The sequence below is a fragment of the Pseudarthrobacter sp. NPDC058362 genome, assembly GCF_042723515.1.
Classification (GTDB): Bacteria; Actinomycetota; Actinomycetes; order Actinomycetales; family Micrococcaceae; genus Arthrobacter.
On sequence record NZ_JBHXIW010000007.1, the window covers coordinates 78,293 to 134,279 of the forward strand.

Consider the following 55,987-nt stretch of genomic DNA (forward strand, 5'->3'; position numbering starts at 1 on the left):
GGCACCTCGAGGCCTTGCCATAAGGGGTCCGGAAGTGTGACTGGACAAAAGGGTTGTTGAACAATATCTTGCGCAGATTGTTCAACAACCTGTATCGTCTCTCAAGGACGATCATTGTGACACCAGTCACCCAAAGTAACGGACGGACCCATGGCAGATACCGGCACAAAACTGAACCTGAGCTCCTCAGCCCGGCGGACGGCTCTTCTGGGGGCCATGTTCCTCATGGCCACCAGCGCCATCGGGCCGGGCTTCATCACGCAGACCACTGTCTTCACGGCTCAGATCGGCGCCGCTTTTGCGTTCGCGATCCTGGCCTCGATCCTCATCGACATCGCGGTCCAGATGAACGTCTGGCGCGTCATCGGCGTCACCGGACTCCGGGCACAGGAGCTCGGCAATAAGGTGATTCCCGGCGTCGGCTGGTTCCTGGCCGGCCTGGTGTTCCTGGGCGGCGTGGTCTTCAACATCGGCAACATCGCCGGTACCGGCCTGGGTGCCAACGCCATGCTGGGTGTTGACCCCAAAGTTGGCGGCATTGCCTCCGCTGTGGTGGCCATCCTCATCTTCCTCAGCAAGAAGGCCGGTATGGCACTGGACCGCATCGTGGTGATGCTCGGTGCAGTCATGATTCTGCTGATGATCTACGTAGCCATCGTTGCTGCTCCTCCGGTAGGCGAGGCACTGAAGAACACCTTCCTCCCCGAGACCGTCGACTTCCTGATCATCACCACCCTGGTGGGCGGCACCGTGGGTGGCTATATCACCTACGCCGGCGCGCACCGCATGCTGGACTCCGGCGCAACGGGCATCGAGCACGTCAAGGAAATCACCCGCAGCTCCGTGCTGGGCATCATCGTCACCGGCATCATGCGCGTCCTGCTGTTCCTGGCGATCCTGGGCGTCGTTGCGGGCGGAACGGTTCTCTCCAGCAACAACATGGCGGCTGAAGCCTTCGGCGCGGCCGCCGGCGAAATCGGCATCCGCCTCTTCGGCATCGTCCTCTGGGCCGCAGCCGTCACCTCGGTCATCGGCGCCGCGTTCACGTCGGTCTCCTTCATCACGTCCTCCAGGACCCCGGAGCGCAAACGCAACCTCATCACCGTGGCGTTCATCGCCGGCTGCGCCATCGTCTACATGTTCCTGGGCCAGGCCCCGCAGCAGCTGCTGATCTTCGCCGGTGCGTTCAACGGACTGATCCTGCCGGTCGGGTTCGGTGTCCTCCTCTGGGTGGCCTGGCGCCGCCGCGACCTGATGCACGGCTACGCCTACCCGAAGTGGCTGCTCATCGTCGGCGTCGTTACCTGGCTGCTGACCCTGTTCCTGGGCTGGAACTCCGTGATGGGCCTCGCGAAGCTGTGGGCATGACGCACCGCGCAACAGCACAGCCCGCCGCGGCGCGCGAAGCGTTCCGCGGCGGGCTGGTTGAGCCCACCGCAGGCTGGTCCCGGGGGTTTGCACAGGCGAACGTCCTGTCATTGCCGCGGGAGAATGCTTTCGATTTCCTGCTGTTCGCCCAGCGGAACCCCAAGCCCTGCCCCATCCTGGGCGTACTCGAGCCCGGGCAGGCTACCGGGCCGCTGCTGGCCGGAGGGGACATCCGCACGGACGTGCCCAAGTACACGGTGTACCGGGACGGCGAGAAGGTGGACGAGCCCACGGACATCCGGGACTACTGGCGCGACGACCTGGTCACTTTCCTGATTGGCTGCTCTTTCACCTTTGAGGCCGCCCTGCAGGACGGCGGGATCTCCATCGCCCACATCGACCAGGGCGTCAACGTCCCCATGTACCGCACCAACCGGGAATGCGCTGCCGCCGGCTCAATGTCCGGGCCCATGGTGGTCTCAATGCGGCCGATTCCCGCCGCCCAGGTGGCGGACGCAGTCCGGATCACCTCCCGGTATCCGGCCGTCCACGGCGCGCCGGTGCACGTGGGGAATCCGGAAGAGCTGGGTATCAGTGACCTGTCCCGCCCCGACTTTGGCGACGCCGTTCAGGTTCCCGCCGGACATATCCCCGTGTTCTGGGCGTGCGGTGTGACGCCCCAGGCCGCTGTCATGCAGTCGCGGCCGCCGCTGGCCATCGGTCACGCCCCGGGGCACATGCTCATCACGGACGCCCGGGACAGCGAGTACCTCATCCCCTGAGGGCGCGCGGACCGGCGTCGGTGCTGCATAATCGGGGCTGTGACTATCGCTTCCCTGATTGCCTTCGCGGGGCTGTGCCTCGTTCTGTCCCTGACGCCGGGTCCGGACACGTTCCTGGTGCTCCGCATCGCGTTGAACCGGCCCAGTGCGGGCGTGGCGGCGGCGGCGGGTTCCGCGGGCGCCGCCATAGTGTGGGCCGCCCTGGTGGGAGTGGGCTTGGCCGCGCTGCTGGAACAGTCCGCGGAACTCTTCCGCTGGCTCAAGATCGCGGGCGGGCTCTACCTGCTGTACCTCGGGATTTCCTCGTTCATGAGGTCCCGCCGGGCCGCCAAGAGCGGACTGGCCGGCGGGGGCGGGGACACCCCGCTTCCCTACAGCAGGCTGTCGGCGCTCGGCGCAGGCGCACTGTCTACGCTGCTGAACCCCAAGGTGGGCCTGTTCTACCTCGCCGTGGTGCCGCAATTCATCCCGCACGGCGGTGACACGATGGGCACGTCCCTGGTCCTCGGCGTCGTCGTGGCGCTGATTGCCTTCGCCTACCTGTCGGTGGTCGCCGTGGTGGCGTTCAAGGCGATGCGCTGGCTGAAGCGGCCCAAGGTCAACACTGTCATCGAGCGCACGAGCAGCGGAATCATCGCCGCGCTGGGCCTTGGCGTGGTGGCTTCAGGCGCGACCAGTTAATCTGTACCCCTGCGATCCTCTCTCATGTGCGAGAGCGTTTGGGATTTTCGTGCGTCAGGTGAGAGAGGGTTGGAGGTGTCCCAGCAGCTCGGCCTCGGCTGCGTCCAGGTACTCACGGAGCTCCTGCGCTGCCTTCTCGTTCTCGCCCGCCCGCAGTCTCTTGACCAGCTGGACGTTGCGGTCCACGTAATGGCTGTGGAAGTCCGGGGCGGAGGACATGGCATAGAAGACCAGGCGCATCTCGGCCAGCACCCGGTCCATCAGGGTCTGTAGCGTGTGGCTTCCGGTCAGCCCCACAACTTCCCGGTGGAAAGCCTGGTTGGCATCGGCCATATCCGTCACGGACCCCGCGTCGCGTGCGGCCTGCGCGCGCTGCACCACGGCCTCCATGGCGTCCAGAGTTTCCGGGGACGGCGAACTCCACAGCACCGCCGCAGGCTCGATCGCGCGGCGGACGCGGTAGATTTCGCGGACTTCCTCTATCCCGGGGGAGGAGACGAAGACGCCGCGGTTGGGGATGCGGCGCACGATCGATTCGCCGGCCAGCGTGGTGAAGGCCTGCCGCAGGGTGTTCCGGGACACGCCCAGGGCGGTGGAGAGCGCCTGTTCGGAGAGCTTGGACCCCGGTGTCAGTTCACCGGCCGCAATCCGGTTACGTAGCACGGATGCCACCCACGCCGTAGTGTGCGCGTGCTCGGCCATGCCGTCCAATTTGGTACCGTCCAACACTGTATCCATAGCCTTTCCCCCAACTTCCCCGGACCCTAAATCTTAACCGACCGTCCCCAGCACTTCGCCGCGCGCCACGGCAGCGCCGGGCTCCTGCGGTCCGCGGCTGAACGTGCCCGCCTCGCCGGCGGACACCACGGTTTCCATCTTCATCGCCTCGAGCACCGCAACCGGCTGCCCGGCGCCTACCTCGGCGCCGTCGTCGGCCAGCCACTTCACCAGGTTGCCGCCCATCGGAGCCGTCACCGCGCCGTCAGCAGCAGCCGTCCCGGGAGCAGCGGAATGGTCGACGGCGGCGCCCCCGCCGTGCATGAGCGCGTTGAAGACGTTCGCGGGGAGACCCAGCTGCACGGCCTTTCCGTCCAGCTCCACCGTGAGCGTTTCGCGCTTGGCCAGAGGTCCTTCGACTCCCGTCTCGAGGGCGGCGGCCAGGCGCGTGGCGAAGGCCGACTCGATCCACGTGGTGTACACGCCCAGCCGGTCCGCGGCGGTGAAATCGCCGTCCCGGACCACGGCCCGGTGGAAGGGGACCACCGTGGGGACGCCTTCGATGCGGAGCTCGTCCAGTGCTGCCCGTGCCCGGCGCAGGGCCTGGGCGCGGTCCGCGCCGTGGACGATCAGCTTGGCCATCAGGGAGTCGTACTCGGACGGGATCACGGAGCCGGATCGGACGCCCGAATCAACGCGGATGCCGGCGCCGGTGGGGGCTTCGAACACGTCCACCGGGCCGGGGGAGGGCAGGAAGCCGCGGCCGGCGTCCTCGGCGTTGAGGCGGAACTCGAAGGCGTGGCCCACGGGCGCCGGATCCTCCGTGACGGACACGGGGAGGCCCGCGGCGATCCGGAACTGCTCACGGACCAGGTCGATCCCGGAGGTTTCCTCCGTGACCGGGTGCTCCACCTGCAGCCGGGTGTTGACCTCAAGGAACGAGATCACGCCGTCCGGCGCCACCAGGTACTCCACAGTCCCGGCGCCGGTGTAGCCGGCTTCCCGGCAGATGGCCCGGGCGGACTCGTGGATGCGGCTGCGCTGCTCGTCCGTCAGGAATGGTGCGGGTGCCTCTTCAACCAGCTTCTGGTTGCGGCGCTGCAGCGAGCAGTCGCGCGTGCCCACCACCACGACGTTTCCGTGGGTGTCCGCGAGGACCTGTGCCTCGACGTGCCGGGGCTTGTCCAGGAACCGTTCCACGAAGCACTCGCCGCGGCCGAACGCCACGGTGGCCTCACGGACGGCAGAATCGAACGCGTCCTCGATGTCGTCGAGCCGGTAGGCGATCTTCAAGCCACGGCCGCCGCCGCCGAAGGCCGCCTTGATGGCCACCGGCACGCCGAATTCTTCGGCGAACGCGCGCACCTCGGAGGCGTCCGCCACGGGACCGTCGGAGCCCGGGACCAGCGGCGCGCCGGCGCGGACCGCGATTTCGCGGGCGGTGACCTTGTTGCCCAGGCTTCGGATGGCTTCCGGTGACGGGCCCACCCAGGTCAGTCCGGCGTCGAGCACTGCCTGCGCAAAGTCCGCGTTCTCCGAGAGGAAACCGTAGCCGGGGTGGACGGCGTCGGCGCCGGCGCGGGCGGCGACGGCCAGCAGCTTTTCGATGTTCAGGTACGTGTCGGAGCTGGCCGAGCCGTCCAGCGCGTGGGCCTCGTCGCTGAGGCGCACGTGCAGCGCGTCGGCGTCGGGGTCCGAGTAGACAGCCACGGAAGCCAGCTCTGCGTCGGCGCAGGCGCGGGCGATCCGGACAGCAATTTCACCGCGGTTGGCGATCAGCACTTTTTTCATGGGGGCTTCTTTCACAGGCTCGGAGCGGAGGTCAGGGGCTGCAGCGTTTCGGGGTCGACGGCAACAAACCGGAGCGGAGTGCCGGGCGGAAGCTGCGCCGCTGCGGGCAGGTCCTCCGGAATGACGGCACCGATCACCGGGTAGCCGCCGGTCACCGGATGGTCGGCAAGGAACAGGACGGGAAGGCCCGACGGCGGCACCTGCAGTGAGCCGGCCACCACGCCTTCGCTGGGCAGTTCCTCGGTCCGGGACCGTTCCAGCGCGGCTCCCGTTCCAGTGGTGCCGAGGCGGACGCCGATCCGGTTGGACTCCGGGGTCACGGACCAGGTCTGGGCGGTGAGGGCTTCGCGTGATTCCGGGGTGAACCAGTCGTCGCGGGGGCCGGTGGTGATCCGCAGGACCACGGGCTGGTCGGTGCCCGCGGCGAGGTCGGCCGGAAGCGTGGACGGCTCGGGGTCGCCCACGATCCGGCCGCGGTCCACCTCTCCCACGGGCAGCACGGTTCCATCGGCCAGGGGCTCCGGGCCGATGCCGGACATGAGGTCCGTGGACCGGCTGCCCAGGGCTGCGGGGACGTTGATCCCGCCGCGGACTGCCAGGTAGGTGCGCAGGCCGGCGGTAGGCCGGTCCAGGCGCAGGAACTCGCCGTCGTGCAGGGCGAACGGTGCGTACATCGGGACGGGGCGGGTGCCGTGCTTGCTCTCGATCTCCGCCGGGGCCGGTGCGCCGCTCAGGGCTGCAGTCAGCTCGCCGCGCGCCCTGACGGTAAGCCCGCCGAAGACGTTTTCAATCACCGCGTCGCCGGGCGGGTTCCCGGCCAGTCGGTTGGCCTGCCGGGCGCTGGCGGTGTCTGCGGCGCCGGCGGCGGAGACGCCCAGGTCGCGGTAGCCGGCCCTGCCCAAGTCCTGGATGAGGGACTGGGGGCCGGGAATGACCACTTCGAGGGCTGGGCCGGCGTGCTCTTCCGGCTCGTCCGGGGACTGCACGTCTTTGGCCGGTTCGGCGAGTTCCACGAGTTCGCGGACGGCCACGTACTGGACGGTGCGGCCAGGCCGGACCAGCGCAGGCTGGTCGCGATCCAGGTCCCACATCCGGGCGGCGGTGCGGCCGATCAGCTGCCAGCCCCCGGGGGAGCTGCGCGGATAGACCGCGGAGAAGTTTCCGGCCAGGGCCACGGATCCTGCGGGCACGGACGTCCGCGGGCTGCTGCGGCGCGGGACGTTCAGGGACTCGTTCTCGCCCACCAGGTAGGCGAAGCCCGGGGCGAAGCCGCCGAATGCGGCGGTCCACAGCTGCCCCGTGTGGGCAGCCACGACGCCGTCGGCGCCCAGGCCGGTAATGCGGCCCACCTCGGCGAGGTCCTCGCCGTCGTACACCACCTCGATCCGCACCGGATCGGCGGAGGAGGCCCCATCGGTGGAGGGGCCGCTGTCCAAAAGCGCGACGGCGGCGCGCGCCGCCTGCGCGTTGGCACGGGAATCGAACACGGCCAGGACGGTCCGCGCGGCTGCGAGGACGTCCACCTGGCCGGCCGGCGGGTGTTCCAGCAGCTGCGCATGGAGGGCCAGCACGTGTTCCAGGGAGTCGAGCTCGATGAGCAGTGCGCGGGGTCCGGCCCAGCGGATGTCCGGGGAACTCACACGAAGCTCCGGATGGTGACGCCGGCGGCCTCGAGTTCGCGCCGGACGGCGGCGGACATGGAGACCGCGCCGGCGGTGTCGCCGTGCAGGCAAATGCTTTCGGCGGAGGTGCGGATCACGGAGCCATCGCTGGCCACGATGGTGCCCTCCGTGGCCAGGCGGACCATGTTGGCGGCAACAGCGTCTTCGTCGTGGAGGACGGCGCCCGGTTCCCTGCGGGACACCAGGGTGCCGTCAGGGTTGTAGGCGCGGTCCGCGAAGGCCTCCGCCACGCCGCGCAGCCCGGCTTCCTCCGCGGCGGTGAGGGCGACGGAGCCCGGGAGGAGCAGGAGGGGCAGGTCCCCGCCGAAGGCCTTGACGGCGTCGACCACGGCCCGGGCGTGCACCTGGTGGGTGACGATGGTGTTGTAGAGCGCGCCGTGCGGCTTGACGTAGCGGATCTGTCCGCCGGCTGCCCGGGCCAGGGCATCCAGGGCACCGAGCTGGTAGAGGACGTCGTCGGCGAGTTCGGTGGGGGAGCAGTCCAGGAAGCGGCGGCCGAAGCCGGCGAGGTCCCGGTAGCCCACGTGGGCTCCAATGGTGATGCCGGCCGCTACGGCGTCGCGGCAGGTCTGGGCGATGGTGGAGGGATCCCCGGCGTGGAAGCCGCAGGCCACGTTGGCGCTCGAGACCGAACGGAACATGGCGGCGTCGTCGCCCATCGTCCAGTTGCCGAACGATTCCCCGACGTCGCTGTTGAGGTCAATGAAGGCCATGGTGATTCCCGTCTCCTTTTAAGTGGTCTCCCTAGGATGCACGAGAATCTCAGATTGTTCAACAATTTCTCCTGGCACCTCCCATCCCCACCCCTCCGCGAGATGGCACTTCGCAGCAGTGTTTATCCCCAATCCTGCTGTTAAATGCCATCTCGCGGGGCGCCAGGCGTTGCCGGTGAAGGGCCGCTCTGCCATTCTGTGGGTACGGGGAGAGTCCGGTATCCAGCGACAGGACAGGACCATGCCTCTTTATCTCTCAAAGTTCAGCTACACACCGGAGACGTGGTCGCGGCTCATCGACCACCCGGAGGACAGACGGAAGGCAGCGCAGGCCTATATCGAGTCGGTAGGCGGGAAGCTCCACGGATTCTGGTACGGCTTTGGCGCCCATGACGGCTACAACCTGTGGGAGGCGCCCGACAACGTCTCCATGGCCGCCGTCGCTCTGGCGATCAGCGGGGGAGGTGCCTTAAGCTCTTTCGACACCACCGTGCTGCTGACCGTCGAGGAGACGATGGAGGCGCTTCGGACGGCCGGCGGCATCAAATACCGGCCGCCGGGTTCGGCGTAAGGGTGGATGGACTGCACCCGGTCCGGGACTAAAAGACGGACCAGCCTGTCTGTTCGCAGAGGTCGGCCAGGGCTGCCGTGCCCGCCAGCGAATTGCCCTTGGCATCGAGGCGGGGGCTCCAGACGCAAATGGTGCAGACGCCGGGTACCACCACCAGGATCCCGCCGCCCACGCCGCTCTTGCCTGGCAGGCCCACGCGGTAGGCAAATTCACCGGCGGCGTCGTACATTCCACACGTCAGCATGATGGAGCCGATCCTCTTGGCCTGGCTGCGGGACAATACCGCCCCTCGGCTGCCCTGGCCGTCCCGGGCCAGGAACAAGGCGGCCCTGGCAAGGTCGGAGCAGGTCATCATGATGGAGCACTGGCGTACGTAGTTTTCCACTACGGATTCGGCCGGCGCGGCGAGGTTGCCGAAGTCCTTGAGGAAATGGGCCAGGGCGAGGTTGCGGCTGCTGCGGGCGAGCTCACCCGCGGCAGCCGCCTCGTCGATGTACGGTGTTCCGCTTCCGCTTCCGCTCCCGGGCTCTGCGGCTCCCGCCTGTTCGGTGAGGAACCGCAGGACCTGCGCTGCGGCATCAGACGTTACCTGCATCAGGTGGTCAGTCACGACCAGAGCGCCCGCATTGATAAACGGGTTCCGGGGAATGCCCAGTTCCGCCTCCAGCTGCACCAACGAGTTGAAGGACGTGCCGGACGGTTCTCGAAGGACCCGCTGCCACAGCGCCTCCGGGTTGCCGCCCTGGAGGGCCAAGGCCAAGGTGAAAACCTTGGAGATGCTTTGGATGGAGAAGGCCACGCCGGCGTCCCCGGAGCTGAACACATCGCCGGAGGTGGTGGCCACGGCGATTCCGAACCTGTCGTAGGGGATGGTGGACAGGAAGGGGATGTTCGCGGGGGTGTGGCCGCCTTCCTGGCGCGGCCTGTGCGTGCGGACGATGTCATCGAGCAAGGGGCCAAGGGGCGGGGCGTCGAGTGTGGTGGTCATGGGTTGCCTTCGTTCTTAGGGTGCTTTGCGGCCCATTCCTCCAAATGGAGCAGGGTAACCAGGGCATCACGCGGGTTGCCGAAGTCCAGTCCGGTGGAACGGGCGGCCTTGCTGACGCGGTAGTACACGGTGTTTTTATGGAGGGCCAGCCGGCGTGCAGCTTCTGCCACGTCCAGGCACGCATCAAAGTAGGACTGCAAAGTCACTGCCAGTTCACGGTCGGTGGCCAGCAGCGCCGCAAGCTTGCGGTGGCGGAAAGGCGAGGACCTGAAGTTTGCCGCCGCCTCGCGGAAAAGGACTTCTCCTTCGAACCCGTCCAGCGTGGCCACCCTGGTGTGCTCGGCGGGACCCGCGCAGGCCAGCAGGGCTTCGGCGGTCGACGTGACCGAGTGGAGGGCGGTCAGTTCGGGGACCAAGGGACTGATCGCGGCAAAGGGGTGAATGCCCAGGTGACGTCCCGCGTCCCTGATGATGGCTTCGGCCAGCGCGCGCAGCCCAGCCTCCGCACCGGCGGTTTGCAGGCCCGGGACGATCACGGCTGTCCCGCTCTTGTACTGGCCGACGACGGCGGAGGCCTTGTACGCGGCGGCGTGGATGGATGCGAGGTTGGCAAGTTCGCCGTGCTTGAGCGCTGCGTCGTCGGCCTGCGATTCAGGTCCCGGCAGGCCGAGCAGGAGGAGGGCAGCGGGTCGGTCCGCCGGAATCTTTTCGCTGCGGGCGCTCGCAGCGGCCTCGGCCGGACCCGAGAGCAGCCGTGCGATGCGGTCCTCCTGCATATGCACCGACTGCTGGTTGCGGTAACGGATCAGCTCGGCGGAGGCCCTGGCGGCGGCGCCGCTGAGCACGTACCCGATATCCGGTCCGAACCCTTCGCCGGTTTCCTGCAGCCAGATGTAGCCCATGATGCGTTCACCCGCGAACAGCGCCACGGCCATACGTTCGCGGAGCCCGTCCTGTGGCCGTGCCGGAACCCGAACCGGCCCCCGGGCACGGTGAAGTTCCCGGTAGGCGCCGAGGTCCTTGAGCAGCAGTTCGTACTTGCGCGGACCCCGCCGGGCCAGGATGGAGGCTTTGCGGAGCTCGTCGATGTCGTTCGTGACGGTGGAATAGGCCAGGACTTTGTTGGCGGCGTCCTCGATGACCACGTGGCTGGAGGTGAGCCGGGCGGTAGTCTGCGCAATGGCGAACAGGTCCTCCTCAAGGAGGGTCAGGACTTCGCTCTGGTAGCTGCGGGGCTGGATCCTGTCCTTGGCGATCGACAGCAGCCGGTCCCAGTCCGCGCCGGGATCCACCAGGAGCAGACCGGTCCCGGCAGCCCGAAGCAGTTCTTCGGCATCCACGAAATCCTCGCGGGCTCCCTTTACTGCCACTACCGGGGGCGGGCTGTGCAGGAGCCGCCGCAGGGCGGGCAGGGCTGCGCGGCCGCGTACTCCGATGAGCAGGACGAAGGTCGAGTCCGCATCCGTGGGCCCGTCGTCGGAGTCAAGTATCAGGAACCGGTCGATCGCCGACTCCGGCAGTGCCGGCCGCAGGGTCAGGCTGGCGAAACCCACCGGGAGGTCCGACAGGATATCGTCCACGGTCAGCGCGCCCATGAGCTCCCTTTTAGCGTCGATCAGCCGGACGCCTCTGTCCGGTCATTACATGGTATCGAGCTCACAGGGACTTAATTATGGAACCCGGCCCAATGGGGACGGCCGTTCTTTGGGCGGCGTTCCGAAGAGCCGGGGATTCCAGTGGTTGCCTAACATCGAAGGCGCAATTGGTGGCATCCAAAGACTGGGGACATCCCATGTCCTGTACCCTAGCGAAAGGGCGTTCACCGCCGAACGCGGTTACGAGGAGAATGATGTGGCAACAGCGCCGGCAGCGGTTTCGCCCGCCAGGTTTAGTGCACAAGTCCGGTCGCAGGCGCTCCAGACGCGGATCATGAACCTCATCCTGGAACGCGGCCTGGACGTCGGCGATGCTCTCCCCACGGAGAGTGAACTTTCCTCCGAGCTGGGCGTGGGCCGCAACACCGTCCGCGAGTCCCTGAAAGTCCTCCAGGCGCTCGGTGTGATTGAGATCCGCCACGGATTCGGCATGTTCGTCGCCCCCAACAACTTCAACGCCCTCGTCTCCGGCCTGACGTTCCGCGGCCGACTCTCCCTGCGCCACAAGGGCGAGGAAGCCATGGAACTCATCGACGTCCGGCAGGCCCTCGAATCGGGCCTCATCGGTTTGGCGATCGACCTCCTCACCGAAGAACACCTGTCGGACCTCAAAGAGACCATGGAGGCAATGCAGGCGGCCGCCACGCAGGGCGGGCTCCTGGCCGAGCACGACGCCGAATTCCACCGCCGCCTCTACGCTCCCCTTAACAACGAGGTGCTGATCAACCTTATGGACGTCTTTTGGAAGGTTCACCGCCAGATCGACGAGGCACTGGGCTCCGGCCCCGTGAACCTCGAGGAACAGGTGCAGACCCACCGGGACATCTACGAGGCGGTGTCCAACCGGGACAAGGAGCTCGCCTCAGAACGGCTGCAGCGCCACTTCGCCGGCATCCGCAGCAAACTCAAGGATGCTGCGGCACACTGATGGGGCTGTCTTAGCCGTGGAGCTTTCGGTAGGCCGCAGCCGCTGCGGGATGGAAAGGAAGCCCGGCTGTATTAATCAGGGTTTCCCTGCTGAGGAATTGGACGCCTTGGCTGGAGCCGGGAATGAGTTCCTGAGCATGGTTGACCAGCAGAGGAGAACGCTCACGGGTCGCGTACGACGCCAAATAGATCATTTTCGGGGTTAGTTGAAGAATTCGGCTCTGATCTTTTCAACTATGGAGTAACTGAAAAGATCGATGATGTCATATGGCTGAAGCGCCACAGCAGTCATCTGGCGGTAGCTTCGATCCCTGCACCGTGACGTTCCTAAGAATGCAGAAAACCCCCGGTTTCCCGGGGGTTTTCTTTGGCGGTGACGGTGGGATTTGAACCCACGTTGGCTTTTACACCAAACAACATTTCGAGTGTTGCACCTTCGGCCGCTCGGACACGTCACCAACCTGAATAGGGTACCGGAGCAGGGCGCTCATCCCCAAAACGAAGCCTGTTGAAGCGGCCCTATGAGATCAGCACTCATGCCGTCGAACTCCCGGAATAAATTGTCAGACCCTCGTTGGATGATGTGGGTATGGGTTTTGGTGGGGGTATCAGGGCGGCGGTGGAGGCTGTTGGGGGCTCCGCCGCGCGCCTGGATGCGCTGGCCCGGCAGGCCGCCGAACACGCGGAACCCGGTCCCGCTGGCCCTGATGACGCGGCTCCTTCTACCGGCGAAGCGAATACTGCCGGTGGGGTGCGGGATTGGTGGGCTGATCCGATGCGGGTTGAGGCCGACGCGCTCCTGGAGGTGATGGCCGAGGCGGCGCGGCTTGAGGCGAAGGCGGTGGCGTTGAAGGCCCGTGCTGCTGCCCGGTTCGCGGAGCTCGAAACGGCTCTCGCCCCGCCGGCGGTGAAGGCTGCCGGGATGCTCGAGGTGTCCATCCGGGCCGAGATCGGGTGTCTGCTGCGGATCAGTGACGGCGCCGCGGCCCTGTTTCTGGCCCAGGCCCGGGCGCTGTGCACGGATCTCCCGTTGGCGTTGGGTGCGCTGCAGGCGGGGGCGATCTCCTGGCGCCACGCGGTCATCGCGTGCGATGAAACCACCGGCCTCACCCCGGCCGGGACCACAGCCCTCGAAACCCACTTCCTCACCCCACAACCGTCGCTTCCCGACGAGGCCGCTGGCCCCGCTGAGGCCGCCGACGCCGATGATTCTGCTGATCCTGCCGGCCTTGATGTTGGTCATGGTGGGGTGTGGGGGTGTGTTGCGGGGGATTTGACGCCGGGGAGGTTCCGGTCCCGGGTGCGGGCCTGGCGTGAGCGCCATCATCCGGAGACGCTGGAGCAGCGGCATGTGAAGGGTGTCGCGGACCGCCGGGTCGAGTGTTCGCCGGACCGGGACGGGATGAGTTGGTTCAGCGCCTACCTGCCCGCGCACCAGGCCGAAGCGATCTGGAACCGGACCACCGCGATCGCCCGCGCCCTCCAAGGCCCCACCGAATCCCGGACCCTCACCCAGCTCCGCGCCGACATCTTCGCCACAGCCCTCCTCACCAACACCACCGAGGTCAAAACGGGGGCCGCCGCCTCAGCCAGGGGCCATGACGCCAAGACCGAGAATGATGCCGACGCCCGTGCTGCCGCTGATACCGGTACTGACCTAGCCGGGCCGGCCGGTGAGGGGGTGGCCGGTAACGGTGGGTTGGCGCGGGTGCCGGTGCCGCGGGCGCAGGTCCTGGTCACCGTGCCGGTGTTCGCACTGCTCGGGCTCACGGACGAACCGGCGGACCTGGACGGATACGGACCCGTCCCCGCCTCCATGGCAAGGGAAATCCTGGCCGACGGGGCGGACTCGTTCTACCGGGTCCTCATCGATCCCCGCGACGGGGCGCCATTGGAGATCGGCCGCAGCAGCTACCGCATCCCGCAGGCCATGCGGAACTGGCTCCGGCTCCGCGACACCAAATGCCCGTTCCCCGGCTGCACCAACCACTCCCTCGACAACGACGCCGACCACCTCACCGCCTGGCACCACGGCGGCACCACCGGCATCACCAACCTCGCCCAGCCCTGCCCCAAACACCACCGGCTCAAACACGCCAGCACCTGGACCCCCACCCCGGCGACCAAAACCACACCACCAGGCTGGACCTCACCGACCGGACGCCACTACAACAACGAACCCCACCCCTGGCACCGACCACACCTACCCACCAACCTGCCCACCACCGCGGTGCCCATCAACGCCGCACCAATCAACGCCGCACCCACCAGCACCGCGCCTGGCCCCACCATGCCCAGACGCATCACTGAATACGCGCCGGAAGAAGCACCGCATGCCCCAACCGGCCTGCACTTCATTGACACCCGAGACCTCCATCCGGCACACCCCGCCTGGGACACCTACCCCTACCCCGACACACTCCCGCCGGACCCGATGCCCGACGTCTGGGAATCATTCCTCGAAACCATCAACACCAACGGACTGCTGCCCACCTAAAACGTGCCACCAAGCCAAGGCATGCTGCCAACCCGGGGCAGTCCCAGGTGCCGGGCTTTTGCGGTACGCCGCAGGGCGGATAGATTCGTCAGCAAGATGACTAATTCGAATCCCGCCATCGACGCAACCGCCTACTGGACCACCGCCAAGGAGCACGGCGAACTGCGCTCCGAGAAAATCGCGCGGCCCGGCCAGGGCGAGGTCCTCGTCCGTGCCCTGTACTCGGGCATCAGCAAGGGCACCGAAATGGTGGTTCACAATGGAGCCGTTCCACCGCGGGTCGCCACCAGAATGCGCGCACCGCACCAGGAAGGAGAGTTCCCGGGACCGGTGAAGTTCGGCTACCTCTCGGTCGGCATCGTTGAGGACGGCCCCGAGGAGTGGAAGGGCCAGCGCGTCTTCTGCCTCAACCCGCACCAGGACCTGTACGTCGTGCCGGTGGAATCGCTCACGAAGATCCCGGACAACGTTCCCGCACGACGCGCAGTCCTTACCGGCACTGTTGAAACAGCCATCAACGCCCTCTGGGAGGCGGGTCCCCGGCTCGGGGACAGGGTGGCTGTGGTCGGCGCGGGCCTGGTGGGCGGCATGGTTTCCACGCTCCTCCGTTCGTTCCCGCTGGAACGCCTGCAGCTTGTGGACCTCGACCCCTCGAAGCAGCAGCTCGCCAGCGCCCTGGACGTGGATTTCGTCGGCCCTGATGAAGCAGCTGCCGACTGCGACATCGTGTTCCACTGCTCGGCTTCCCAGAAGGGCCTCGAGCGCAGCCTGCAGCTGGCCGGTGACGAGGGCGATGTCATCGAAATGTCCTGGTATGCCAACCGCGAAGTCACGGTACCGCTGGGGGAGGACTTCCACGCCCGGCGCCTGTCCATCCGGGCCAGCCAGGTGGGCGTGGTCGCCCGCGCGCGCCGCCACCGCCGCACCAACGCGGACCGCCTGAACCTGGCCGTTTCGCTCCTTGCCGACCCAGTTTTTGACGCGTTCCTGACCGGGTCCTCACCCTTCGAGGACCTCCCGGCCGTCGTCAAGGAACTCGCATGCGGCAGCCGCGACGCCCTCTGCCATGTGATCGAATACCCGGCCGCCACGCAATTTCCCACCGACTCCAGCAACAGAACCTGAGGTAACGAATGTTCAGCCTGACCGTCCGACGCCACTTCATGATCGCCCACAGCCTGCCCCGCGAGGTTTTTGGCCCTGCCCAGGGGCTGCATGGGGCAACCTTCGTGGCAGAGGTGACCTTCCGCCGTCGTGCGTTGAACGCGGACGCGATCGTTCTGGACATCGGCGCCGCCGGAACCATCATCGAGGAGGTCCTCGCGGACCTGAACTACCGCAACCTGGATGAACACCCGGACTTCGCGGGCAAACTCAGCACCACCGAGGCCCTCGCCGAGTATGTTGCCCAGCGCGTCGCGCGGGAGGTCGGAAAGTCCGACGACGGCGCCCAGCTCGCCGGGATCGACGTCACCCTCCGCGAAAATCCGGATGCCTGGGCCACCTTTTCGCTGGACCTCGCCAGCTGACCCGTCGACCACTATGAACGCGCCGCCTATCCGGCTGCTGGTCCCGGGCAACATCCGGCACCATTCCGGCGGGAACGTCTATAACTCCCGGTTGGCGGAGGGTCTTCGCGGCCTCGGCAGCGAGGTCGAGATAGTTCCCGTCGAAGGGTCGTGGCCGGCCGCCTCCGCCCTCGAACGACGCCGGTTCGGCAGCCTCTTGGGCGCCCGGAGCCCCGAGTACGGTCCCGGCGAAGCCGTGGTCATCGTGGACGGGCTGGTTGCGGTGGGTGCACCGGACGAACTGGAGTCCGGTGCCAAGACGGGGCGGCCGCCCTGGATATTGGTCCACATGCCGGTTCCCGACGCCGGTCCCGTGGGTCCGGAGACGCCCGGCAGCCCATCCCTGGACAGCGAAGCGCGGGCATTGAAAGCGGCAGCCGGGTTGATCTGCACCAGCACTACAGCGGCCCGGACTCTTCAGGAAAGGCACGGCATCCACAGCATCCGCGTGGCCCTGCCCGGAACGGAGCCGGCGCCGCTGGCCCCTGGGTCGGATCCTCCCCACCTTGTCATGGTTGCGGCACTCCTGCCGAACAAGGACCAGTTGCTGATGGTGCAGGCGCTGGCCAAGCTGCAGGACCTGGACTGGACGGCAGCGTTAGTAGGCTCGGACCAGGCGGATGCTGGCTATGCCGGCCAGGTCAGGGACGCAGTGGAACGACTGGGACTGACTGACCGAATAAGGCTTACGGGAGAACTGACCGGCGCACCATTGGCGGAGGAGTGGTCACGCGCCAGCCTGAGCCTTCTGGTATCGCGGGAGGAAGCCTTTGGCATGTCGGTCACGGAGTCTTTGGCCCGAGGCATTCCGGTGGTGGTGCGGGCCGGAACCGGTGCCGTGGAAGCACTCGGCCACAGAATACCGCGGCCCGGCGACTCCGAACATCCGGTCCTTGCGGGCGCCGCGGTTCCCCTCACCCCGGGCGGGCCGGAAAGTCCGGGCGAGCTGGCCGCCGTCGTACGCCGCTGGCTGGAAGACCCGAAGCTGCGGGCTGAGTGGCGCGGGGCAGCGTTCGACGCCCGCACGCGCTTGCCGGACTGGCAGCACACGGCGCGCACGGTCCTCGAAGCGGTGAGGGGCTGAACCCCAAGTTCCGGGGGCGGAAAACCAGCCCGGTCCGGGACCCTACACCCGGTGGGCCGCAAAGAACTCCCGCAGAATCGCGGCGCATTCGGCCTCGCGGACGCCCGGGTAGACCTCCACCCAATGATTGAGACGGCGCTCGCGGAGGACGTCGAACACCGAACCTGCCGCCCCGGCCTTCTCGTCCCACGCGCCGAACACCACCCGCGGGATCCGCGACAACACGATGGCGCCCGCACACATGGCACAGGGCTCCAGGGTGACCACCAGCGTGCAGTCGGCCAGCCGCCAGCCGTCGTCTGCGCCGCCGCTCAGTCGAGCGCGTTCCCGGAGGCGGGCCGCGGCCTCGCGGATCGCCACCACCTCTGCATGTGCGGTGGGGTCGCCCAGTTCTTCCCGCTGGTTGCGGCCGGAACCGAGCACGCCGCCGTCGGGACCTATGACCACGGCGCCGATCGGCACGTCGGCCGTGGCAAGGGCGCGGCGGGCCTCCGCCAGGGCGAGGCCCATCCATTCGTGGTGTGATTTTCCTGCGGAGACCATGGCTCAATGATAGTTTCGAAGGATACCCAGAGCCCGTGACGACCATCCGCCGGGAGGCACAGTGAGCACTGTCAAAGACCGCATGGACAAATGGATAAAACCTTATGCCGCCCTCTGGCTGACAATGCTCATCGGCGGCAGCCTGGTGGTGGCACTCGCGCTCCTGGGAGCAGAGGTCTATTCGAACGTGGTGGACGACGAAGGTCTCACCAACCTCGACATTCCGGCGCTGGAGTACTCACAGACCCTCCGGAACCCGGAGCTGGACGCCGTCGTCACCGGCTTCACCAATATCGGCGGTGGCGTCGGGATGCCCATCCTGGCCAGCATTCTCACCGCATGGCTGACCTTCCTCAGCAGGACGTGGCGGCCAATCATCCTGGTGGGCGGTGCTGCCGCCGTCTCCATCTACGCCACCACCGTCGGCAAGCGGCTGGTTGGGCGGACCCGGCCGGACCACTCGGAAGCCGTCCCGCCGTTTGAGCACTCGCCGTCATTCCCAAGCGGCCACACGCTTAACACCACGGTGGTCATTGGCGTGCTGCTCTACGTCCTGTGCCTGCAGTTCCATCAACTCTGGGTGCGCGTCACGGCCATCACCGCGGGCGTGATCTTCATCATCGCCATGGGTCTGAGCAGGGTGTTCCTAGGCCATCACTGGCTCACAGACGTCACCGCTGGATGGCTGCTGGGTGGTGCATGGGTGGGCCTGGTGATCCTGGCCCACAGGCTGTTTCACCTGACCAGGCGCAAGGAACACGTCGGTCCCGCTCCCACGTTCGACCACCCCGTGGTGCGGGATGTCGTGGCAGAGAAAATCCACGACCACGGCCGGGACCGCCACGGGGACCACAGCGAGCCTGCTGCCGGCCGCGGCCCGGGAGACCATCACGCCGGGTGATAGTTTTGACCCATGCGCACTCTCGTTGTTGACCACCCTTTGGTCGCCCACAAGCTCACCGTCCTGAGGGACAAGAACACCCCCTCGCCGGTCTTCCGGCAGTTGACGGAAGAGCTGGTCACGCTGCTGGCATACGAGGCCACCCGCGAGGTCCGCACCGAAGAGGTCACCATTGAGACCCCCGTCAGCACCACCGTGGGCACCGCATTCACCAAGCCCACGCCCCTGGTGGTTCCGATCCTTCGCGCCGGCCTCGGCATGCTCGAGGGTATGACCAAACTGGTCCCCACGGCAGAGGTGGGCTTCCTGGGCATGGCCCGTGACGAGGAAACCCTGGACATCATTACCTACGCGGAACGCCTGCCGGAGGACCTGACGGACCGCCAGATCTTCGTGCTGGACCCGATGCTGGCCACCGGCGGAACCCTCCGCGAGGCGATCAAGTTCCTGTTCAAGCGAGGCGCCTCGGACGTCACCTGCATCTGCCTGCTGGCCGCCCCGGAGGGCCTGGCCAAGCTGGAGGAGGAGCTTTCCGGCGCCAACGTGACTATCGTGCTGGCCTCCATCGACGAGAAGCTCAACGAGAAGTCCTACATCGTTCCCGGCTTGGGCGACGCCGGCGACCGCCTGTACGGCATCGCAGGTTAGCCTGGTTCAGTAGCTGGCCGGGTTTAGTACCAGTTGTTGGCGTAGTGGAAGTTCAGCGCGCCACACGGTGACTGGTAGCGCTCCTGGATGTAGTCCAGGCCCCAGTTGATCTGAGTGCGGTAGTTGGTGACGTAGTCGGCTCCGGCGCTTGCCATCTTCTCGGCAGGCAGCGACTGGACGATTCCGTACGCGCCGCTGCTGGGGTTGGTCGCCGTGGTCTTCCAATCGGATTCCTTGGTCCACAGCGTCTTCAGGCACTGCATCTGGTCCGGCGCCCAGCCGTAGCTCGCCAGCTGGCTTGCGGCGTAAGCCTGCGCGCCTGCGGGGTCATTCACGGCAGCCGGCTTCGCGGCCTTGGCCTTTGCCGCAGCGGCCTTCTCGGCCGCGGCTTTCTCAGCGGCAGCCTTCGCAGCAGCGGCCTTGGCGGCGGCGGCTTTCTCTGCAGCAGTCTTCGCGGCGGCGGCTTTCTCTGCTGCAGTCTTGGCAGCGGCAGCCTGTTCAGCAGCCGTTTCCGCCGCGGCGGCCTGCAGTTCGCTCTTCTCGAGCCCCAGCTGCGCTTGCTGCTCATTGGGGGAGAGCTGCGTGGCGGTGGCCTCGGTGGACGAAGTGCGCGTCATGGACTCGGTGGCCTGGCCTGCTGCACCAACGCCCACCAGCAGTGCGCAGGACGCGGCCAGCACGGCAGCCCTCTTACCCAGTGCAGGGAAGGTGCCGCGCCGGGAGCGCTTGGCGGCGCGCGCGTCCGCGCGGCTGGATGCGCCGGATTTTGGGCGCGGTGCTACCTGGAATTCAGACATGATGGATCGCCTCTCACACCTGCGGAGTTAGCTGTCGGGTTCGGATGAGGGCATCCGGCCGCACGGAACATTCACGTGCTGGCTTAACCCCAAGGGCCTGAAATCGCCCGGGACGGTGGGTCCCCCGCCTCTGCCATCGGTCTATCGGAGTCCGGGAAGCGGCAGAGCTCGGCGTCATCCGGACATGCGCCACGAACGGAAGCGCACTCACTCGACGGTACAGGAGATCTACGGCAAAGTCACATTTTGGTAACAGGGATCACGACGGCGGCGCGTCGCCATTGTCTAACCACCTCATCGGGGCGTAGTGGGCAGCTTTACCGCGAACCTCGTCCAGCCGGCGCGTGACTCAACGCTGACGGTCCCGCCATGAGCTTCCACAATGGACTGCACTATCGACAGGCCAAGACCGCTGGTCCCCTCGGTTCCGGCCGCACCGGGCTGGTCGCCGACGCCCTTGCGCGCCGCGTCTGCGCGGGCGAACCTGGCGAAGGCCTGGTCCACGAACTCCTGTGGAATGCCGCCGCCGTCGTCCGTTACCGTGATCTCCGCCGTGTCCGCGGATGCCAGCCGGGCGCCCGCCACCACTGTGGTGCCGGCCGGTGTGTGCTTGCGTGCATTGGAGAGCAGGTTCATCAGGACCTGTCGGAGCTGCGCGGCGTCGCCGTTTACCACCACCGGCTCCCCGGGCAGTTCCAGCCGCCAGTTGTGCCCCGGCGCCATCACCTTTTCGTCGCTGACGCCCTCGACCACCAGCTGGGTCAGGTCCACGTCCGCCAGCTTCAGCGGCTGCCCCTCATCCAGCCGGGCAAGCAGCAGCAGGTCCTCCACGAGGGCGGTCATGCGCTCGGACTGGCTTTGCACGCGGGCCAGCGACCGTTCTCCGTCCGGGGTGAAATGCTCGGTCAGGCGGAGCAGCTCGGTGTACCCGCGGACCGCGGTGAGGGGAGTGCGCAGTTCGTGCGAGGCGTCCGCCACGAACTGCCGTACTTTCGTTTCGCTCCGCTGCCGCGCCTGCAGCGCGTTGGCCACGTTGTCCAGCATGAGGTTCAGCGCGTGGCCTACGCTGCCCACTTCAGTTCCGGGATTGGCGTTCGACGGCGGCACCCGCACCGCCAGGGCGACCTCGCCGGCGTCCAGCGGAAGGCGCGAAACCTTGGTGGCCACCGCGGAGAGCTGCTCCAGCGGCCTCATGGTGCGGCGAATCAGAACGGTGCCGGCGAAGCCGACCAGCACCAGCCCCCCGAGCGATACCAGGAGGAAGGTCCACACCAGGGAGGCCAGTGTGCTTTCCTTGGCATTGAGCGGCAGGCCGGTCACCAGAACGTCGCCGAAGGAGGTCTGGGCCGCGACCAGACGGTAGTTGCCGTTGGACAGCTTCCGGTCCACCGGTGCGGAGCCCGCCGTCAGCGCAAGGAGTGCCTCCTTGTCCGCCGCCGAGAGGGGTGATCGTGTGGTGTCCGGTGCCAGGAAGCCAGCACTGTTGACCTGGCCGTCCACGATGCGCGCGTTCAACGTGCCCACGCTCTGTCCCCGGGCATCCAGCGGGTCCCGCCCGATGGCTCCGTCCATGTGCGGCCGGCCCGGATCGTTGGCCCGATCCGCCGCCTGGGTCAGCTGGCCGTCAAGCTGGTGGGTCAGGAAGGTGTCCATCGAGGCGTAGCTGATCACGCCCACTGCCCCGCAGATCGCGATGAGCAGGCCCATGGCCAAGGCGGTCAGCCGCGTGCGGAGGTGCCAGGTGGCGGGCTTCCGCCAACTCCGTGGGTCGGGGGTGTGCGGCGAGCATGTCATCTAGTCCGCCGGCCTGATGACGTACCCGGCACCCCGGACGGTGTGGATCATGGGCGGGCGGGCGGCATCGATCTTCTTGCGCAGGTAGGAAATGTACAGTTCCACGATGTTGGCTTGGCCGCCGAAGTCGTAGTTCCACACCCGGTCCAGGATCTGGGCCTTGCTGATCACGCGTTTAGGGTTCTCCATGAGGTAACGGAGCAGCTCAAATTGGGTTGCGGTGAGCTGGACCTGGTCGCCGGCGCGGGTTACTTCGCGGGTGTCGATATTCAGGACGAGGTCTCCGACCACGAGCTCGGCGGTGTCCATGGCGGCCACGCCGGAGCGCTGCACCAGGCGGTGCAGGCGCAGCAGTACCTCTTCCATGCTGAACGGCTTGGTGACGTAGTCATCACCGCCGGCCGCAAGCCCCACGATGCGGTCCTGGATTGCGTCCTTGGCAGTAAGGAACAGCGCCGGCACTTCAGGCGCGAAGGCCCGGACCCTGCCCAGGAGCTCAACACCGTCGAACCCGGGGAGCATCACATCCAGCACCAGGACGTCGGGACGGAAGTCCTTGGCGAGCTTCACGGCCTGGGGGCCGTCGGCGGCAACGGCCACCGACCAGCCGGCCATGCGCAGGCCCATGCTCATCAGCTCGGCGAGGCTGGGTTCGTCATCAACCACCAGGGCACGGATGGGGGAGCCGTCCGGATGAGAGAGCTGCGGCAGGTTGTTGGTCATGGAGTGCAGGGTGCCCATGCAACAACTCTCCGATTGCTCGTTATTGCCGGGCTTGGGTCTTCCTGTGAGCCGGCTGTGAATCCCGGCGTAATGGCGCAGCCGGACGCCCGGGTGCCGTCCGCATGGTGTCCTAGGGGAGTCCAAATCCGGGTCCGGCTGGACAGCGGACCCTCGTAGAGAGGGCAATTTCACGCTTCGGCGGGATAATGAATTAAAACGTTCTTACGGGACCATTGACCGAACAAAGCACTGCATGTGTCTCGGTTACCGCCGGGTAATGGCATTTTCAGCACGGTTACCGCCGAGTACCGGAATCGTGATCTACGGCACATTAGCCCATTTCGTCTCATAATGCGGACGGTTTCGTCCATTGTTACTTGCAAGTTGGCATTGTTACGCGTCACACTTCCAATGTGAACAAGAACTCAACAGCACCTGCAGCCGCAGATATTTGGCCCAGCACACCTGCTGCCGCCGAGATGCGCTGTTGCCGAATGCACGCCTGACCTTCCCACCCTCCGAAGTTCTTAGGCATTCGCCCAACTAGCCCAGCGTCGGGCGCCCCTCCCCCAGCATTGCGGGGACCCAGCATTCGAGCCGCGATGACGGCCATTCACATTGAGGTAAGCATTCATGTCAGTTGCATCCGGATACGTCCACATCTCCGTCCGTAACGCCGCCAAGGCTGCCCAGTCCACCGGATTCCGCCCCGGTTTCGGGCAGCGTCCGGCGACCGCTCCCGTCGGCTCCGGAAACAGCTTCCCGGCCCCGGGCTACGTTCCCCAGGGTTACAACCCCAACTCGTACGGCCAGCTCCGCGCGGTCCCGCCGGCAGAATCCGCGCCCATGACGGCTCCCACTCCCGTGGTGGCCGGGCCCAACGCAGTCCGCCCCGTTGCCAACGACAACGTGGCCCGCGGCTTCGTTCTCTACATGGGCATCGATGAAGAAACCGCTGCAGCAGCCGGCACCTCCATCGCCAAGCTCGCCCAGGAAATCCGCGCCTACGCCCAGTCACTCGTGACCGGTGCCGAAAGCTACGCAGCAGTTGCCGTTGCCCCCGCCGGTACCCCCGGTTCCGCCCTCGACGTCGTACGCTCAACGTTCGGTGACCCCACCGTCAACGCCCGGCAGCGCACCGAAACCCCGCGTCCTGCGCAGCAGGAGCCCCGTCCCTCCGGCGTCCTGATCGACCTGGCCCGCCGCGAAGTGCACCTGGACGGCGAATCCCTGAACCTCACCTTCAAGGAATTCGAACTCCTGAACTACCTCGTGGAGAACGGCACCCGTACCGTCGGCCGCGACGAGCTCCTCGAGGGCCTGTGGCGCAACGCCGAGGAGGTGCCCAACGAGCGCACCATTGACGTCCACATCCGCCGCCTTCGCTCCAAGCTGGGCCGCCTCGCCAACACCGTCCGCACGGTGCGGGGCCAGGGTTACCGGTTCTACGAGCACCCCGAGGTTGTTGTCTGGGCCGCTCCGGAATACTCGATCTAGCTGGGGCCCTCCCGGCATTGGCCGCCGCGGTTTGGTTTAAGCTGGGGCCATGAGTGAGCACCATCTGCGGCGTCTTGTGTTGATGCGGCATGCCAAGGCCGACTGGCCCGGCGGCGTCGCGGACCACGAACGCCCCCTTGAGGAGCGGGGCCACCGTGAAGCGCCGTTGGCTGGCCGATGGCTGCTCAAGCACAACATCGTGCCGGACTTCATCTTATGTTCCAGCGCGCTGCGCACCCGGCAGACCTGCACGTGGGTGTGCTCGGAACTCGGGGACAAGGCTCCCACGCCCAAGTTGGAGGACGGGCTGTACGAGGCGTCGGCCCTCGGGATGCTCGCCGTGGTCAACCATGTGCCGGACACCGTGATGACCCTGATGCTGATCACGCACCTTCCCGGCGTCCAGGATCTCGCCATGCACCTGGCCTCCCGCGACTCGGACCACGACGCCTACATGGATGCTGCCACCCGGTACCCGACCAATGCGCTGACTGTCCTGGAGACGGAAAAGCCATGGGCTGAACTGGACGGCCAAGACGCCCGCATTACCCGGTTCAAGGTTCCGCGCGCGCACTGAGCCCGGACTGAGCCGGCGCTGATGCTTCGCCGCGTGCAGCTGCCCGCGGTTGCCGCGGCTGGATGCCTCAGCGGCGCGGCGCCGGCTTCCGGGCCGGCTGCTTGGGCGGGGTTTGCTTCGCAGCGCCGCTTGCCGCTGCGCCTGGCTTAGCCCTCGCCTTGGCCGTGGACCCTTGCCGTTGGGCGGCCCCTTGCCGTTGCGCGGACGACGGCGTCTGCCGCACTGGAGCGCGGCCGCCCGCCGTAGTGCGTGGTTGCGCAGGCCGTGGCTGGGTGGCGCGTGCCTGGGTGTTGCGCTGCCCCGCCGGCCGCTTTGTGCCCTGCCTTACCGGTGCCCGGCGAGCCTGTGGCTTCCGCTGGGTCTTCCCCGCGGGTGCACGCCCGGGCCAGATGGCGCCGGTGAACAGGACGGCGATGGCAGCGACAAGCGAGCCTGCGGCCAGGACGAAGTACGTGTCGGGATCGTCCGTGGGCAGCGGTGTTCCGATGAGGGAGGACTGGCCTTCGAATGAGAGCTCCCAGGTGCCCAGGAATGCCAGGGATCCGGCTATGGCGAGACTGGTGAACAGCCCGCCGAGCACCAGCATCACGTGGCGTCGGCGAAGGATAAGTTCCAGGATGCAGGCCAGATAGGCGAGTCCAAGGACGCCGGCGAAGGCCACAAACACCGGCATCGCCAGTGTCATCCCCGTGAGCACCAGGAGTCCGGCCGCGACAATACCGGTGATGACCGCAAACTTTCCGCTGTTCCCCATGTGGCGCATGTGATCAATCATCCCCCGAAAACATTGGGGAGCGGGCTCCTTGCCGACGTGCCCGCCGTCGGGTTTTCCTATAGCCCGCATTTTTCGAGGAGTCGCAGCCATACCTCGCTGATGGTGGGGTAGGACGGGACTGCATGCCAGAGCCGATCCAATGGCACTTCGCCCACGACGGCGATGGTGGCCGCATGCAGGAGCTCGGCCACATCCGGGCCGGTGAATGTTGCGCCCAGGAGAACCTTTCTGTCCTCATCGATCACCAGCTGCGCCCAGCCGTGGTAGTTTTCGGCGTGCAGGGACGAGCCGGCCACCTCGATGGGGAGCTCCACTGTAGAGGCTTTGAATCCATCGTCCTGCGCCTGCTTCAGGTTTCGGCCCACGGCCGCGATCTCCGGGTCGGTGAAAACCACGTTGGGGACGGCGTGGTCGTTTGCCGTTTGGGCGTAGCGGCTCCACGCCGCGGGGGTGCCGTCCAGTTCGCCCTTGGCCCGGGCGGCAATGGCGTCGCCGGTGGCGCGTGCTTCGTACTTTCCCTGGTGGGTGAAGAGGTGTTTGCCCGCGGCGTCGCCCACTGCATAGAGCCAGGAACCTTCGCCCGGTGCTCCCTCGACCAGGCCCGTCGTGTCGGTGGAGAGCGTCAGATTCCCCTGGTGGTCAGGGGCGAAACCCAGCTTTTCCAGTCCCAGGCCCTGAAGTGCGGGGTGCCGGCCGGTGGACACCAGCACTTTGTCCGCCACCACTGTGGTGCGGCCCCCGGAACCGTCGTCCACCTCCAGGCTCAGCGCGCCGTCGTCGTCCATGGTGATGCTGTGCGTCGCCGTGCCGGTGCGGATGTCCACCCCGTCGGCGCGGAGCCCGGCGGCCACCAGCTCAGCCGCTTCCTCCGGGAAGCTGCCCAGGAGCCGGCCGCGCGCAACGAGCGTAACCGCTGAGCCCATGCGGGCGAAAGCCTGGGCGAGTTCTGTCCCGGCCACGCCGCCGCCCAGGACTGCCAGCCGCTCGGGGACCTCCTTGGCGGACGTCGCCTCGCGGGTGCCCCAGACTTCAACGTCATCCAGTCCCTTGATGGGGGGAGTGTTGGGCATGGAGCCCGTAGCCAGGACCACCGCGTGCCGGGCCGTCAGCAGGTGCGAGGTGCCGTCGGTCCCGGCCACCTCGACTGACTTGGGCGCCGTCAGCCAGGCATGGCCGCGGATCAGGTCAATCCCCGCGTCCTCGACCCATTGCACCTGGCTGCCATCCTCCCAATTGGAGGTGAACCGGTCCCGGTTGGCGAGGACCGCGGCCGCGTGGAGCGTCCCTGTGACTGCTTCCTTGGCCCCCGGCATGGTTTGGGCGCTGTGCAGTGCGGTGCCGGGCCGCAGCAGCGCCTTTGACGGCATACATGCCCAGTACGAGCACTCCCCGCCGACCAGTTCCGCCTCCACCAGCACCGCGGTGAGGCCACCCCGGACCACCCGGTCTGCAACGTTTTCCCCTGCGGCTCCCGCGCCGATCACTACTACGTCATATTCGCGGTTCAGGGGCTCAGGCGTCATGGGGACAGCCTACGCCCGGCCGGCGGTGTACGGCCCGGTGATCGGGGCTGGTCAGGATGAGCGGGACCGGACAACAAAAAACACCCCGGTCCGATGACCGGGGTGTTTCATTCTGTGCGCCCAAAGGGATTCGAACCCCTGACCTTCTGTTCCGTAGACAGACGCTCTATCCAGCTGAGCTATGGGCGCATCTTGTGTTCTTGGAGAAGAACCGCTCTCCCCGAACCTCGAATTACTTTACGCGAGGGTGAGCCTCACTGCCAAATCGAAACCCGTGTAATCTCTGTAACTAGACCGGTATAGGTGACCTTAGTCACATAATCGTCCGATTTGGACCGAAAGTTTGTTGAATCGGCGCGGTTTTTGGATTTTTGACCGTTGAAGGCGCCGTTCCGGCCCCAAAAATGGCGGTGGTACGGACCATAGCATTTAGGACACACCGATGAACCCGAGGAAGGGAACCGAAATGGGCGATCTGGCGCAGAAGCCGTTGCTTGAGAAAGCACCCACCACACATGCCGGCCTGCTGGCATGGGTTGAAGAGGTTGCTGAACTGACGCAGCCGGACCGCATCTATTGGGTGGACGGCTCTGAGGCGGAGAACACGCGCCTGACGGACGAACTTGTTGACGCCGGAACCCTGACCCGCCTCAACCAGGACCTGTTCCCCAACTCCTTCGCCGCTTTCTCGGATCCCGCTGACGTTGCACGCGTCGAAGAGCAGACCTTCATCTGCTCGGAGAACAAGCGCGATGCCGGCTTCACCAATAACTGGATGGCCCCGGCCCAGATGAAGGAAAAGCTGCGCGGCCTGTTTGCGGGCTCCATGCGCGGCCGGACCATGTACGTCATTCCGTTCGTCATGGGCCACCTGGACGCCGAGGATCCGAAGTTCGGTGTCGAGATCACTGACAGCGCCTACGTGGTTGCCTCGATGCGCATCATGGCCCGCATAGGCACAGATGTCCTGAACCGCATCACCGAGACCGACGCGTTCTTCGTGCCCGCCCTGCACTCCGTGGGTGCCCCGCTGGAGCCCGGCCAGGACGACGTGGCCTGGCCCTGCAACCCTGACAAGTGGATTGTCCACTTCCCGGAAGAGCGCTCCATCTGGTCCTTCGGCTCCGGCTACGGCGGCAACGCGCTGCTGGGCAAGAAGTGCTACGCCCTGCGTATCGCCTCCGTCATGGCCCGCGATGAAGGCTGGCTGGCGGAGCACATGCTCATCCTGAAGCTCACCTCGCCCGAGCAGAAGACCTACTACGTCTCCGCCGCTTTCCCCTCTGCCTGCGGCAAGACCAACCTCGCCCTCCTCGACCCCACCATCGAGGGCTGGAAGGTGGAAACGCTGGGCGACGACATCACCTGGATGCGCTTCGGCAAGGAAGGCGAGCTGCGGGCGGTGAACCCCGAGGCGGGCCTCTTCGGCGTCGCGCCCGGCACCGGCTGGGGGACCAACCCCAACGCCATGCGCGCCATCGCCAAGGGCAACAGCATCTTCACCAACGTTGCGCTGACGGATGACGGCGGCGTCTGGTGGGAGGGCATGACGGACGACGTGCCGGCGCACCTCACCGACTGGCAGGGTAACTCCTGGACGCCGGAATCCGGCAAGCCGGCTGCGCACCCCAACTCCCGCTTCTGCACCCCGATCGACCAGATCGACATGCTGGCGAAGGAGTACTACAGCCCCGAGGGCGTGGAACTCTCCGCCATCCTGTTCGGCGGCCGCCGCAAGACCACCATCCCCTTGGTGACCGAGGCGCGCAGCTGGTCCAACGGCATCTTCATGGGCGCCACACTGTCCTCGGAAACCACGGCTGCGGCCGCCGGCGCGGTCGGCGTGGTCCGCCGCGACCCCATGGCAATGCTGCCGTTCATGGGCTACGACGCAGGCGACTACCTGAACCACTGGGTAAACCTGTCCGCCAAAGCCAACCCGGAGCGGCTGCCGAAGATCTTCCTGGTCAACTGGTTCCGCCGGAACTCCACGGGGGGCTTCGCGTGGCCCGGCTTCGGAGACAACGCCCGCGTGCTCAAGTGGGCCATTGAGCGCCTCGAAGGCAAGGCCGATGCCGTCGAGACCCCTATCGGTTTCGTCCCGACCGGCGACGCCATCGACCTGGACGGCCTCGACATGACCCCGGCACAGGTCGAGGAAGCGGTGAAGGTCGACTCCACCGAATGGGCTGCCGAACTCGCGTCCATCGAGGAGTGGTTCGCCAACTTCGGCGAGTCTCTCCCGCAGGCGCTGCGTTCCGAGCTCGAAGGGCTCAAGTCCCGGCTCGGCTGACCTTCCGCTAAAGTACGACGACGACGGCCCCGCACCTTTGGCGAAAAGGTGCGGGGCCGTCGTCGTGCACCCACCCAGCGATTGCTCCGCTTTGGTCGTTTGAGGCGTGAAAACGGCCGGTGCGGAGCAATCGATGTGGAAGGGAGTCAGCTGGCCAGCCAGATGTCCGGGCCGAAGACCTCGTAGTGGATGCGCGTGGCGGGGATGCCGGCGTTGATGGCCTCATTGCGGATGTTCTTCATGAACGGAAGCGGGCCGCAGAGGTACAGCGACGCGTCGGCGGGAAGATCCACTTCGCGCAGGGACATGAACCCCTCCTTGGCGCCTTCCACCGGCTTCTCGAGCCAGATCTGCAATTCGGCACCGTCCAGGCGTTCGACGTCGTCTGTCATCTGGCCGCGCAGCGCCCAGCTTTCGAGGGTGCTTTCCGCGTGCAGGACCAGGACCTGGCGGTCCGAGCCCGCCTCGGCGAGGGAGCGGAGGATCGACGCGGTGGGCGTGCAGCCGATGCCGGCGGAGGCCAGGACCACAGGCCCCTCGCCGTCCTTAAGCGTGATCTCGCCATAGGGATTGGAGATCTCGAGAATGTCGCCCACCTGAACATCACGGTGCAACACGGGGGAGACCTCGCCGCCATCGTCCAGCTTGGTGGTGAAGGTGCGGCTGGTGCCGGCGTCATTGGACAGCGAGTACTGGCGGACCTGGCGGATGCCGTCCGGCAGCGTGACCTTGACGCTGACGTACTGGCCGGGAAGCGCCTCGGTGATGGGGGTGTCGTCCGCCGGTTCCAGGGTGAAGGTTATTGCGCCGGTGCCCGCGGGGGTCTTGGCGGCCACGCGCCACGGAGCCCACATCCTGCTGTTGGCCTGGCGGGCGTAGAGGCCCTTTTCGATCTTGATGAGCGCATCCGCCATAAGCCAGTAGACCTCTGTCCAGGCTTCGGCGATCTCCGGGGTGATCACCTCTGCGAGGTCATCGGCAATGGCTGCAAACAGGTGCTCGTAGACCACCTGGTACTGCGGTTCGGTGATGCCCAGTGATGCGTGCTTGTGGGCGATCCGGGAGAGTACCGTTTCGGGGAGGGTGCCAGGGTTGTTGACCAGGTGGCTCGCGAAAGCGGCGATGCTTCCGGCGAGGGCCTGCTGCTGGTTGCCCGAACGCTGGTTGGAGCGGCTGAACAGGCCGTCCAGCAGTTCCGGATGGGCGGCAAAAAGGCGGGAGTAGAACTTAGGGGTGATTTCCCCGATGCGGGAGCCCACCAGGGGCAGGGTTGCTTCGATGACGGGGCGGGATTTGTCCGAGAGCATGGGAACTCCTGAGGTAGTGACCGGGGCCTTCGTCCGGCCTTCGCAAATACCTGCATTCCAAATGCGAGTATTTATAGCTTCAATTTCTACAGGTTGTAGAACGAGGATGCAAACCGTGCCGGACCAGCCGTAACGTTAGCGTTCCAGGCCGGGGCGCAGGCCGATCATTTCGAAGACGGGGGCCATCTGCCGCGACACGGGAAGGTCGGCGATCCGGACGGAATCGAGCTCGCTGTAGAAGGCTTCCCGGGCGCGCGAGAGGGCGGCGCGGAGGCGGCATTCGTTGATGAGCGGGCAGTTGCCGTTGGGTGCCATGCACTCAGCGGGGTCGCTGCGGGTGTCGAGTTCCCGCAGGATTGCGCCGACGGTGGCGGTCCGGCCCGCAAGGCTGAGCATGGCCCCGCCGGCCCTGCCGCGCACCACTTCGATCAAGCCCATGCTGCGCAGCTTGGCCATCGCCTTGCTCACATGGTTGTAGGGCGTAGCCACCGAATCCGCCACATTTTGCGTGGTCAGCAGCGTGCCTTCGGGGGCGGCGGCCAACACCATGAGGGCCCGAAGGCTCACATCTGCGAAGGCGTTGATTTTCATGGCAGCTGCCGGTCTAGTCCACCCAGATGGCGGGCTGGTTGGAGTCCGCGCCGAGTTCGCCAAACTCCAGGGTCCGCGTCGCGGTGTTGGCAACGTACGGCAGTATTGCAGCGAACACCGAACCGTCACTGTGCTCAGTCGCAACGTGGATGGCATCCGAATCGTCCTCAACAAGCTGGACATCGCAGACCACCGCCGCCGCACGGAAATCGCCCCGGTTCTGTCGAAGCACGGTCTGCAGGTCGCTGATCATCGCATCGGCGTCGAAGTCGGCGTCCGTGCCCTCCGCGGCGTCTGCCGGGGACACGGCAACCAGCCGCAGCTCGCCGTCGTTCTGGACCGTCAGGGCAAAGGGCAGGAAGCCGCCGTTGCGCTGGAGCTGCTCCTGGGCGGCACTGATACCCGTTCCGAGCAGGTTTTCCAGGTCAGTGGCCGAGTCTTCCGGGACTGAGTCGCGCCACGAAGATTCGGACCCGGTGGGATTGTGTCCGGCGGTATCAGGCATGATCAGGCCCGGACCAGTGCCAGCACCCGGTCACGGATCCGCTCCATGGTGGCGCGGTCCGTGGCCTCGGCGTTGAGCCGAAGGAAGGGCTCGGTGTTAGACGGGCGCAGGTTGAACCAGTAGCTTCCGTCGTTCGCGGTGAACGTGCTGCCGTCCATGGAATCGATGGTCACGTCCTCGCCTGCGAAGTCCACCCGGACACGCTCCACCGCTGCGGGCTTGTCTTCGACCTCGGAGTTGATTTCGCCGGAGCTGATGTATGGCTCGTATTCCCGACCCAGCTCGGACAGCGGGCCGTCCTGTTCGCCGAGCGCCGCGAGCACGTGCATGGCCGCCAGCATTCCGGTGTCCGCGTTCCAGAAATCACGGAAGTAGAAGTGCGCGGAATGCTCCCCGCCGAACACGGCGCCTTCCTCAGCCATGACTGCCTTGATGAAGGAATGGCCCACGCGTGTACGGACGGCGCGGCCGCCGTCGTGCGCTACCAGCTCGGGGACGGCGCGCGAGGTGAGGAGGTTGTGGATGATCGTGGGGACCGCTTCGCCCTGTGCCTTGGCGCGGGCAATTTCGCGGTGCGCCACCATGCCGGTGATGGCCGACGGCGACACGGGATCGCCCTTTTCATCGACCACGAAGCAGCGGTCGGCATCGCCGTCGAACGCCAGGCCGATATCCGCGCCATGCTCGATGACAGCGGCCTGCAGGTCGCGGAGGTTTTCCGGCTCGAGCGGATTGGCCGGGTGGTTCGGGAAGGACCCGTCCAGTTCAAAGTAGAGGGGAACGATGTCGAACGGGAGCTTTGGCAGCAGGGCGTCACCGAGCACCGCAGGGGTGGTCAGGCCAGCCATGCCGTTACCCGCGTCCACCACGACCTTTAGGGGTCGCGAACCGGAAAGGTCCACGAGCTTGCGGAGGTATTCGGCATAGTCCTTCAGGATGTCCCGGACACTGATTCGGCCCCGGGTTCCAGCGGCAGGAATGGTGCCGTCGTTGAGGTACTGCTCGGCCAGCGTCTGGATGTCCCTGAGGCCCGTTTCGGAGGAGATGGGCACGGCGCCCGCTTTAGCCATCTTTATGCCGTTGTAGGCGGCAGGGTTGTGACTGGCAGTGAAGGTGGCACCGGCCCTGTTGAGGAAGCCGCAGGCGAAATACAGTTCGTCCGTCGAGATCAGGTCGAGAAGTTCCACGCTGGCGCCGCGGGTTGCTGCACCGTTGGCGAAGGCCTTGCTGAAGTCGGGGGAGGACGGCCGCATGTCGCCGCCCACCAGGATGGTCTGACCTTCGAGCTGCAGGACGTCCACGAACGCTGCCCCCACGGCTTCGACGATTTCGGCGGTGATGGTCTCGCCCACGATGCCCCGGACGTCGTAGGCCTTGAAGGATGCCGAGAGGTCAAAAGTCGTTGTCTGTTCGCTAGTCACGCGCCTTATCTTACGTGGACGCGCCGGAAACCGGGCCTCTGTGGAGGAACAGTGAAGCGGCAGGCCCGCCGTTTTTCCACAGAGCTGCCATCGGTGTGCCCCCTGTCGGGGGTGGCTGGGATACTGAATCAATGGTCGATAACCAGCACGCCACGGTACTTTCGGATTCCACCCCACCCTCCTCTCCGGCAATCTCCTCCTCGTCGCCCACGCACGCGCAGGCGCTTGAGATCCTGCGGGGACTCGTAGGGCATCCGCATGCTGATTTCCACGACGGCCAGTTTGAGGCCATCGAGGCGCTGGTCGACGGCGGTCGGCGGGCTTTGGTGGTCCAGCGTACTGGCTGGGGCAAGTCGGCGGTTTATTTCGTTGCCTCCCTGCTGCTGCGACGCAGGGGTGCCGGGCCGACACTGATCGTCTCGCCCCTGCTGGCCCTGATGCGGGACCAGGTGGCCGCTGCCGCCCGGGCAGGTGTGCGGGCCGTCGCGATCAACTCGGCCAACCAGCTCGAGTGGGACACCGTCCGGGAACAGCTGGCCGCTGATGAGGTGGACGTCCTGCTGGTCTCACCGGAGCGGCTGACCAACCCGGCCTTCCGCGAGAACCAGCTGCCCGAACTTATCCGTCGCACGGGACTGCTGGTGATTGACGAGGCCCACTGCATCTCGGACTGGGGGCACGACTTTCGCCCGGATTACCGGCGTATCGCGGACCTCATCAAGCAGCTCCCGGACACGATTCCAGTGCTGGCCACCACCGCCACCGCCAACTCCCGCGTCGTACATGACATCGAGGAGCAGCTGGGCGCCGGTGTACTCACCATCCGCGGCTCGCTCGGCAGGGAATCCCTGCGACTGGGAGTCCTTGCGTTGCCGGATTCGCGGCAGCGCCTGGGTTGGCTCCTGACTCATCTGGCGGACCTGCCCGGGAGCGGAATCATTTACACACTGACGGTCTCTGCTGCTGAGGACACTGCACGGCTCCTGGCCGAGGCCGGCCACAAGGTGCTGCCCTATACGGGAAGGACAGATCCGGCCGACCGGGAAAGCGCCGAGCAACTGCTGAAAGGCAACCAGGTCAAGGCACTTGTGGCTACATCCGCGCTGGGCATGGGCTTCGACAAACCGGACCTGGGGTTCGTGGTCCACCTGGGCGCGCCGTCTTCGCCGGTGGCTTACTACCAGCAGGTAGGCAGGGCAGGCCGTGGAGCAGCCAATGCGGACGTCCTGCTGCTGCCCGGCTCGGAGGACCGGGACATCTGGCAGTACTTTGCCACGGCTTCCATGCCGTCGGAGGAAAAGGCAGCGGCCGTCCTTGAAGTCCTCGGTGAGGCCGGAACTGCCCTGTCCACTGTGGCGCTCGAGGCCCGGGTGGACCTTCGCCGCACCCCGCTTGAGCTCCTGCTGAAGGTACTCTCCGTGGACGGCGCCGTGGAACGGGTGGGCGGCGGCTGGAGATCCACCGGGCAGCCTTGGATTTACGACGCGGACCGGTACCGGAGAATAGCCCAGGCCCGAATCGACGAACAGGACTCCATGGTCATTTACCAGGACACTGCTGGCTGCCGGATGGAGTACATTACCTCGGTCCTGGATGATGAAGCGGCCCGGGCATGCGGACGGTGCGATAACTGTGCTGGCCGCTGGTTCCCCAGCGAGATTGCCACCGATGCAACCGAAGCGGCCGGCCAGACCCTCAGCAGGGCAGGCGGTGTGCTGGAACCGCGCCTGCAGTGGCCGAGCGGAATGGACCGGCTGGGAGTCCCCGTCAAAGGAAAACTGAAAGCGGGGGAGGGTTTGTCCGATGGGCGATTCCTTGCCCGGCTCACAGACCTCGGCTGGGGTGGGGCACTCCGGGCACTGTTTGCGGCTGGTGCCGAGGACCGTCCAGTGGATCCGGCCATGCTGCAGGCCTGCGTGCAGGTGCTGCGGGAATGGGGCGCCGGAGACAGCCGCACGCCTGGCTGGAGCGGCGCAGGCAGGCCGGCCGCGATCGTGAGCGTGCCGTCGCGGAGCAAACCTGAACTAGTGGGGTCGCTGGCCCGGGGAATTTCGGAGATCGGCCGGATCCCCTATCTGGGTGAGCTGCAGCTTGCCCACGGCGGGCCGACCGGAGGGCGGGGCGGAAACAGCGCCTACCGGCTGGCAGGAGTTTGGGACCGGATCGTGGTGGGTCCCGAGCTGGAGCAGGCGCTCGCGTCCCTTCGGGGCCAGCCGGTAATGCTCATCGACGACCTCGTTGACAGCCGGTGGACGGTTACGGTTGCCGGCAGTGCCCTGCGGCAGGCAGGTGCGGGGCCTGTCCTGCCGCTGGTTCTGGCCCAGGCTGGCTAACGCCGGGGACGACCGTGGCGACACCCGAGGGGGTGTTGCCCGGCTGGTCCGGGGGCGTGTCCCGGGGCTGGTCAGACCCGGAAGTCCCGCGCCGCCTGCCGTTCGGTGTACCGCCCCGGCTGACTTCCGCGCCAGCGTCGTTGGGTAAGAGAAGGCTGTCCACGGTGCTGGCGAGCATCAGGACCGCCATGGCCACGAACGCAAGGCGGAAGGGGGCAGCCGAGTCGTCCAGCAGCGCGGCGAAGGGTAGTCCCGCGAGGGGGTGGCCGGTGTCTGGCGGGCCGACCGCGCGGGCCGGGGTAACGCCGTCGAACGCCCGGATCATCAGGGCAGCCAGGGCGATGCCCGCTCCGGCGGCCAGCTGCACCATTGTCGGCGACACAACGTTGGCGGAGGTCAGGTGATCCGGGATGACATCGGCGTACTGGACGGACGCGTAGGCGGAAAAACCGATGGACCGGAAGGCGCCGCTGCACACCAGCAAGGCGAAAACCAGGGCCTGTGGCGTCTCCGGTGTCAGCAGCGCGCAGAGTAAGAACGTTGCTGCTGAGGCGAGTGATGCTCCCACCAATACCGGTTTGAAACCGAACCTGCGGATCAGCGGCGTGGTGGCGGGCTTGATGCCGATATTGCCGATGAAGACCGCGGCCACCATAATTCCCGCGTGCAGGGGGCTCCAGCCGAAACCGGTCTGGAACATCAGCGGCAGAAGGAACGGGATAGAGCTGATGGTGAGCCGGTAGACGAAGCCCCCGGTGGCCGTGGCGCGGAACGTCCGGGTACGGAAAACGTCGAGATTGAACAAAGGGTGCCGGGCCCGCCGCATCCAGAGCACGGCGGCGGCAAGTGCGGCCACGCCGGATGCGGCACTGATTCCGGCCCAGGGCAGGTCCGGGTGGGAACTCGCCAGCTCGAGCCCTGCCACCAGTGCACCCACTCCGATAGTGGTGAAGCAAAGGCCCGGCCAGTCGAGGCGGCGGCCCTTGTCTCCGGCGATGCCAGGCACCAGCCGAAGTGCCGCGATGAACGCGGCCAGGCCCAGGGGCAGGTTGATGAGGAAGATCCAGTGCCACGAAAGGTAGGTCGTCAGCGCTCCGCCGACCAGGGGTGCGATCACCGGAGCCAGCAGTCCAGGCCAGACCAGGAATGCAGTGGCGCGGAGCAGTTCGGACTTTGGTGTGCCGCGCAGCACTACCAGCGTTCCGACCGGGACCATCATGGCCCCGCCGGCGCCTTGGGCGATCCGTGCCAGCGTCAGGCCGGCCAGGTCCTGGCTCAGCGCGCACGCCAGTGAGGCCAGCGTGAACACGGCGATCGCCAGGCAGAAAATGCGCCGGGCGCCGAAGCGTTCCGCCAGCCAGCCGCTCAGCGGAATGCCGACGGCCACCGTCAGCAGGTAGGCCGTCATGGTGATGTTGACGTCGGCGGCCGGGACGGAGAAGTCCGACGCAATGTTGGGGATGGCAGTGGTGAGGATGGTGCCGTCCAGGAACTCCATGAAGAACGTGGCAGCTACCAGCAATGCCAGCGGGGGACTCCATGTCGGGGTGGTGCCCGCTGCAGCGCTACCTGATGCCATTCGACCATGTTGCCACGCGGCACGCTCCTGTCAGAAGCTCGTTCGCCTATCCGGATGCAGAGGGCTCTGATCTGCGAACAAGGTTAGGAATCAGGGGAATGGCACACCCCGGGAACGCAAAAGACCCCGGTCCAGTGGACCGGGGTCAAACGCGGAGACGGGGGGATTTGAACCCCCGGTCGAGTTTAACCCCGACCCTTCATTAGCAGTGAAGTCCATTCGGCCGCTCTGGCACGTCTCCAGTTGCTATTCCTAGCCCACCAAGGATACGCAGATCCGGCCATGCAGTGCAAAACGGCCAACGCGGGTTCAGGATCCCCCGCCGGCCAGTGCCTTCCACAGGAAATGCTGGCTGCGGGCCTGCAGCGCTGCGGCCTGCCGGTTGTCCGATGCCCCGGCATGGCCGCCTTCGAGGGCCTCGTGGAACCAGACGTTGGGGATGCCCATGGCCTGCATACGGGCCGCCATCTTGCGTGCCTGCACGGGCCCGACGCGGTCGTCGGAGGTCGCCGTCCAGATGAATGTCTCCGGGTATTCCACGCCGTCACGCAGCAGGTGGTACGGCGAGAAGGTGCGAATGAACTCCCACTGCTCGGGGACGTCCGGGTCCCCGTATTCCGCGATCCATGAGTGGCCGGCGGAGAGCCGCGTGTAGCGTCGCATGTCCAGTAGCGGCACGCCGCAGGAGACTGCCCCGAACAGTTCCGGATACCGGGTGAGCATGTTGCCCACCAGCAGCCCGCCGTTGGAGCCGCCCACGCAGCCCAGCCGCTCCCGCGATGTCACCCCGCGGGAGATCAGGTCGCGGGCCACGGCCGCGAAGTCCTGGTACGCCTTGTGCCGGTTCTCCTGCAGCGCGGCGCGGTGCCATGCGGGTCCGTACTCGCCCCCGCCGCGGATGTTCGCCACCACGTAGACGCCGCCGCGGGAGTGCGGCGTCCCGCCGTCGGCGCCGGGCAGGCCGGTAGTGCGCCGTTCCAGCCACGCCCGGCCCACAGTCCCGCTGTATGCCGGGGTGCGCGAGATTTCGAACCCGCCGTAGCCGGAAAGCTGGGTCGGGTTCTGTCCGTCCAGTGCCAGCCCGCGCGCGGCGATCTGGAAGTACGGCACCCGCGTGCCGTCGTCGGACACGGCGAAGTGCTGCTCCACCTCGTAGTCACCGTCGGCAAAGTACGACGGCGACGCCTTCACCACCGCGTGCCGGCTCACCACGCCGGGGACCCCGCCGTCGCCGTGCTTGCGTTCCAGCGTGCCGCGCATGAGGGTGCTGGGGGTGGTGAAACCGGTGGCGACCAGCCAGAAGTCGTCGCCCGCACCGCCGTCGGCCGCTGCCTTGTCCTCGTCGTCCACGGCGTAGGCGTTGACATCGTGCAGCGGCGGGCAGGCGTCCAGGGGAGAAACGGCCCACGCGGAACCGGAAGAACCGGCCTGCGACGGATCCAGCACCCGGATCTCCGAGGAGACGTCCTTCAGGAGGTTCAGCAGCAGGAAGCTTCTGGTCCAGCTCCAGGACTGCAGTGAGGTGTGCGCGTCCGGAGCGAACAGGACAACGAGGTCCCGGCTCCCGGCCAGGTAGTCCGCGAAAGGCGCCGCCAGCAGCGACCCGGCCGGGTAGGTGGTCCCGTTGAGCGGCCAGTCCTGCTGCGGGCGGAACAGCAGCCACTCCCGGTGCGCACTGATGTTGACGTCGGTGGGAACGTCGATGGCCACCCACCCGCCGTCCCGCCACACCAGGTTGGTTCGGTTGAAGAAGTCGATGCAGTCAACGGCGAAGGTCCGCTCGAAGCCCGGCGTGGAATCGTGCGCCACCACGGCCATCATGTGGTCCTGGGGCACCTCGAACAGCCGTGGCGCGGACTCAAGGCTGGTGCCGCGGTCGAGGGTTACGGCGGTCCGGGCGTAAGAGGATGCCGTGGCCGGAAGCCCGGCAGCGGTGGAGGCGACAAGCAGCGTGTCCGCATCGAGCCATGAGACGTTGCCCTTCGCCGTCGGAAGGTCGAAGCCGCCGGACGCCGGGTCAACGAACGCCCGCGCCTCGACATCGAACTCGCGGTACCGGTTCGCGTCCCCTCCGTCGGGGGAGAGTGCCAGGAGCGCCAGTCGATAGGGTTCACCGGCGGGAGGCCGCAGGAACGTGGCGCCGTGGAAAACCCACTCCTGGCCTTCCGCGGCCGACAGGGCGTCCACATCGAGCAGGACCTCCCACTCGGGCGAGTCCGAGCAGTAGCTTTCCCACGTGGTGCGCCGCCACAGGCCCTTGGGGTTCTCCCGGTCCTTCCAGAAGTTGTAGTACCAGTCGCCGCGCTTGCCCACCATGGGGATGCGGTCGGTGGAATCGAGGACCTCGAGGATGCTGCTTTCCAGCCCGGCGTATTCCGCGTCCTCCAGCAGGTCCTCCGTGCGGGAGTTCTGCTCACGGACCCAGGCCAGCTGTTCCTCGCCGTAGATCTCCTCCAGCCAGACGTTCTCGTCGGTGGGTTCGGGCGAGGTGGCGGGGCCGGACACGGGCGCAGGATCAGCAGCAGTGGTGGTCATGCGCCCCATCCAAACAACATCCCCCGGGGCTGGCAAGTCAAGCGATGGGCCCACACCGTGCTTTCAGCCCGTACTCTGGATGCCGTGGAAATAACGCAGAGCACCCGGGTCGTCATCATTGGCGCCGGCCCGCGGGGCACCAGCGTTCTGGAGCGCCTGCTCGCGCACGCCGCGGCTGCCGGGCCACGGGTGCGCCTCCACATCGACGTCGTGGATCCGTTCCCGGCCGGCCCCGGCCATGTGTGGCAGCCGGAGCAATCGCGCCTGTATCTCATGAACACGCAGTCCTTCTACCCCACAGTGATTCCACAGGATCCCGCGCTGCCCGCCCCGCTTGCCGGCACCACGTTCGACCAGTGGCGGATCCACCAGCAGCGCAACCCGATGCCCGGGCTCACAGCCGATGAACGAGCAGAACTGGCCGTCCTGGGCGCCAGCGACTTCCCCAGCCGCGCCCTCTACGGCCGCTACCTGCGCAGCACCCTCGAGGAACTGGTGGCCAGCGCGCCCGCCGGTGTCACTGTCGCCTTCCACGAGACAGAAGCGGTGTCGGTGCGCCCGTCGGGCCAGGGAGGCCCGGCAAACGGGGGAACGTACGACGTCGGCCTGGCCGCCGGGGGACCGCTGCGCACCAACGCGGTGGTGCTTGCGCTGGGGCACGTGCCGTCCCGGCTGAACCACGAACAGCGCGGGCTGCAGGCCGCGGCGGAGCAGCTGGGCCTGCACTATCTGCCCCCGGCGGTGCCTGCGGACGTGGACTGGGACCGGATCCCGGCGGGCGAAACCGTCCTGGTGCGCGGCATGGGGCTGAACTTCTTCGACACGATGGGCCAGCTCACCGAGGGCCGTGGGGGCAAGTTCGTGGGCAACGGTGGCCGCCTCCGGTACGAGCCCTCCGGCCAGGAGCCCGTCATCATTGCCGCTTCCCGTCGAGGTACCCCGTACCGGGCCAAGGCCGCGCTGGAAGGCTACTATCCGGCGTCGGTATCGTTGCGCTACCTCACTGAGGCGGCGCTGGAACGCTTCCGGACGGCCGGCATCACCCCCGGCTTCGATCACGACCTCTGGCCGCTGCTCCACCGCGACGCCCTCTGGGCCTACTACTCCACGCTGGTGCGCTCGCAGCCCTCCGCCGTCTCCGACTCCGCTGCCTTCCTCTCCGCGCTTGAGGAGGCCCTGCACCCGCACGCGCACAGTGCAGGCAACTGGGAGGATGCGGTGGAAAGCGTGCTGGCGGTCCACGTCGGGCCCCGCCACCGGCTGGACCTGCCCGGCCTGGCCGCCCCGCTGGCGGGCCGTTCTTTCCCTTCCCGCGCTGCGCACGACGGCGCCGTGGTGGAATACCTGCTGGACGATGCCCGCCGCTCCGCCCTCGGCGAGGACGATCCCGTCAAGATGGCCATCGGCGCACTCCACCATGGGCGTGCCGTGCTTAAGACGGCAGTGGCCGACGGCGGCATCACCGACGCTTCCTGGGTCGCCGGGCTGCGTGGCTGGTTCGAGTCATTCGTGGAGGGGCTGGCCAGCGGCCCGCCGGCCCTGCGCTCCGAGCAGCTGGCGGCGCTTGCGGGGGCCGGGGTGGTGAGCTTTGTGGGCCCGGATCCCAAGTTCGATGTGGACCGCAAGGAGCGGATGTTCACTGCAACGTCCCCCTGGGTGGAGGGCGGCCCGGTGCGGGCCCGGACCATGGTGGAAGCCCTGGCGCCGGGCAACCGGGTCTCGGCGAACAGCTCACCGGTCCTGGAACAGCTGCTGGCCGACGGGCTGGTCCGGCCCCGGCTGATGATGACCGCCGAGGGGGCCCCGGTGCAGTCCACCGGCCTCGATGTGGTCCCGCACCCGTACCGCCCGCTGGCGGCCAACGGGTCGGTGACGGAGGGGCTGTACGTGCTCGGGCTGCAGCTGTCGTCCTCACAGTGGGGCACAGCTATTGCCGCGGAGGCCCTGCAGGAGGGCGGCCCGGTTTACCAAAGTGGCCAGCGCACCCTGCGCGACGCAGACGAAATCGCTGCCGCGATACTGCACCGCGGCGCTCCAACGTTGGCAAATTTTACCTAGACAGTGGAATAACCCGGGTTTAGGCTAAGCGGCATTGGGGGAATCCACAGGTAACTAACAGCCGGAGTCAAGCATGCCACAAAGCAGTAGATTGGTTGTTTTTGCAGCACTAAGTACCCTCGCCCTGTCAGCATTGGGGTTGACAGCCGCCGTCGCACACCCGGACGGACAACACGGTATGGACGAGGGCCATCTGAAAGGAACGGGGGCCACCGGGAACATCGAACTGGTGGACAAGGTCAAGCTCACAGATACGCCGGACCTGATCGCCGATGTCACTGTCTCACCCGATGGAAACACTGCATTCCTGGCCAACTGGGGGGAGCCGGACTGTGCCGGTCCGGAGACCGGCGGGCAGACCAGCCCGGATGCCGGTGTCTATATCGTGGATATCTCCACGGTGGACCAGGCCAATCCCGCGCCGGGCAGCGAGCCCAAGCGCATCGGGTTCATCCCCGCGCACCAGGACAGCCGGCCGGGCGAAGGCCTGCAGGTTCTGAACATCACTACCCCCAGCTTCACCGGGGATGTGCTGGTGGTCAACAATGAACAGTGCGGAAAGAACGGCAAGGGCGGCGTATCGCTCTATGACGTGACGAACCCGAGCAACCCCAAGAAGCTGTCCGAGAACTTTGGCGACCGGGAACCCGGCAGCCGGGACAGCAACCAGATCCACAGCGTGTTCGCCTGGGATGCAGGAGACAAGGCTTACGTCGTGGTCTCGGACAACGAAGAGAACACCGACGTGGACATCTTCGACATCAGCAAGCCGCAGCGCCCGACTGTCGTCGCTGAGTACGACCTCAACGACTTCAAAGTGGACCAGCCGAAGATCGGACTGACCGACTCTTTCATCCATGACATGGTGGTCAAGGAGATCGACGGAGACTTCATCATGCTGGCGTCCTACTGGGACGGCGGCTACGTCCTGATGAATGTGAACAACCCGGCTGATGCCAAGTTCCTCGGGGACACCGACTTCGCCGACATCGATCCGGAACTCCTCGAATCCCTCGGCACGTCACTGACTCCCGAGGGGAATGCCCACCAGGCGGAGTTCACCAAGGACAACCGGTTCTTCATCGCCACGGACGAGGACTTCGCCCCGTACCGCACCGATGAATTCAAGATCACCAGCGGCGACCACGCGGGCACGTACCCGTCCGTGATGGTGGGCGGCGGGCAGGCTCCGGCCATCCTCGATGACCTGACGCTCAACGGCCCTGTGGTTTACGGCGGCTACGGCTGCCCGGATTCCGCGGCGCTTCCCACGCCGGAGAGCGTTCCCGGATACTTGGAGTCACTGGAGCCGGGCGAGGAATCAATCATCGTGCTCCAACGGGGCCCGGTCGGGGACTCGAGCGCTCCTGAAGGCGCCTGCTTCCCGGGCGAGAAGGCCCACCAGGCTGTGCTTGCCGGCTGGGATTCCGTCCTGTTCGTGAACCACCACAACGGTGACGCTGCCGGCGGGGAACCGTTCTGCGGGTCGGGCGCGTTCGTCGATGAGGTCGTGGCAGTCTGCACCACCCATGCAGCCTTCCACCGCCTCTTCAACATCGACCCGCTCGAGGCACCGTGGAGCTACCCGGAGAACATCGCCCTCGGCACTATCGGCGCCGAGATCGAGGTCGGCTCTGTATTCGATGGCTGGGGCTACGTGCATCTGTTCGACGCCGCAACCCTGCAGGATCTGGACACGTTCGCCATCCCGGAGGCCCACGATCCTGCCTACGCGTTGAAGTACGGTGACCTGAGCGTCCACGAAGTAGCGGTGGACCCGCAGGATCCGTCCATGGCGTATCTGTCCTACTACTCCGGCGGCCTCCGCGCCGTGCAGATCCAGTGCGGCGACCCCGCCGACAACACCACATGCGAGCTCGTGGAGGTTGGCAGCTACCTGGACAAGGCCGGAAACGACTTCTGGGGAGTGGAGACCTTCATTGGCGAGGATGGCAAGACCTATATCCTCGGCAGTGACCGGGACAACGGGCTCTGGATCTTCACCAACCCGTAGGAATCATCAAGGACAGCAGGGGCAGGGTCGGCCACGCCGACCCTGCCCCTGCTGTGTTGATTCAGCGTCCGGGTTTCGTCCCGCTCCTGGCCAGCTGTGCGGCGACCGGCAGGTCGAGACCCACCAGCACAGGGTCGTGATCGCTGGACCTGAAGGGGCCCGCCGTATAGAAGTCCACAATGTTGTAGTTGTGCCTGCTGTACTCGAGGGCGACGGACTCCACGGAATTGATGTTCCAGATGTCCGCGCCGGTGACGGCGGCATCAGCGGCAGGGGAAGCAAGCACATAGTCCAGGGAGCCCACCCGGCCGCCAAAGAGATACGAGTGCTTGGCGGTACCGTCTGCGTTGCGTGCCTTCGTGTTCTGGTTGATGTAGCCTGCGGCGGCCAGGACGTTCATGGGGTCTTCCTTGGCGTACGAGTTGAAATCTCCGACCAGGAAGACTTTGTCCGTTTTCTTCTCCTTTTGGACTGACGATGCGAATGTGAGCAGCGATTTCGCTTGTGCCGTCCTGGCCAGGTTGGAAGCGCCTTGGCCCTGGTCCGTGTCATCGTGTGTCGCGGCTGATCCCTTGGACTTGAAGTGGTTGGCGATCGCGATGAACTTCGTGCTGCCCGCGCCACCTACGGGTTTGAATGCCTGCGCCAGCGGCTTCCGGGCGTTGGAGAAGGCCTCGGTGTCGTTGTGGATGATGGAATCGCCGAGGGGCTCTACCGCTGCCTTGCGGTAGATAAAGGCAGTCCGGATCACGTCTTCGTCGCTCAGTTCAGGCCTTTCCGCCGGTGACCGGACGTAATCCCACACTCCGGGCTGGACGGCATCCAACGCCGCAACGAGCCGGGCGAGTGCGTCATCGCGGTCTTTGCCAAATTTGGCGGAGTTCTCGATCTCCATGAGTGCGGCGACGTCCACGCCGGCAGAGCTGATGGCGCTGACAATCTTGTCCTGCTGGCGTTTCAGGTTCTCCGCATTGGCGGCTCCACGCGCATCGCATCCGCCGCGGACGGTCACCGGGTTTCCTTCGCGGTCGTGGTAGTAGGAACATCCGCTGAGCGTGTCGCCGGTGGTGGTGAAGTAATTCAGTACGTTGAAGGTTGCCAATGTGATGTTGCCGCCCACGGCCTCCGGTGTCTGGGTGCGGGTGGTCCCAAACCTTGCCGGTTGAACCGAATCTTGGTTGGCCGTTGTCAGATGGGCCAGCGGCTGGAACTTCCAGGAGTTGTTGGCGTATCCAAGCACCACGTTGGTGGCGAAGGTTACCGGTGAGCCCACCCTGACGGGGTCAGCGGCGGTCAGGTACGGCAAGGCTTCAGCCTTGGTGGTGGCGTCCTTGAGGAAGTTGGTGCTGGCCCCGTCGTCCAGCTTGATGCCGCGGGCGGCGTTGTCCGCCACCACGGCGTTATATTCGGCCGAGCCGTACGGTGCCACCGCGGTGGGCTGCACCATCGGCGTGGTCCCTCCGGCCAGGCCGATCTCGCCGTACTGGTTCAGCGAGTAGTTGTCGCTGACCGTCATGGGGCCTTGGGGCGCCAGCAGCATGCCCTCCAGCGATTCACGGAAGGCTTCCGCGGCGGGGAGGCTGAAGGTGGTGGCCTTGACCTCCGGTGCGGGGTCGGTGAGCTTGGTGAGGCCGGCGGCGTCCGCCACGCTGACCTGGGTCATGCCGTAGTACTCGGATACGGTGCCGGCTACTTCGACGAAGTCGCCGATCTGCACCGAACCCACGGTGGCGGGGGAGTAGACGAAGATGCCGTCCGACGCCGCGTGGTTGGCCGGGGTGAGGTCTCCGCCTGTGCCCGGGGTCTGGATGTAGTAGCCGGCGAAGCCGCCGGTGGGGAAGGCGGCGGTGACCCTGCCGCGCGTCGTAACGCCGGCGCCAGCGAGCGGGCTCGTGGTGCCGGTACCCTGGATCTCCGCGATGGTGGTGGCAGCACCCGGGTCCGCGGGAGGGTCCGTCGGTGTGGTGGCGGGACCGGACTGCGGGGTGATCTCGGCCTTCAGCGCGAAGTCAGCTGAGTTGTCGTTGGTGTCGGCAAAGTTGCTGCGGTTCAGGCTCTTCACGTCGGTGTTGCTGGCCGGAGCGGTGGCGGCCCTCGTTTCGAAGGTGTTGGACGTGCCGTAGCCCAGCAGGTCCGCCACTCCGGCCGGTTCGATCACGGAGCCGGTGGCCAGGCCGCCCAGCGCGGTGGACTGCTTGGCGAGGATGAGGGTGCCGGTGGTGCCGGAGGGGTTGAAGCCCGTGGCGGTGACGTCGGCCGCGGGGAGCTCAGGAGCGGTGGATGTGGAGCTGTTGGAACTGGCCTTGATGAGGAAGTAGCCCCGGGCGGGGATGGTCCCGGCAAGGGCTGCCACTCCGGTAGGCGCGGACGTGCCGGTGGCTGAGCGGTACTGGATGGACCAGCCGTCCAGCGAAACGGGTGCGTCAGAGGAGTTGTACAGTTCAACGAACTTGTTTTTATAGGCCGCTCCCGCGCTGCCGCCGCTGAGATAAGCCTCGTTGATCACGACCGGGGAGGTGCCGGCCGCCGTGGCTCCCGGGACGGCTGCCAGCGGAGCTGCAGTGAGCCCCGCTGACAGAACCGCGCCCAGTGCCAGGGTCCAGAATTTGGTCTTCATCCGCTCTTACTTTCCTAGGCCAAGTGGTGTCCGGCACAGCAAAGCAGTCGTGGGTGAACACAGGGTGGATGGCGGACGACGCCCTTAGCCGATGATCTTGAACGTTGCCCCCGTAGGGTCAGCCAGGGACGCCACGCGCCCGAACGGAGAGTCTTCGGGCCCGTCAAGGACGGTGGCGCCAAGGGCCACGGCCCTTTCGATCGAGTCATCGGTGTTCTCCACGTTGAAGTACACCTGCCAGTGCGACGGAACATCGTCGGAAAGGTAGCCGGAGGCATCCATGATGCCTGCCTTGGCTTCGTTCCCGGCTCCAAGGGTGGTGTAGCGGAACTCTTCGGTGTCGCTCATAACGGTGGTGTCCCAGTTGAAAACGTCCTGGTAGAACTTCACCGCAGCGTCGTAGTCCTTGGTGTGCAGTTCGTGCCATGCGGCGGTGCCCGGTTCTGCCACGAGCTCGTAGCCGCCCATTTCCCGGGGCTGCCACACACCGATTGCCGCGCCCCCGGCGTCGCCGAAGAAGGCCATGTGGCCCTGCTCCGGCACGTCCATCGGTGCAACATACACCTGGCCGCCGTGGGCGGTCACGGCTTCCGCGGTGGCCTCGGCGTCGTCAGTACGGAGATAGGTGGACCACGCATCCGGCATGCCGGCCTGCTCCGCGTCCTTCTGCATGAGGCCGGCAACGGCCTTTCCCTGCTTGTAGGCGGTGGTGTATCCGCCGTATTTCTCCTGGTCGCCGGTCTGGTATTCCCAGCCAAGGGTGGCAACAGCAACGACCCTATGCCCCGGCCATGGCAGTTTCAATGGTCTGTTCCGGCCAGGAAGACGGCTCCGGAAACGACGGAACCCCGGCGGCCAACTGCTGGCGCACCGGGGTTCCTTTCGCGGAAGGTAAGAGATTCGAACTCTTGGTACGGGGTTACCGCACACTAGTTTTCAAGACTAGCTCCTTCGGCCGCTCGGACAACCTTCCTCACCCAGTAGTGTTTCATAGGGCATTGCCTGCCACAAAACACGGCCGCGAACATCTCCGGGACGTGCCGGCAGGCGGGCGTCGAGTAAGCCAAGGAACGGGAGTGGTGCATGAAAGCGGTCTACATTTCGGAACCGGGCGGACCCGAGGTGCTGCAACTGCGCGATGTGCCGGCTCCGGTGCCGGGTCCCGGGGAGGTGCTGATCGACGTCGTTGCCGCCGGCCTGAACCGTGCGGATGTCCAGCAGCGCCGGGGCTTCTACCCCCCTCCGCCCGGCGCTTCGGAGGTCCCGGGCCTGGAGGTTTCCGGGCGTATCGCGGGTTTCGGCCCGGACGTCGCAAAGCCCTTCTCCGTCGGGGACAGGGTGGTGGCCCTCCTTGCAGGCGGCGGGTACGCCCAGCAGGTGGCCGTCCCGGCGGAGCAGGTCCTGCGGGTGCCGGACGGCGTGGACCTGGTCACCGCCGCTTCCCTCCCGGAAACCGCCGCCACCGTCTATTCGAACCTGGTGATGACAGCCCAGCTGCAGCCCGGCGAGACGGTCCTCATCCACGGTGCCACCGGCGGCATCGGCACCATGGCCATCCAGCTCGCCAAGGCATTGGGCGCCCGGGTAGCCGCAACCGCCGGCACGGCCGAGAAGGTCAGCACAGCCACCGCGTTCCTCGGCGCCCACATCGGCATCAACTACTCCGAAGAGGACTTTCCGGAGAGCCTGCGCCGGCAGAACGGCGGCAAGGGCGCCGACGTGATCCTGGACGTCGTAGGTGCCAAGTACCTGCCGCAGAATGTCGACGCGCTCGCGGACTACGGCCGGCTCGTGGTCATTGGCCTGCAGGGCGGCACCAAGGGGGAACTGGACCTGGGTATGCTGCTGCGCAAGCGGGCCGCCGTCGTCGCGACCGCGCTGCGCCCCCGCCCGGTGGCCGAAAAGGGTGCCATTATGGACGCTGTACGGGAAGCCGTCTGGCCGCTGGTCGCTGACGGCAGCATCCGCCCACTGGTGGCAAGGACATTCCCGCTGGACCAGGTGCAGGAAGCACACCGCTACTTCGATTCCGGTGAGCACGTGGGCAAGGTCCTGCTGGCGATGTAGCCCGGCCGAATACCCGAGGAGCCGCATGTCCGTCCGCTACAGCCTTCTTGCCCTGTTGCACCAGCCGCGCTACGGGTACCAGTTGCGCGCCGAGTTCCAGAACCGCACGGGCGGCACCTGGCCGCTCAATATCGGACAGGTGTACACCACCCTGGAGCGGCTGGAGCGCGACGGTCTGGTGACCAAGGCAGCGGACGACGACGGCGCGCACTTGGTTTACAGCCTCACCGAAGCGGGGGAGGCAGAGGTCCGGACCTGGTTCGCTGCCCCGGTGGACCGGAGCGCTCCGCCGCGGAACGAACTCGCGATCAAGCTGGCGCTCGCCGTCACCCTCCCGGGGGTGGACGTGCCCGCGGTGATCCAGGCGCAGCGGGCCGCGTCCATGACCGCGCTGCAGGATTACACGAAAGCACGCCGCGACCTGGTCCCGGTCCAGCGCGCTGGGGATACTGCCGGTCTGCTGGTCCTGGATTCGCTGATCTTCCAGACTGAAGCCGAAATCCGCTGGCTGGACCTGTGCGAGGCGCGGCTGGTGCAGCAGACGCAGCTGAACGGCCAGGCCTAGGCCGGGGGACGCCGCCGTCGTTCGCCGCCGCGTCCGCACCGCTTGCCGCACCACGCCGCCGGGCAGCCAAAAAACCTGCCCAACCTGCTTGCGCCGTTGGTAGGGTTCGTCCAGAACACGTGTATTGACTCTCAAGGAGGAGACATGGCCGAAACCCCAGATCCACGGAAGAACCCGCCGCCGGCGGGCGGCTCCGTGGCCACGGAACTGCCGCCTGCGGGCGTGGACCCGGCGGTCCGCGAAGCGGAGGACCGCAGATGGACGCCGGGCAAGATCGCACTCTGGGCAGGCATCGCCCTCCTGGGTGGTGTCGCCTGGTTCATGCTGGCGATCATCCGCGGCGAAACCGTCAACGCGATCTGGTTCGTGTTCGCATCCGTCTGCACCTACCTGATCGCCTACCGGTTCTACTCCAAGGTGATTGAACGCTTCATCACCAGGCCGGACGACCTCCGCGCCACCCCCGCCGAATACAAGGCTGACGGCAAGGACTACGTCCGGACGGACCGCAACGTCCTGTTCGGCCACCATTTCGCAGCCATCGCCGGCGCCGGCCCGCTGGTGGGCCCGGTCATCGCTGCGCAGATGGGCTACCTGCCCGGCACCATCTGGATCATCGTCGGCGTGGTGCTGGCTGGTGCGGTGCAGGACTACCTGGTGATGTTCTTCTCCATGCGCCGCGGCGGCCGCTCCCTGGGCCAGATGGCCCGCGAAGAACTGGGCGTCATCGGTGGTACTGCCGCGCTCATCGCCACCCTGCTCATCATGGTGATTATCGTCGCGATCCTGGCGCTCGTCGTCGTCAACGCCCTGGGTGAAAGCCCGTGGGGCGTCTTCTCGGTGGGCCTGACAATCCCCATCGCCCTGTTCATGGGCGTCTACCTGCGCTACCTGCGGCCGGGCAAGATCATGGAGGTTTCCGTGATCGGGTTCGTGCTGCTGATGGCCGCCATCATCGGCGGCGGCATCGTGGCCGAGACTCCGTGGGGCGCCGAGATCTTCAGCCTGGACAAGGTGACCATCGCCTGGGGCCTGATCATCTACGGCTTCATCGCCGCGGTCCTGCCCGTCTGGCTGCTGCTGGCTCCCCGTGACTACCTCTCCACGTTCATGAAGATCGGCGTGATCGTGATGCTGGCTCTGGCCATCATCGTGGTCCGCCCGGAAATCAACGTGCCGGCGTTCAGCGAATTCGCCAGCCGCGACAACGGGCCCGTGTTCCCGGGTGCGCTCTTCCCGTTCCTGTTCGTCACCATCGCCTGCGGCGCCCTGTCCGGGTTCCACGCGCTGATCTCCTCCGGGACCACGCCCAAGCTCGTGGAGAAGGAACGCCAGACCCGGTACATCGGGTACGGCGGAATGCTGATGGAGTCATTCGTGGCCATCATGGCCCTGGTGGCCGCCATCTCCATCGACCGTGGCCTGTACTTCGCCATGAACTCGCCGGTGGCTTTGACCGGCGGCACCGTGGAAACCGCGGCAACGTGGGTGAACAGCCTGGGCCTCTCAGGGGTCAACCTCACGCCGGACATGCTCGCTGAAACGGCCCGGAACGTGGGCGAGGAAAGCATCGTTTCCCGCACGGGCGGTGCCCCGACGCTCGCCGTTGGCCTGGCGCACATCATGCAGCAGTTCATCGGCGGCACCGCCATGATGGCGTTCTGGTACCACTTCGCCATCATGTTTGAGGCACTGTTCATCCTCACCGCAGTGGACGCCGGCACCCGCGTGGCCCGCTTCATGCTGCAGGACTCGATCGGTAACTTCGTGCCGAAGTTCAAGGAACACTCATGGCGGCCCGGGGCCTGGCTCTGCACCGCCATCATGGTGGGGGCTTGGGGCGCCGTGCTCCTGATGGGCGTCACCGACCCGCTGGGCGGCATCAACACGCTGTTCCCGCTGTTCGGCATCGCCAACCAGCTGCTCGCAGCCATCGCACTGTCTGTGTGCCTGGCCATCGTGGCCAAGCAGGGGACATTCAAGTACCTGTGGATCGTGGCACTTCCGCTGGCATTCGCCGCGGTGGTCACCATCACCGCGAGCTACCAGAAGATCTTCTCCTCCACCCCGGCCGTGGGCTACTTCGCCAACAATGCAGCGTTCAGCAAGGCGCTGGCGGACGGCAAGACCGAGTTCGGTACCGCCAAGACCGTGGCCGCCATGGAAGCCGTGGTGCGCAACACAGCCATCCAGGGCTGGCTGTCGGTGATCTTCGTGGTGCTGAGCATCATCGTGATTACGACGGCGGTGCTCGCCACCATCAAGGCGTTCCGGTCCCATTCGACGGGCCAGCCCGTGCCCACCAATGAGGATCCCGCGCTTCCGTCGCGGGTCTTCGCCCCGGCCGGCCTGGTGCCGACGCCCGCTGAACGGCAGTTGCTGGCCGAATGGGAGAAGGTCCCGGCCGAGCTGCGCTTCGAAAGGGCAGGACACCACTAATGATCGACGGACTGGTCCGCGGGCTCCGGGGGATCGCCGGGTACCTGCGCGGGGTGCTGGGAGCAGACGCCTACGCCAAGTACCTGGAGCACCACCGTGCCTGCGGCCACCCCTCGGCACCGCTCAGCGAACGGGAATTCTGGCGGGACAAAACGGACCGGCAGGACACCAACCCGCAGGGCCGGTGCTGCTGATTGTGCCCGCAGCGGCTATGGCTAGGGACAAGCCCGGACCAAGGCCCGGGGCCGCTTCATGGAGTGGGCCCCGGGCCGATCGCTCGTGAGAGTATGAACGCATGAGCGATCCGAACGACACTCAGGCAACGGGCGGGCTTCCCGTTGACGGCGATTCCGAGGACACCCCCATGGAGGGGACGCCCGTGGACAACGGAGGGCCCGCAGTCGACGGTTCACTTGGTGGCGCGCGTGCGCCCGGCAACCAGCCTGGGCAGGGCGGCAAGCCCCGCGGCAGCAACCTGCATGACCTTGTGGACGAACCGGCCAAGGTGATGCGGATTGGCACCATGATCCGGCAGCTCCTTGAAGAGGTGAAGTCCGCCCCGCTGGATGACGCTGCCCGCGGGCGGCTCGCCGAAATCCATGAGCGTTCCATCAAGGAGCTCGAGGACGGCCTGGCGCCGGAGCTGGTGGCGGAGCTGGAGCGCATCAGCCTGCCCTTCACCGAGGACGGAGCGCCCTCCGATGCCGAGCTCCGGATTGCCCAGGCGCAATTGGTGGGCTGGCTAGAGGGCCTCTTCCACGGCATCCAGACGGCCCTCGCCGCCCAGCACGCAGCCCGCGAACATGCGGCCGCCCAACTGCAGATGCGCCAGCTTCCCCCGGGTACGGTCATCGCCCCCGGCGTCATCATCGGCGAGAACGGAGAACCACAGCGTGCCCCTGCCGGGCAGCACCAGCAGCCCCAGGGCAAACCCGGCCAGCGCGAAGACCCGGACCATGGTCCGGGCCAGTACCTCTAAGGCCGCGGTTGGGCTTTTTCAGCGCCGCCCGGCAGGGGCGGAAGGATGACGCGGAACTCGGCCGGGGCCTGTGGCGCCGCGCCCACGACCGCTTCCAGCGCGGCCTGGACCGGTTCCACCAGGTCCTGGAGGGGGTTGAGGACGACCAGCTCTACGACGAACTGGTGGAAATAGCCAACAGCCTGGCGGCCCTGCTGGTCCGGGTCCGGGCCATCTGCATGGAGGCTCAGCGGCGTTCACCCAGTGACGGGCTGGACATTCCGGACTCGCTTTCCGCCGTCCACCGTGCCCTGTCCAAAGCCGGAAATTCGTTGGCCACCACGGCGGAAGCCGCCGCGATGCTCCGCCTCGCCGTCGGTCCGGTTCCGGTCGGAGCTGCTTCCGTACGGAGGCGCGCCGAGGCGGTCTTCCAGCAGATTGGCGAAGCCGAGGCGGCCCTCGGTGCGTCCGGCACCCCGCCGGGGGAGGCCTCGGAAATTCCGGGTTAAGCGCCTGGCTTAGTTGCCCTTGTTCGACTGCTTCCTGCGGACCAGGTTTGGCAGGATGAGTCCATGACACTTTCACCGACTCTGACTTTCAACGACGGAAACACCATCCCCCAGCTCGGCTATGGCGTGTGGCAGGTTGAGGACGACGTAGCGGAGAAGGTGGTCCGCCTGGCGTTCGAAGCCGGCTACCGCCACATCGACACCGCAAAAATCTACGGCAACGAGGCAGGCGTGGGCCGTGCGATCGCTTCCTCCGGGCTGTCCCCGGAGGAACTGTTCATCACCACCAAGCTGTGGAACTCGGATCAGGGCTATGAATCCACGCTGGCTGCCTTCGAGGATTCGATGGACCGGCTGGGCCTGGAAACCCTGGACCTGTACCTCATCCACTGGATGCAGCCGAAGCAGGACAAATACGTGGACACGTGGAAGGCCCTGATCGAGCTGCAGAAGCGCGGCCGGGTCCGCTCCATCGGCGTCTCCAACTTCACGGCAGAGGGCCTGCAGCGGCTGATCGACGAGACCGGCGTTGTCCCGGCCATCCACCAGATCGAGCTGCACCCGTATTTCGGCCAGCGTGAGTTGCGCGAGTTCGGTGCGGCCAAGGGGATCCTGACCCAGGCCTGGTCGCCGCTGGGACAGGGCGGGGAACTGCTGGAGGACCCCACCGTGGCGGACATCGCCGCCAAGCACCAGGCCACTCCAGCGCAGGTAGTCATCGCGTGGCACCTGGCCATCGGCAACGTGGTGATCCCCAAGTCCGTGACGGAATCACGGATCCGGGAAAACTTCGCCGCCCTGGACGTCACCCTGGACGCCGGCGACATTGAAGCGATCAACAAGCTCGACCGCACGCCTGCGGGTGAGGGCAGGATCGGGCCCGACCCGGCAGTCTCCGACTTCGCCTAGGTGCTGTGACCCATTAGGTGCTGTGATCCGGTAGGTGCCTTGAACCAGGCGGCTGCTACTAGGCGGCGACGCGGCCCAGTTCCACCGGAACGGCGTCGATCACGGCCCAGCCGTCCTGGTCGCGGCAGTTCCGGCTGGCGAAGCACTCGGCCTCGGCCAGGGTGTCAAAAACCTCGGAGCGGGCACGGCCGCAGTCAGCGTCGAAGTACGTGACGTGAAATTCCTGTACGGGTTGGTTCTCCATAAATCCAGTGTGCAACCGGGGTCTGACATTTTGAGGAATCAGCTCCGCGTGTTGTCGAACCGGAGCACCCGCTCCTGCGCCAGCATGGCGGTACGCGCTGCTTTATCAGCCGCGCGTACCGCCTGTTTTGCTTCTGCGGAGGTATTGCCCAGAGCACGGCGCAGCCGCTCCAGCTCCTCGTCGGCAGCCTTGAGCCGGTTCCGGAGCGCCGAGGTCTCTTCCTGAAGAGCCGCCACGCGGTTCCGGGTTTCCTCGGCGTTGGCTTGAAGTTCGGCGGCACGGGCAGCGGCCTCCTCCTCCGCAGCCTGGGCTTCTGCCAGCGCGATCCGGGCTTTCTCGAGGGCGCTGGGGGACGGTGGCCGCGGCGCCTGCCGGACCGCCTCCAGCCGCGGCTTAGTAGGCACGGGCGGCTTTGCGGGATCGCCGCGGGTTGCGGCCCCGCGCCCTGCGGCCCCATGCTTTCTGGCTGGCCCCCCGGAGGCGGGTGCCGGCGTCGGGCGTTCCTTCATCCGTGTCCTGGCAGGCACTCCTTTGGCAGGAACACCTTTGACAGGCACAGGGGGCAGGTCCGGCTCCGGCAGGACCGACGGAACCGCGACGGACCCAGCGATGTCTACGGCATTGACGCCGTCGGCGGTCAGTGTCTTGAGCAGCCTGCCGCTCCGGACCGCGACGGCAGCGCCCGGGTCGGCGGTCAACGCGCGGAGGGTCTCTTCGACGTCGCCGGCCATGGTCCCGCTGATGCTCCGGCCGTGTTCTTCGGCCACTTTTCGTGCCGTATCCGCGGCGGCGGAAAGCATCGTCCTGCGCTCACGGGCCAATTCACGGAGGCTGGCCGCATCCAGGGCCGACTGGGCTGCTTGCATCCGGTGTCCCACGTCCGCCAGTTCCTCCACCACGCCCGGCTCGTGACGCGCCAGCATGTTCACTGCCCAGGCGGCCACCGACGGCTTGGGCAGCGCGCGGACGGCCGCGGCAAGGACTTTATCCCATCCGGCTGCCTCCTTCGCGGCAGCGGCGCGGGCGGCAATGAAATCGCCCAGCGGGAGGGCATAGAGCCCCTCCGCGATCTCCGCCAGCGACTGGTCATCCATGGACGCCATCATAGGCACAGGGGTCTGGCGGACTCCGTGGCCGCCATGCGCGACGGGAAGCTGACGCCTGCGGTCCCGGCCAGGGTTTAGCGGTTCGGTTTCGACGCGGATCCCTGTTTTCGACGCGCATGTGCGCCTGCGCGGCTTTTATATGAGGTGCGCCGGCGCACATCCGCAGCGGGAACAACTTTGCGCGTCGAAAACGCCAGCGCCGGCCCCAGCCAAACGCCCCTTAACCAGCGAAAGACCCCCTGGAACCAAAGTTCGAGGGGGTCTTGCCCGAGCTTCCTATCAGAATCGAACTGATGACCTTTTCATTACGAGTGAAACGCTCTACCGACTGAGCTAAGGAAGCACCGCGTGAATTTCCCGGTGGAACCGGGCCGTTCATGCAAGAGTCAACTGTAATAGAGTCCCCGCACCGGGGTCAAAACGGACCCGGTCCTGCCAGGCAAGGCTCAGCAGACCGTGTTGTCAGCCGGCGACTTCCCGCTCACCAGGTAGGCGTCCACCGGGTCCTCGATGCAGGTGTTGGACCGGCCATAGGCGGTGTGGCCCTCACCTTCCCAGGTCATGAGCACGGCGTTGCCCAGCTGCTTGCGCAGGGAGGCCGCCCACTCCACCGGGGTGGCGGGGTCGCCGGTGGTGCCAATCACGACGATTGGGGTGTCGCCCGTGTACTCCACCGGCGCCGGCGTCCGGACGCTCTTGTGCGGCCAGTCGGCGCAGTTGGTACCGCCGTAGGCGAAGAAGTAGCCCAGCGTCGGTGAGTCCTGCATGAGGCGCCGCTGCTCTGCCCGCATGGCATCGGCGTCGGTCTCCATGGGGTAGTCCAGGCAGTTGATCGCATTGAACGCGAACGTGGAGTTGGAGGTGTAGGAGCCGTTGGAGGACCGGTCGGCACCGATGTCGGCCAGACGGAGCATCAGGCTGACGTCGCCGTTCAACGCCGCCTCAATGGCCTGGGTCAGTGCAGGCCAGCTCTCGTCGTTGTAGAGCGGCGTTATCAATCCGCTGACGAACATCGTGGCGTTGACCAGCCGGCCGTCCTTGGCCTTCTGCGGGTTCTGCTGAATCCCATTGATCAGGTCCCGGATCAACTGCACGCCCGAATCCACGTCCCCGCCCAGCGGACAGCCGTCGTCCT

Annotated in this window: 47 protein-coding genes, 5 tRNA genes, 1 pseudogene and 1 riboswitch (1 of these 54 only partly in view); of the genes and pseudogenes, 24 read left to right on the forward strand and 29 right to left on the reverse strand. The window is 66.6% G+C overall.

All coding sequences use genetic code 11. The annotated features are described in order from the left end of the window. The first annotated feature begins 150 nt into the window (after positions 1-150). The 3 genes from ACFWIX_RS13675 to ACFWIX_RS13685 are packed head-to-tail and all read left to right on the forward strand — an operon-like array spanning position 151 to position 2,831. Positions 151-1,368 carry an NRAMP family divalent metal transporter gene (locus ACFWIX_RS13675; protein WP_377216680.1) on the forward strand — a complete coding sequence of 406 codons (1,218 nt, stop codon included), beginning with the start codon at positions 151-153 and terminating at the stop codon, positions 1,366-1,368. After that, positions 1,365-2,150: a putative hydro-lyase gene (locus tag ACFWIX_RS13680; RefSeq protein ID WP_377216681.1), complete on the forward strand. Its 786-nt coding sequence runs from the start codon at positions 1,365-1,367 to the stop codon at positions 2,148-2,150. The genes ACFWIX_RS13675 and ACFWIX_RS13680 overlap by 4 nt, the downstream gene beginning before the upstream one ends. A gap of 39 nt (positions 2,151-2,189) precedes the next feature. Next, positions 2,190-2,831: a LysE family translocator gene (locus ACFWIX_RS13685; protein WP_377216682.1), complete on the forward strand. Its 642-nt coding sequence runs from the start codon at positions 2,190-2,192 to the stop codon at positions 2,829-2,831. Positions 2,832-2,885: 54 nt separating this feature from the next. Here the strand turns inward: ACFWIX_RS13685 and ACFWIX_RS13690 are convergent, their stop codons facing one another. The 4 genes from ACFWIX_RS13690 to ACFWIX_RS13705 are packed head-to-tail and all read right to left on the reverse strand — an operon-like array spanning position 2,886 to position 7,734. Beyond that, positions 2,886-3,569: a GntR family transcriptional regulator gene (locus ACFWIX_RS13690; protein WP_377216683.1), complete on the reverse strand. Its 684-nt coding sequence runs from the start codon at positions 3,567-3,569 to the stop codon at positions 2,886-2,888. 33 nt (positions 3,570-3,602) lie between these two features. Continuing rightward, positions 3,603-5,339 (reverse strand): acetyl/propionyl/methylcrotonyl-CoA carboxylase subunit alpha, encoded by a 1,737-nt coding sequence (locus tag ACFWIX_RS13695; protein WP_377216684.1) that lies wholly within the window; start codon positions 5,337-5,339, stop codon positions 3,603-3,605. A gap of 11 nt (positions 5,340-5,350) precedes the next feature. Beyond that, positions 5,351-6,979, reverse strand: coding sequence for a 5-oxoprolinase/urea amidolyase family protein (locus ACFWIX_RS13700; RefSeq protein WP_377216685.1), 1,629 nt, complete (start codon positions 6,977-6,979; stop codon positions 5,351-5,353). Beyond that, positions 6,976-7,734 carry a LamB/YcsF family protein gene (locus ACFWIX_RS13705; RefSeq protein ID WP_377216686.1) on the reverse strand — a complete coding sequence of 253 codons (759 nt, stop codon included), beginning with the start codon at positions 7,732-7,734 and terminating at the stop codon, positions 6,976-6,978. Before ACFWIX_RS13705 ends, ACFWIX_RS13700 begins: the two co-directional genes overlap by 4 nt. A gap of 241 nt (positions 7,735-7,975) precedes the next feature. Between ACFWIX_RS13705 and ACFWIX_RS13710 the strand changes: the two genes are divergently transcribed. After that, on the forward strand, positions 7,976-8,305 hold the full coding sequence (locus ACFWIX_RS13710) for a GYD domain-containing protein (protein WP_377216687.1): 330 nt from the start codon (positions 7,976-7,978) through the stop codon (positions 8,303-8,305). Positions 8,306-8,333: 28 nt separating this feature from the next. Here ACFWIX_RS13710 and ACFWIX_RS13715 read toward each other — a convergent pair whose 3' ends face one another. Continuing rightward, positions 8,334-9,293, reverse strand: a complete 960-nt coding sequence (locus tag ACFWIX_RS13715) for a glutaminase (protein WP_377216688.1) — start codon at positions 9,291-9,293, stop codon at positions 8,334-8,336. Beyond that, positions 9,290-10,888, reverse strand: coding sequence for a PucR family transcriptional regulator (locus ACFWIX_RS13720; protein WP_377216689.1), 1,599 nt, complete (start codon positions 10,886-10,888; stop codon positions 9,290-9,292). The genes ACFWIX_RS13715 and ACFWIX_RS13720 overlap by 4 nt, the downstream gene beginning before the upstream one ends. A 256-nt stretch (positions 10,889-11,144) precedes the next feature. Here ACFWIX_RS13720 and ACFWIX_RS13725 point away from each other — a divergent pair, with 256 nt between their 5' ends. Continuing rightward, positions 11,145-11,876, forward strand: a complete 732-nt coding sequence (locus tag ACFWIX_RS13725) for a FadR/GntR family transcriptional regulator (protein WP_377216690.1) — start codon at positions 11,145-11,147, stop codon at positions 11,874-11,876. A gap of 10 nt (positions 11,877-11,886) precedes the next feature. Here the strand turns inward: ACFWIX_RS13725 and ACFWIX_RS13730 are convergent. Together ACFWIX_RS13730 and ACFWIX_RS13735 are read right to left on the reverse strand one after the other, a co-directional pair. Next, positions 11,887-12,033 (reverse strand): annotated as a pseudogene (locus ACFWIX_RS13730) (C4-dicarboxylate ABC transporter substrate-binding protein); the annotation flags it as partial. 210 nt (positions 12,034-12,243) lie between these two features. Continuing rightward, a tRNA-Ser gene (locus ACFWIX_RS13735) sits at positions 12,244-12,333 on the reverse strand. A 131-nt stretch (positions 12,334-12,464) separates the two neighbouring features. Between ACFWIX_RS13735 and ACFWIX_RS13740 the strand changes: the two genes are divergently transcribed. From ACFWIX_RS13740 to ACFWIX_RS13755, 4 genes are all read left to right on the forward strand, one after another. After that, the gene (locus tag ACFWIX_RS13740; RefSeq protein WP_377216691.1) at positions 12,465-14,372 is read left to right on the forward strand and encodes a DUF222 domain-containing protein; all 1,908 of its coding nucleotides are present in this window, start codon (positions 12,465-12,467) and stop codon (positions 14,370-14,372) included. Positions 14,373-14,468: 96 nt separating this feature from the next. Beyond that, positions 14,469-15,497: a zinc-binding alcohol dehydrogenase gene (locus tag ACFWIX_RS13745; protein WP_377216692.1), complete on the forward strand. Its 1,029-nt coding sequence runs from the start codon at positions 14,469-14,471 to the stop codon at positions 15,495-15,497. Between the two features lie 8 nt (positions 15,498-15,505). After that, entirely contained in the window at positions 15,506-15,901 is a 396-nt protein-coding gene (locus tag ACFWIX_RS13750; protein WP_377216693.1) for a 6-pyruvoyl tetrahydropterin synthase family protein, read from the forward strand. Positions 15,902-15,914: 13 nt separating this feature from the next. Beyond that, on the forward strand, positions 15,915-17,024 hold the full coding sequence (locus ACFWIX_RS13755) for a glycosyltransferase family 4 protein (RefSeq protein ID WP_377216694.1): 1,110 nt from the start codon (positions 15,915-15,917) through the stop codon (positions 17,022-17,024). 42 nt (positions 17,025-17,066) lie between these two features. On the opposite strand, the gene ACFWIX_RS13760 is transcribed toward ACFWIX_RS13755, so the two are convergent. Beyond that, the gene (locus tag ACFWIX_RS13760) at positions 17,067-17,567 is read right to left on the reverse strand and encodes a nucleoside deaminase (RefSeq protein ID WP_377216695.1); all 501 of its coding nucleotides are present in this window, start codon (positions 17,565-17,567) and stop codon (positions 17,067-17,069) included. Positions 17,568-17,649: 82 nt separating this feature from the next. Here ACFWIX_RS13760 and ACFWIX_RS13765 point away from each other — a divergent pair, with 82 nt between their 5' ends. After that, positions 17,650-18,468 (forward strand): phosphatase PAP2 family protein, encoded by an 819-nt coding sequence (locus ACFWIX_RS13765; protein WP_377216747.1) that lies wholly within the window; start codon positions 17,650-17,652, stop codon positions 18,466-18,468. A gap of 12 nt (positions 18,469-18,480) precedes the next feature. Beyond that, positions 18,481-19,116 (forward strand): uracil phosphoribosyltransferase, encoded by a 636-nt coding sequence (gene upp, locus ACFWIX_RS13770; RefSeq protein WP_377216696.1) that lies wholly within the window; start codon positions 18,481-18,483, stop codon positions 19,114-19,116. Positions 19,117-19,139: 23 nt separating this feature from the next. On the opposite strand, the gene ACFWIX_RS13775 is transcribed toward upp, so the two are convergent. The 3 genes from ACFWIX_RS13775 to ACFWIX_RS13785 all read right to left on the reverse strand — a co-directional run bounded on the left by ACFWIX_RS13775 (position 19,140) and on the right by ACFWIX_RS13785 (position 22,448). Next, entirely contained in the window at positions 19,140-19,913 is a 774-nt protein-coding gene (locus tag ACFWIX_RS13775) for a hypothetical protein (protein WP_377216697.1), read from the reverse strand. Between the two features lie 5 nt (positions 19,914-19,918). After that, a riboswitch (cyclic di-AMP (ydaO/yuaA leader) is annotated at positions 19,919-20,097 on the reverse strand. Positions 20,098-20,207: 110 nt separating this feature from the next. Continuing rightward, a complete protein-coding gene (locus ACFWIX_RS13780) occupies positions 20,208-21,707 on the reverse strand; it encodes a sensor histidine kinase (RefSeq protein WP_377216698.1) in 1,500 nt (499 codons plus the stop codon). Beyond that, positions 21,708-22,448, reverse strand: a complete 741-nt coding sequence (locus ACFWIX_RS13785; RefSeq protein WP_377216699.1) for a response regulator transcription factor — start codon at positions 22,446-22,448, stop codon at positions 21,708-21,710. A 615-nt stretch (positions 22,449-23,063) separates the two neighbouring features. Here ACFWIX_RS13785 and ACFWIX_RS13790 point away from each other — a divergent pair. Continuing rightward, entirely contained in the window at positions 23,064-23,927 is an 864-nt protein-coding gene (locus ACFWIX_RS13790) for a winged helix-turn-helix domain-containing protein (RefSeq protein ID WP_377216700.1), read from the forward strand. 49 nt (positions 23,928-23,976) lie between these two features. Beyond that, positions 23,977-24,504 (forward strand): SixA phosphatase family protein, encoded by a 528-nt coding sequence (locus ACFWIX_RS13795; RefSeq protein ID WP_377216701.1) that lies wholly within the window; start codon positions 23,977-23,979, stop codon positions 24,502-24,504. 67 nt (positions 24,505-24,571) lie between these two features. Here the strand turns inward: ACFWIX_RS13795 and ACFWIX_RS13800 are convergent, their stop codons facing one another. The 3 genes from ACFWIX_RS13800 to ACFWIX_RS13810 all read right to left on the reverse strand — a co-directional run bounded on the left by ACFWIX_RS13800 (position 24,572) and on the right by ACFWIX_RS13810 (position 26,991). Beyond that, positions 24,572-25,258 (reverse strand): hypothetical protein, encoded by a 687-nt coding sequence (locus ACFWIX_RS13800; protein ID WP_377216702.1) that lies wholly within the window; start codon positions 25,256-25,258, stop codon positions 24,572-24,574. Between the two features lie 77 nt (positions 25,259-25,335). Beyond that, complete coding sequence (locus ACFWIX_RS13805; protein ID WP_377216703.1) at positions 25,336-26,802, reverse strand: dihydrolipoyl dehydrogenase family protein; 1,467 nt, start codon at positions 26,800-26,802, stop codon at positions 25,336-25,338. Positions 26,803-26,917: 115 nt separating this feature from the next. Beyond that, positions 26,918-26,991: transfer RNA gene (locus tag ACFWIX_RS13810), tRNA-Arg, on the reverse strand. 277 nt (positions 26,992-27,268) lie between these two features. Here ACFWIX_RS13810 and ACFWIX_RS13815 point away from each other — a divergent pair. Further along, positions 27,269-29,095 carry a phosphoenolpyruvate carboxykinase (GTP) gene (locus ACFWIX_RS13815; protein ID WP_377216748.1) on the forward strand — a complete coding sequence of 609 codons (1,827 nt, stop codon included), beginning with the start codon at positions 27,269-27,271 and terminating at the stop codon, positions 29,093-29,095. Between the two features lie 146 nt (positions 29,096-29,241). Here the strand turns inward: ACFWIX_RS13815 and ACFWIX_RS13820 are convergent, their stop codons facing one another. The 4 genes from ACFWIX_RS13820 to ACFWIX_RS13835 form a co-directional block, all read right to left on the reverse strand. Continuing rightward, on the reverse strand, positions 29,242-30,402 hold the full coding sequence (locus ACFWIX_RS13820; protein WP_377216704.1) for a globin domain-containing protein: 1,161 nt from the start codon (positions 30,400-30,402) through the stop codon (positions 29,242-29,244). A 135-nt stretch (positions 30,403-30,537) separates the two neighbouring features. Beyond that, positions 30,538-30,993 (reverse strand): RrF2 family transcriptional regulator, encoded by a 456-nt coding sequence (locus tag ACFWIX_RS13825; RefSeq protein ID WP_377216705.1) that lies wholly within the window; start codon positions 30,991-30,993, stop codon positions 30,538-30,540. A gap of 13 nt (positions 30,994-31,006) precedes the next feature. Then, on the reverse strand, positions 31,007-31,498 hold the full coding sequence (locus ACFWIX_RS13830; protein WP_377216706.1) for a hypothetical protein: 492 nt from the start codon (positions 31,496-31,498) through the stop codon (positions 31,007-31,009). Positions 31,499-31,500: 2 nt separating this feature from the next. After that, positions 31,501-32,919, reverse strand: coding sequence for a phosphomannomutase/phosphoglucomutase (locus ACFWIX_RS13835; protein WP_377216707.1), 1,419 nt, complete (start codon positions 32,917-32,919; stop codon positions 31,501-31,503). A gap of 131 nt (positions 32,920-33,050) precedes the next feature. On the opposite strand from ACFWIX_RS13835, the gene ACFWIX_RS13840 reads away from it, so the two are divergent. Next, positions 33,051-35,252: a RecQ family ATP-dependent DNA helicase gene (locus ACFWIX_RS13840; protein ID WP_377216708.1), complete on the forward strand. Its 2,202-nt coding sequence runs from the start codon at positions 33,051-33,053 to the stop codon at positions 35,250-35,252. Here ACFWIX_RS13840 and ACFWIX_RS13845 read toward each other — a convergent pair. From ACFWIX_RS13845 to ACFWIX_RS13855, 3 genes are all read right to left on the reverse strand, one after another. After that, the gene (locus tag ACFWIX_RS13845) at positions 35,176-36,831 is read right to left on the reverse strand and encodes an MFS transporter (RefSeq protein ID WP_377216709.1); all 1,656 of its coding nucleotides are present in this window, start codon (positions 36,829-36,831) and stop codon (positions 35,176-35,178) included. The two genes, ACFWIX_RS13840 and ACFWIX_RS13845, sit on opposite strands and share 77 nt — an antisense overlap. A gap of 152 nt (positions 36,832-36,983) precedes the next feature. Then, positions 36,984-37,072: transfer RNA gene (locus tag ACFWIX_RS13850), tRNA-Ser, on the reverse strand. 68 nt (positions 37,073-37,140) lie between these two features. Next, entirely contained in the window at positions 37,141-39,366 is a 2,226-nt protein-coding gene (locus ACFWIX_RS13855) for a prolyl oligopeptidase family protein (protein ID WP_377216710.1), read from the reverse strand. 84 nt (positions 39,367-39,450) lie between these two features. Here ACFWIX_RS13855 and ACFWIX_RS13860 point away from each other — a divergent pair, with 84 nt between their 5' ends. Continuing rightward, positions 39,451-41,424, forward strand: a complete 1,974-nt coding sequence (locus ACFWIX_RS13860; protein WP_377216711.1) for an FAD/NAD(P)-binding protein — start codon at positions 39,451-39,453, stop codon at positions 41,422-41,424. Between the two features lie 178 nt (positions 41,425-41,602). After that, the gene (locus ACFWIX_RS13865) at positions 41,603-43,438 is read left to right on the forward strand and encodes an LVIVD repeat-containing protein (protein ID WP_377216712.1); all 1,836 of its coding nucleotides are present in this window, start codon (positions 41,603-41,605) and stop codon (positions 43,436-43,438) included. A 61-nt stretch (positions 43,439-43,499) separates the two neighbouring features. Here the strand turns inward: ACFWIX_RS13865 and ACFWIX_RS13870 are convergent, their stop codons facing one another. The 3 genes from ACFWIX_RS13870 to ACFWIX_RS13880 form a co-directional block, all read right to left on the reverse strand. Further along, the gene (locus tag ACFWIX_RS13870; RefSeq protein WP_377216713.1) at positions 43,500-46,055 is read right to left on the reverse strand and encodes an ExeM/NucH family extracellular endonuclease; all 2,556 of its coding nucleotides are present in this window, start codon (positions 46,053-46,055) and stop codon (positions 43,500-43,502) included. An 84-nt stretch (positions 46,056-46,139) separates the two neighbouring features. Further along, positions 46,140-46,859 (reverse strand): VOC family protein, encoded by a 720-nt coding sequence (locus ACFWIX_RS13875; protein WP_377216714.1) that lies wholly within the window; start codon positions 46,857-46,859, stop codon positions 46,140-46,142. A gap of 81 nt (positions 46,860-46,940) precedes the next feature. After that, positions 46,941-47,028: transfer RNA gene (locus tag ACFWIX_RS13880), tRNA-Ser, on the reverse strand. A 110-nt stretch (positions 47,029-47,138) separates the two neighbouring features. Here ACFWIX_RS13880 and ACFWIX_RS13885 point away from each other — a divergent pair. From ACFWIX_RS13885 to ACFWIX_RS13915, 7 genes are all read left to right on the forward strand, one after another. After that, positions 47,139-48,122, forward strand: coding sequence for an NAD(P)H-quinone oxidoreductase (locus ACFWIX_RS13885; RefSeq protein ID WP_377216715.1), 984 nt, complete (start codon positions 47,139-47,141; stop codon positions 48,120-48,122). Positions 48,123-48,147: 25 nt separating this feature from the next. Further along, on the forward strand, positions 48,148-48,687 hold the full coding sequence (locus ACFWIX_RS13890; RefSeq protein ID WP_377216716.1) for a PadR family transcriptional regulator: 540 nt from the start codon (positions 48,148-48,150) through the stop codon (positions 48,685-48,687). A gap of 144 nt (positions 48,688-48,831) precedes the next feature. Further along, the gene (locus tag ACFWIX_RS13895) at positions 48,832-51,126 is read left to right on the forward strand and encodes a carbon starvation CstA family protein (RefSeq protein ID WP_377216717.1); all 2,295 of its coding nucleotides are present in this window, start codon (positions 48,832-48,834) and stop codon (positions 51,124-51,126) included. Continuing rightward, the gene (locus ACFWIX_RS13900) at positions 51,126-51,320 is read left to right on the forward strand and encodes a YbdD/YjiX family protein (RefSeq protein ID WP_377216718.1); all 195 of its coding nucleotides are present in this window, start codon (positions 51,126-51,128) and stop codon (positions 51,318-51,320) included. The genes ACFWIX_RS13895 and ACFWIX_RS13900 overlap by 1 nt, the downstream gene beginning before the upstream one ends. Before the next feature lie 101 nt (positions 51,321-51,421). Then, a complete protein-coding gene (locus tag ACFWIX_RS13905; RefSeq protein WP_377216719.1) occupies positions 51,422-52,105 on the forward strand; it encodes a bacterial proteasome activator family protein in 684 nt (227 codons plus the stop codon). An 8-nt stretch (positions 52,106-52,113) separates the two neighbouring features. Further along, positions 52,114-52,593 carry a hypothetical protein gene (locus ACFWIX_RS13910; protein ID WP_377216720.1) on the forward strand — a complete coding sequence of 160 codons (480 nt, stop codon included), beginning with the start codon at positions 52,114-52,116 and terminating at the stop codon, positions 52,591-52,593. Positions 52,594-52,656: 63 nt separating this feature from the next. Further along, entirely contained in the window at positions 52,657-53,502 is an 846-nt protein-coding gene (locus ACFWIX_RS13915) for an aldo/keto reductase (RefSeq protein WP_377216721.1), read from the forward strand. 58 nt (positions 53,503-53,560) lie between these two features. Here ACFWIX_RS13915 and ACFWIX_RS13920 read toward each other — a convergent pair whose 3' ends face one another. The 4 genes from ACFWIX_RS13920 to ACFWIX_RS13935 form a co-directional block, all read right to left on the reverse strand. Then, the gene (locus ACFWIX_RS13920) at positions 53,561-53,746 is read right to left on the reverse strand and encodes a hypothetical protein (RefSeq protein WP_377216722.1); all 186 of its coding nucleotides are present in this window, start codon (positions 53,744-53,746) and stop codon (positions 53,561-53,563) included. Positions 53,747-53,784: 38 nt separating this feature from the next. Further along, entirely contained in the window at positions 53,785-54,840 is a 1,056-nt protein-coding gene (locus tag ACFWIX_RS13925) for a hypothetical protein (protein ID WP_377216723.1), read from the reverse strand. 282 nt (positions 54,841-55,122) lie between these two features. Next, positions 55,123-55,195 (reverse strand) — tRNA-Thr (locus tag ACFWIX_RS13930). A gap of 103 nt (positions 55,196-55,298) precedes the next feature. Continuing rightward, positions 55,299-55,987 carry the 3' portion of an alpha/beta hydrolase gene (locus tag ACFWIX_RS13935; protein ID WP_377216724.1) on the reverse strand. 907 nt of this gene lie beyond the right edge of the window, so the window shows 689 of its 1,596 coding nt (coding positions 908-1,596); its start codon lies off the right edge, out of view; it ends in the stop codon at positions 55,299-55,301.

Bases quoted from the DNA above. Each gene is read 5' to 3' on its own strand.
- ACFWIX_RS13765 (WP_377216747.1), top strand. From the start codon at position 17,650: ATGGACAAATGGATAAAACCTTATGCCGCCCTCTGGCTGACAATGCTC.
- ACFWIX_RS13705 (WP_377216686.1), bottom strand. From the start codon at position 7,734: ATGGCCTTCATTGACCTCAACAGCGACGTCGGGGAATCGTTCGGCAAC.
- ACFWIX_RS13840 (WP_377216708.1), top strand. From the start codon at position 33,051: ATGGTCGATAACCAGCACGCCACGGTACTTTCGGATTCCACCCCACCC.
- ACFWIX_RS13825 (WP_377216705.1), bottom strand. From the start codon at position 30,993: ATGAAAATCAACGCCTTCGCAGATGTGAGCCTTCGGGCCCTCATGGTG.
- upp (WP_377216696.1), top strand. From the start codon at position 18,481: ATGCGCACTCTCGTTGTTGACCACCCTTTGGTCGCCCACAAGCTCACC.
- ACFWIX_RS13865 (WP_377216712.1), top strand. From the start codon at position 41,603: ATGGACGAGGGCCATCTGAAAGGAACGGGGGCCACCGGGAACATCGAA.
- ACFWIX_RS13695 (WP_377216684.1), bottom strand. From the start codon at position 5,339: ATGAAAAAAGTGCTGATCGCCAACCGCGGTGAAATTGCTGTCCGGATC.
- ACFWIX_RS13925 (WP_377216723.1), bottom strand. From the start codon at position 54,840: ATGGATGACCAGTCGCTGGCGGAGATCGCGGAGGGGCTCTATGCCCTC.
- ACFWIX_RS13820 (WP_377216704.1), bottom strand. From the start codon at position 30,402: ATGCTCTCGGACAAATCCCGCCCCGTCATCGAAGCAACCCTGCCCCTG.
- ACFWIX_RS13690 (WP_377216683.1), bottom strand. From the start codon at position 3,569: ATGGATACAGTGTTGGACGGTACCAAATTGGACGGCATGGCCGAGCAC.
- ACFWIX_RS13855 (WP_377216710.1), bottom strand. From the start codon at position 39,366: ATGACCACCACTGCTGCTGATCCTGCGCCCGTGTCCGGCCCCGCCACC.
- ACFWIX_RS13895 (WP_377216717.1), top strand. From the start codon at position 48,832: ATGGCCGAAACCCCAGATCCACGGAAGAACCCGCCGCCGGCGGGCGGC.
- ACFWIX_RS13750 (WP_377216693.1), top strand. From the start codon at position 15,506: ATGTTCAGCCTGACCGTCCGACGCCACTTCATGATCGCCCACAGCCTG.
- ACFWIX_RS13760 (WP_377216695.1), bottom strand. From the start codon at position 17,567: ATGGTCTCCGCAGGAAAATCACACCACGAATGGATGGGCCTCGCCCTG.
- ACFWIX_RS13815 (WP_377216748.1), top strand. From the start codon at position 27,269: ATGGGCGATCTGGCGCAGAAGCCGTTGCTTGAGAAAGCACCCACCACA.
- ACFWIX_RS13675 (WP_377216680.1), top strand. From the start codon at position 151: ATGGCAGATACCGGCACAAAACTGAACCTGAGCTCCTCAGCCCGGCGG.
- ACFWIX_RS13915 (WP_377216721.1), top strand. From the start codon at position 52,657: ATGACACTTTCACCGACTCTGACTTTCAACGACGGAAACACCATCCCC.
- ACFWIX_RS13805 (WP_377216703.1), bottom strand. From the start codon at position 26,802: ATGACGCCTGAGCCCCTGAACCGCGAATATGACGTAGTAGTGATCGGC.
- ACFWIX_RS13830 (WP_377216706.1), bottom strand. From the start codon at position 31,498: ATGCCTGATACCGCCGGACACAATCCCACCGGGTCCGAATCTTCGTGG.
- ACFWIX_RS13715 (WP_377216688.1), bottom strand. From the start codon at position 9,293: ATGACCACCACACTCGACGCCCCGCCCCTTGGCCCCTTGCTCGATGAC.
- ACFWIX_RS13920 (WP_377216722.1), bottom strand. From the start codon at position 53,746: ATGGAGAACCAACCCGTACAGGAATTTCACGTCACGTACTTCGACGCT.
- ACFWIX_RS13845 (WP_377216709.1), bottom strand. From the start codon at position 36,831: ATGGCATCAGGTAGCGCTGCAGCGGGCACCACCCCGACATGGAGTCCC.
- ACFWIX_RS13890 (WP_377216716.1), top strand. From the start codon at position 48,148: ATGTCCGTCCGCTACAGCCTTCTTGCCCTGTTGCACCAGCCGCGCTAC.
- ACFWIX_RS13680 (WP_377216681.1), top strand. From the start codon at position 1,365: ATGACGCACCGCGCAACAGCACAGCCCGCCGCGGCGCGCGAAGCGTTC.
- ACFWIX_RS13745 (WP_377216692.1), top strand. From the start codon at position 14,469: ATGACTAATTCGAATCCCGCCATCGACGCAACCGCCTACTGGACCACC.
- ACFWIX_RS13710 (WP_377216687.1), top strand. From the start codon at position 7,976: ATGCCTCTTTATCTCTCAAAGTTCAGCTACACACCGGAGACGTGGTCG.
- ACFWIX_RS13785 (WP_377216699.1), bottom strand. From the start codon at position 22,448: ATGGGCACCCTGCACTCCATGACCAACAACCTGCCGCAGCTCTCTCAT.
- ACFWIX_RS13885 (WP_377216715.1), top strand. From the start codon at position 47,139: ATGAAAGCGGTCTACATTTCGGAACCGGGCGGACCCGAGGTGCTGCAA.
- ACFWIX_RS13795 (WP_377216701.1), top strand. From the start codon at position 23,977: ATGAGTGAGCACCATCTGCGGCGTCTTGTGTTGATGCGGCATGCCAAG.
- ACFWIX_RS13800 (WP_377216702.1), bottom strand. From the start codon at position 25,258: ATGGGGAACAGCGGAAAGTTTGCGGTCATCACCGGTATTGTCGCGGCC.
- ACFWIX_RS13905 (WP_377216719.1), top strand. From the start codon at position 51,422: ATGAGCGATCCGAACGACACTCAGGCAACGGGCGGGCTTCCCGTTGAC.
- ACFWIX_RS13780 (WP_377216698.1), bottom strand. From the start codon at position 21,707: ATGACATGCTCGCCGCACACCCCCGACCCACGGAGTTGGCGGAAGCCC.
- ACFWIX_RS13775 (WP_377216697.1), bottom strand. From the start codon at position 19,913: ATGTCTGAATTCCAGGTAGCACCGCGCCCAAAATCCGGCGCATCCAGC.
- ACFWIX_RS13720 (WP_377216689.1), bottom strand. From the start codon at position 10,888: ATGGGCGCGCTGACCGTGGACGATATCCTGTCGGACCTCCCGGTGGGT.
- ACFWIX_RS13870 (WP_377216713.1), bottom strand. From the start codon at position 46,055: ATGAAGACCAAATTCTGGACCCTGGCACTGGGCGCGGTTCTGTCAGCG.
- ACFWIX_RS13900 (WP_377216718.1), top strand. From the start codon at position 51,126: ATGATCGACGGACTGGTCCGCGGGCTCCGGGGGATCGCCGGGTACCTG.
- ACFWIX_RS13790 (WP_377216700.1), top strand. From the start codon at position 23,064: ATGTCAGTTGCATCCGGATACGTCCACATCTCCGTCCGTAACGCCGCC.
- ACFWIX_RS13740 (WP_377216691.1), top strand. From the start codon at position 12,465: ATGGGTTTTGGTGGGGGTATCAGGGCGGCGGTGGAGGCTGTTGGGGGC.
- ACFWIX_RS13755 (WP_377216694.1), top strand. From the start codon at position 15,915: ATGAACGCGCCGCCTATCCGGCTGCTGGTCCCGGGCAACATCCGGCAC.